The organism is Streptomyces sp. NPDC006294, assembly GCF_042870895.1.
In the GTDB taxonomy this organism is placed as follows: domain Bacteria; phylum Actinomycetota; class Actinomycetes; order Streptomycetales; family Streptomycetaceae; genus Streptomyces.
The window spans coordinates 1-57,671 of sequence record NZ_JBIAHV010000018.1 but is presented as its reverse complement, the minus strand read 5'-3'; the positions used below and the strand labels follow the sequence as shown (position 1 = coordinate 57,671).

The following is a 57,671-nucleotide window of genomic DNA, read 5'->3' as shown; positions in this document are numbered from 1 at the left end:
AACGGATAGCTTGGCCGGTGGCATTTTTCTCACGACGCGGGGGTGTCGACCATGTCGTTCGACGACGAGTGGGCTTCGGTGAAGACGGTTGCCATGCGCTTGAACAACGCCGACAGTGCGGCCGGATCCAAGCCGGGGCCGGGCTCCGCCGACTATGTGGTGGAGGACGACGAACTCGGCGACGTCGGCCATGCCGCCTACGGCCTGTTCAACGGCCTTGAATCGGCCGGCAAGCACGCGAACGCGGTCAGCGAGACCGCGGGCACGAGTCTGAAGGGTGACGGCTTCGACTCAGGTGCGGCCCTGAGTGAGGTGAACAAGACCTGGGAGACACAGGTCAAGACTCTCCTCCAGGCGTGTGCCCATATCTCCAACCACCTCAACTACACGAAGAAGTCCAACAAGGCGGAAGACGACTGGCTCGCGGCGCAGCTGCGCATCCTCGGCCCCGTCGCACCGGGCGTCGACGGCGCCGTGCCCGCGTCTCAGATCGACACGTACTTCCGATAAGGAGCCGAGCCCGACATGCCCACGTTCGAGCAGCTTCTGAACGCCAAGCTCGGCCCGCTGAACACCGCTGCAACACAGTGGACCGAGATGATCGACAAGCTGACGCAGCTCAAGACGGACGCGTCGGCCATGACGTCCAAGGCCGGCAAGTCCACCTGGCGCGGTGAGAACGCCTCCGTGACGAAGGGGTTCGTCACCAAGACGGCCAAGGAATTCAGCGACGCCGTCACCGAGGCCGAATCTGTACGCGATCTCATCCAGGACGCGTACACCCTGCTGAAGTCCGCGCAGGATGACCTGAAGACCACGTACGAGAACCCGCCACCGGGCATCACCATTTACTCCAACGGGGTGCTCAGTCACAGCGTCCACCCCGACCGCCGGTCCAAGGACAGCACCGAGGACATTGCCACAGAGGCACAGTTCGACGCCCTGCGTGACAAGCTGGAAGGCATACTCAAGCGAGCCGCCGAAGCGGACGAGCTGTGCGCCTGGGGACTCCGTGCCCTGATCAAGAACCACCCCAACGACTTCGGCAGCACGGACCTCGGCGGCATCGCCGATGCCAAGCGGATGCGCGCGGAGGAGAAGCAGCAGGCCGAGAACGGCCGTGAAGCCGCCAAGCTCTATGCCCGCTGGGAGCACCTCGACGACGAGGAGCGCGAGCGTCTGCTGACGCTGGCCGAGGGTGGCAAGGACTCACCGGCCTTCGCCGCGGAGCTCATGACAAACCTCAGCTACCGGGGCCGTGAGCAGCAGGAGGCCGTGCTCCTGCTCGCCGGGGGCCTGGAGTCCGGCGGTCGCGACGGCCAGGTCTCCAGCACCGATGCCCGCCTGTACAAGGCCCTGTCCGGCTCCCTCGCCACCGCCACCGGACCCGACTCCCCGATCGGCTCCCCGGGAGGTGTCACCTCCGCCTGGACCGACAAGCTCATCACCACGGCCCGCGACGGCAACGGCCTGCCGGCCCGACACCCCGGACAGCTCGGGGGCGGCGCCGCGGGCCTGAGCGCGCTGACGAAGCTGATGGCCGCGGACTTCGACAGCGACGAGGTGTACGACCCGAACAAGGACCCCAAGGAGAAGTCCTCGCCTTGGAAGAAGGACGAGGGCGACCCGGTCTACAGTGAGGCGTTCCTCACCGAGGTCGGCAACACCATCCGTGAGTGGGAGACGGACAACGACGACGCCTACGACGGCCACATGAAGCACTGGCAGGGCACGCAGGAGGACCCGATGAAGGGCCTGCTGAACGCCATGAGCCGCAATCCTTCCGCCTCCACCCACTACTTCGACCCGAACACCACCGACAACCTGAAGTACTTCATGGAGGACCGGCTCTGGCCGGGCGGCGACGTCGAGAGCAAGATGCCGGTCGAGACCCAGTACACCTCGGCCCGCGCCGAGTTCGGCCTCGCGCTGGAGGCCGGGGCCACCGGCCGCGTGCCCGGTTCCCCCATGCACCCGGTGCCCGCTCACCACGACGGCGCCGAGACCGCGATCTTCGAACGGGTGATGGGCGAGTACGCGACGGCGCTCAGGACGGACCAGAGCGCCGTCCCGGTCTCCATGCGCCTGCCCATGGCCGACATGATCGCCGACTACGGCTCCGACGTGCACCAGATCCTCGGCAAGAAGATGGACGGGCCGACCGACTTCAATCAGCTCGAGATCGACCGGGGCGACCTCACCCGGCTCATCCGCGGCACGGCGGAGGACCCCAACGCCTACAAGGCCATCCACGCCTCACAGACCGTGGTCGGCAGTGAGGGGCTCTCGCGGTTCCCGGCGGAGTCCTTCCGCAAGGAGGACGAGGAACTGCGGGCCTGGGTCAAGCAGTCCGCCTCAGTGCTCGGGCACCTCGACGGCGTGCGCGGCGACGTCATCTACGACCTGGGGCAGGCGGAGAAGGACGCCAACAACTGGAAGAGGATGGTCAACTACCACGTCGTCGGCGGACTGCTGACCCCCATCCCGATCATCGGCGACGGGGTCCAGCGCTCGGTGGACTGGGGCCTGAACGCGCACGTGAACACCGACAACGCCAAGGTCGACGCCGCGACCCGCGAAAACATGATCAAGCACTACGACTACGGTCAGAAGGAGATGTACGGCATGTTGCGCGGGATGGCGACCTATCGCGGGCTCACGGAAGAGGAGCTGGACGCCAGCCCCGGCGAGTACGAGGACCACCTCCAGGCGATCACCGAGCAGTGGTACGGGAACGGCATGGGCGACGCCGACAAGGCGATGGGACAGTAGCCGATGGACAAGAAGTGGCTGCCGCTGACCGTCGCGCTCGGCGCCGCCGGGGTGGCCGTCGTCACGGCGAGCCTCTGGCCTGACGGCGAGGAGAAACCGCCACTGCCACAGACCCTGTGTCATGGCGCGCTCAGCCGGCAGACGGCGGAACTGATCGACGAGGGCAAGGGGGGCGAGGTCAGCACGGAGGAGTGGGAAAGCCCGGGCAAGGGCGACCAAGCGGTGTTCCTGGGGTGCAGTGTGATGCGCGCCAACCCCGACAACGACTACCCCCGCGAGATCTTCAAACTGGTCATTTCGGACGAGCGGTACGACTCCGGCCCCAGGAAGGACTCCGTCCCCCTCGGCCCCGGATTCAAGGGCTGGGTGCGCCCCAAACAGGCCGAGGCCACGCTGCCCGCCGGCTGCGCCGCCCGCATGGGCTCGACCGCCCCGTACATCAGAGTGACGCTCCTCAAGCCCTCGAAAATGGACCCCGTCGACCGGAACACCGCGATCCGCAACAACGGGGCCGTGGTGCGGGAAGCCGCCACCAAGCTCGCCAAGAAGTACGGCTGCGCCGCCTGACCTCCGCCGCCCGCTGCCGTTCCGTGCCGCGGCGGGCGGCGCCCGCGGCAGGCCAAGGGCAACGTGTCGTCGACCGTCCCGACCCGCCGAGCACCTTGGTGTGCGCGTCAGTCGGAACGCCGTCGACCCGCCGCCTCACCGGTGACGCCGGGCTTCCCGGAAACCATGTCCTTCGCAGTGCCCGTCATACCGGCGTTCGTGTCGTCTGCGCCGAGCCGCGCGACGCGCCGACGACGTCGTGTGCGACGTCTGTGACTCCGTTCCCTGCGTGGCGCAGCTTGTGGTCGCCGACTCGGTCATCGGGGACCCCCGGAACCGGCGGCGCGCAGAGCACCGGCTGTCGTACCGGAGCAATCCCCTTGTCCACCGGTCATCAGGCCGGTCCCGGCCCACTCCGGGACCGGCCTGATGACCGGCGTTCTTGGGGCCGGTCCTCAGGGACCGGTCGTCAGGGCCGGTTCGTCAGGTAGCCGCCCATCGAGGTGAAGTACTCCGTCGCGGGCAGTTCCCGGCCGTCGTCGGTGCGGACGCGGGTGATGGCCAGGCCGTGGTTGCGGCCGGTGCGGGCGTCGGCGCCGGCGACGATCGCCACGCCCTCACCCTCGCGGTAGAAGATGCGGCCCGGCGTGCCGCCGTAGCGGCCCTCGGAGACGACGGCGGAGACGATCTCGAGCCGCCTGCCCCTGTGGAAGGTGAAGGCGCTCGGGTACGGGGCGGACTGGGCGCGGACCAGGCGCTCCAGGTCCTCGGCCGGCCAGTTCCAGTCGACGCGGATGTCCTCCTCGGCCCGCTTGTGGAAGAAGGTGGCCCGAGAGCGGTCCTGCTTGGTGAACTCGGCCTTGCCGGAGGCGATCAGGTCGAGGGCGCCGATGGTGACCGGGGCGATCAGCTCGACGGTCTTGTGGAAGAGGTCGGTGGCCGTGTCCGTGGGCTCGACGGTGACCGCGCGCTGCATGACGATGTCGCCGGCGTCGAGCTCCTCGTCCATCATGTGGGCGGTGACGCCGACTTCGGGCTCGCCGTTGATGAGCGCCCAGATCAGCGGCGAGAACCCGGCGTACTTGGGCAGCAGCGAGTCGTGGACGTTCAGCGTGCCGTGCCGGGGCAGGGTGTAGATGCGCGGCGGGATCCAGGTGCGCCAGTTGTTGGCCACGATGATGTCCGGGTCGGCCTCCTTGAGCCGCTGGAACAGCTCCTCGTCGTCGGGCCGGTTGCGGATGATGACGGGGACGCCGTGCTCCTCGGCCAGATCGGCGACGGAGTCGCTCCAGATCTTCTCGTAGGCGTGCTCGCTCTTCGGGTGGGTCACCACCGCCACCACGTCGTGTTCGGAGTCCAGGAGCGCCTGCAGGGTGCGATGGCCCCAGGTCTGATAACCGAACATGACGACCCGCATGGGGTTTCCTCCTCAGAAAGCGAATGACCGGCGACAAGTAAAGCAAGGCTTACCTAAGGATGCAACGGGCCGCAATTCGCCGCCCAGTTGGGGCGCGAACCGCCCTGGTGTCCGTTTCGTCCCGTCGACAGCGTGGCCAGATCAGGTTAGCTTTACCTAAGTTCGCTCGGCTCCGGCTCACCGGTGTGCCCGGGCTCCGCCGTTCCCCCACGCCTGACAGCACGCCTGGCAGGCGGCTGTCCCGCACGATGGGAGTGACATGTCACAGGCTCTTCCTGACGACGCACCACTGATCCACGACCTCATAGGCATCGGCTTCGGGCCGTCCAACGTGGCCATGGCGATCGCGCTCAGCGAGCACAACGCAGGCGTCGGAAGGCAGGAGGCGGTCACCGCTCACTTCTTCGAGCGGCAGCCCCGGTTCGGCTGGCACCGTGGCATGCTCATCGACGACGCGACCATGCAGGTCTCCTTCCTCAAGGACCTGGTGACGCTGCGGAACCCGAGCAGCGAGTACAGCTTCCTCTGCTATCTGCAGAGCAGGGGCCGGCTGATCGACTTCGTCAACCACAAGAACCTCTTCCCGCTGCGCGTCGAGTTCCACGACTACTTCGAGTGGGCCGCGGCGAAGGTCGACGACATGGTCTCCTACGGCCACGAGGTCGTCTCCGTCGAGCCCGTCGTGCGCGACGGCGTGGTGGAGTACCTCGACGTCACGGCCCGCTCCGGCGACGGGACCGTCGTCCACCGGGCCCGCAACCTGGTCATCGGCACAGGGCTGCGCCCCCTCATGCCGGAGGGCGTCGAGCGGACCGACCGGGTCTGGCACAACTCCGACCTGCTCGCCAAGGTGGACGGCCTGGAGGGCACCGACCCCTCCCGCTTCATCGTCGTCGGCGCCGGCCAGAGCGCCGCGGAGAACGTCGCCTATCTGCACCGCCGCTTCCCCGAGGCCGAGGTCTGCGCCGTCTTCTCGCGCTACGGCTACAGCCCCGCCGACGACAGCGGCTTCGCCAACCGCATCTTCGACCCCCAGGCGGTCGACGAGTACTACACGGCGCCCGACGACACCAAGCGCAAGCTGATGGAGTACCACGGCAACACCAACTACTCCGTGGTGGACATCGACCTGATCGACGACCTGTACCGGCAGGCATACCAGGAGAAGGTCCTGGGCACCGAGCGCCTCCGCTTCCTGAACGTCTCCCGCCTCACCGAGGTCGAGGAGAGCGGCGACACGGTCAGCGCCACCATCACCTCCCTGGTCACCGGGGAGGAGAGCCGGCTGGACGCCGACGTCGTCGTGTGCGCCACCGGTTACGCCAGCGCCGACGCCCTCGGACTGCTCGGCCCGGTCGCCGACCGCTGCCACCGCGACGAGCAGGGCCGCGTCCGCGTCGAGCGCGACTACCGCCTCGCGACCGACCCCGAACTGCGCTGCGGCATCTACCTCCAGGGCGGCACCGAGCACACCCACGGGATCACGTCCTCGTTGCTGTCGAACACGGCGATCCGGGTCGGCGAGATCCTCGACTCGGTGCTCGACTCGACCGCCGGCCGCGAGCTGAAGCCCGACCTCGCGGCGGTCCGCCAGGTCGCCGACGAAGTCGGCACCGTCCGCTAGAACCGGGCCGCCCGTTCGAAGCGCCCCACCCCCCCCCACAGCCCGCCCGGTCCGCCGGTAGCGCCGACGTACACGGCGGACAGGCAGGCAGCGCACGCAGTACACGCAACGAAGCACCGCACGCACCACCCGCACCGTGAAACCCCCGTGAAAGGAACCACCGTGTCCATTGGCACACGCCCCGCGCTGACGCGCCTCGCCAGACACATCCCCCGCGTCGCCGTCGCGGCCGTCGCCGCGCTCGCTCTGACCGCCTGTGGGGGCGGTACGGAGAAGGCCGAGTCGAAGCCCTCGACCGAGGCCAACGGGAACACCGGCGCCTTCCCGGTGACGCTGGAGCACAAGTACGGCTCCACGACCATCGAGGCGGAGCCGAAGAAGGTCGTCACGCTGGGGCTGTCGGACCAGGACGCGGTGCTCGCGCTGGGGGTCGAGCCGGTCGGCTCGGTGGACTGGTTCAAGGAGCAGCCGTACGGCAAGTGGCCGTGGGCCAAGGACCTGTGGGGTTCGACGCCGCCGCAGATCGTCGGCGAGCGCGACGAGTACAACATCGAGAAGATCGCGGCGCTCAAGCCGGATCTGATCATCGCGCAGTACTCGGGCATGAAGAAGGAGCAGTACGACACGCTCTCCAAGCTCGCCAAGGTCGTCGCCCAGCCCAAGGGCCACGAGGACTACCAGGCGCCCTGGCAGGACATGACCCGGCAGATCGGCAAGGCGCTCGGCAAGGAGGCCGAGACCAAGAAGCTGATCGCCGGCATCGACGCCCGCTTCAAGGCCGTCCGCGACAAGCACCCGGAGTGGAAGGGCAAGACCGTCACCGTCGGCGAGCCCTACGAGCCGGGCAAGTTCTCCGCGTTCTCCCCGAAGGACCCGAAGGTCATCTTCCTGTCGGAGATGGGCTTCACCACCTCGGAGAAGTACCGCGCCGCCCTCGGCAAGGAGAACATCGCGGATCTCAGCTTCGAGCGCCTCGACGTCATGGAGGCCGACCGCACGGTGTGGCTGGGCACCCCGGAGACCGAGAAGGCCATGAAGGCAGACCCGCTGTACAAGAAGACCAAGGTCCACCAGGAGAAGCGCGACCTGTTCCTCCCGTACGACAGCCCCGACATCGGCGCCGCGCTGTCCTTCAACACGGTCCTGTCGATCCCGTACGCCATCGACCAGGTCGTCCCGATGCTCGAGGCCGTCAAGTAGGTCCCGCACCGAGGAGCCGCCGCCCTGGCGGCGCCGCTCCTCGGCGGCTCCCGCCCGCCCGGCTACCCGCCGGGCGGGCGCGGAGCGCGACGCACCACCAGGGAATCGACGCACCACCAGGGAAAGGCCCCAGGAACGATGTTTGACGCCGAGTCGGACCGGACGCGCACTGCCGGCACCCCCGGTATCCCCGTCACCGGCGGGCAATCCGGCATCTGGCTCGCCCAGCAGATCGAGCCGGACAGCTCGGCCTACAACGTCTCGTTCGTCCTGGACCTGCGCGGAGACATCGACCTGGACCGCCTGGCCGCCGCCGTCCGGCAGACCGTCGAGGAGGCCGAGAGCCTGCACGTCCGGATCGTCGACGACCACGGCGTACCCCGCCAGGTGGCGTCGCCCGTCCCGGTCGACGTCCCGGTCGTCGACCTGCGCGGTGAGAGCGACCCCCTGGCCGCCGCCCACCGGTGGGCCGAGGCCGACCGGGACCGCCCCGCCGACCTCGCGGCCGCCCCGCTCTACGCCCACGCGCTGCTCCGCCTCGCCGACGACCGCGTCCGGTGGTACCAGCGCTACCACCACATCGTCATGGACGGCGCCGGCATCGCCCGGATCTCCCGCCGGGCCGGCGACCTCTACACCCACGGCGACCGGGCCGCCGTCCCCGACTGGTCGCTCGCCCGGCTGGTCGACGCCGACACCGCCCACCGCGCCTCCCGGAAGTCCGTGGAGGACCGCGCGTACTGGCTGCGGCGCATGGACGGCCGGCCGGAACCGGTACGGCTCGTGGAGCGGTCGCCGGGACTGACCCGGCGGCGTCTGCGCCGTACGGTCGAGTTCGCGCCGCCCGCCGTCGCACGGTTCCACGACGCCGCGGCCGCCGCGGGCGTACCGCTCTCCCGCATGCTGCTGGCCGCCGTCGCCGCCTATCTGCACCGGACCACCGGCGAACAGGACCTGGTCCTCGGCCTGCCCGTCACCACCCGGCAGGACCCGGCGACGCGGGACATCCCCGGCATGGTCTCCAACATCCTGCCGCTGCGTCTGACCGTTCGCCCCGACCTGACCGGCGCCCAACTCGCCGCGGCGGTCGGCACGGCTGTCGCGGAGACCGTCGACCACAGCCGCCACCGCGCGGAGGACCTGGCGCGGGACCTCGGGCTGGTCGACGGTGTGCAGGAGCTCGTCGGCCCCACCGTGAACATCCTCCCCAGCGGCGAGGGCATCCGCTTCGGCGGCCTCGACGCCGAGCTCGTGCCCCTGTGGCTCGGCCCGGTCAGCGACCTCGCGATCACCTTCGGCGACTGCGGGGGCGGCCAGGGTCTGCGCATCCAGTTCGACGCCGACGCCGACGTGTGCGACGAGGAGCGACTGACCGGCCACGAGCGGCGGTTCCTGACGCTGCTCGACGCCTTCGCGGGGGAGCCGGACCGCCCCGTGGCGCATCTCGAACTCACCTCCGCCGCCGAACGCGCCCAGCTCCTCGGCGAGTTCGGCGTGGCGCCCCGCGAGGTGGCGGAACTCTCCTGGCCCGCCGCCTTCGAGCGCCAGGTGCACAGCACGCCGGACGCCGTCGCCCTGGTCCACGAGGACCGGGAACTGTCGTACGCGGAGCTGGGCGCCGCCGCGAACCGCCTCGCCCGGCTGCTCGTCGCCCGGGGCGTCGGCGCAGAGGACGTCGTCGCCGTGGCCCTGCCGCGCTCCCCGGAGCTGGTGGTCTGCCTGCTGGCCGTGATGAAGGCGGGGGCGGCCTACCTGCCGCTGGACGCCGACCACCCGCAGGACCGGATCGCGTACATGCTGGACGACGCGGGCGCCCGGACCGTCGTGACCACGCGCGCGCTGTCCGCCGACCTGCCGGCCGCGCCGGGCGTCGCACACCTGCTGCTCGACGAGCCGGCCACGGCCGCCGAGTGCGCCGCACTGGACGACACCGACCTCGGTGTGGCCGTCGCCCTGGACCAGGCCGCGTACGTCATCTACACCTCGGGCTCCACCGGCCGCCCCAAGGGCGTCGTCGTCCCGCACGACGGCGTGGGCAGCCTCATCGCCACCGCGACCGACCGCATCGGCATCACCGCCGGGAGCCGGGTCGTCCAGTTCGCGTCCGTCGGTTTCGACGTCACCGTCTGGGACCTGATCATGTCGCTGTGCGTGGGCGGCCGGATCATCGTCGTCCCCACCGAACGCCGCGTCGCCGGGGCCGCCCTCACCGATTACATCGCGCGCCACCGCGCCACCCATATGATCCTGCCGCCGTCGCTCGTCTCGGCACTCCCGCAGGACTGCGAACTCCCCGACGGCGCCGTGCTGGTCGTCGGCACCGAAGCGGTGCCGAGCGAACTGATCGCGCGCTGGGCCGGGAGGGTCCAGGTCGTCGTCGCCTACGGCCTCACCGAGGCGAGCGTCAACTCCACGCTGTGGATCGCCGACGCCTCCCGTCCGGGCCCCGCCCCGATCGGCCGCCCCGACCCCAACACCCGCGCCTACGTGCTCGACTCGGCACTGCGCCCCGTCCCCGTGGGGACCGAGGGCGAGCTGTACGTCGCCGGGCGCGGCCTCGCCCGCGGCTACCGGGGCCGGGCCGCTCTCACCTCCGAGCGTTTCGTGGCCGACCCGTTCGGCGCGCCGGGCACGCGGATGTACCGGACGGGCGACCGGGTGCGCTGGGGCGCGGACGGCAACCTCGAGTTCCTCGGCCGGGCGGACGGCCAGATCAAGATCCGCGGCCACCGCATCGAGCCCGGCGAGATCGAGAGCGCCTTCATGGCCTGCTCCGGCATCGCCCAGGCCGCCGTCCTCGTCCGCGAGGACCACCGCAGTGTGAAGCGGCTCGTCGCCTACCTGGTCACGGACACCGGAACGGACGCCGAGGCCGCCGTGTCGGCCGCGCGTGCCCGGATCGCCGACAGCCTCCCCGACTACATGGTCCCCTCCGCCGTCGTCCGCCTCGACGGACCGCTGCCGCTCACGCCCAACGGCAAGCTCGACCGCCGGGCCCTGCCCGAGCCCCGGTGGACGGCGATGGGCGGCGACGACGCGCCCACCACCCCCGCGCAGACCGCGCTCGCCGGACTGTTCGCCGAGGTGCTCGGCCTGCCGTCGGTGGGCGTCCACGACAGCTTCTTCGAGCTGGGCGGCGACAGCATCGTCGCGATCCAGCTCGTCAACCGCGCCCGCGAGGCCGGTCTCACGCTCACCCCGCGCGACATGTTCCGGCACCGTACGGTCGCGGCTCTCGCCCGCCTCACGGGCGAGGCGGTGCACCCCCCGCGCGCCGCGAGCCGTGAAGTGCCGCCCCCGTTCTCGCTCGTCACGCTGACCGACGCCGAGCGCGCCGAGTGCGAGGCCGCCGTGCCGGACCTGGCGGACGCCGTGCCGGCCACCCCGCTCCAGGAGGGCTTCTACTTCCACGCCTCCGTCGACGACACCGGCGCGGACGGTTACGCCGTGCAGGACACCGTGGAACTGGCCGGCGACGTCGACCCCGAGGCCCTGCGGAGCGCCGTCCAAGGACTCCTCGACCGCCACCCGCTGCTGCGCGCCGCCTTCCACCAGCTGCCGGACGGCAGGATCGTGCAGCTCGTCGGCGAGCGCGTCACCCTGCCCTGGAGTTTCGACGACCTGTCCGGCCAGGACCCCGACAGCCGCGCGGCGGCGGCCGGCGCCGTCGCGGCGCGGGAGCGGGCGGAGGGCTTCGACCTGGCCGTACCGCCCCTGCTGCGGGCCGCCCTGATCCGCCACGGCGCGGACCGCTCGCAACTGGTGCTCACCCTCCACCACATCGTGGTCGACGGCTGGTCGGTGTCGCTCCTGATGCGCGACCTGCTCAGCGGCTACCGGCCCGGCACCGAGTCCCCCCGGCCGCAGGAGGACCCGGCGTACCGGGCGTACGCGGGCTGGCTCGCCGCACGCGACCGGGACGGCGCGCCGGCCGCCTGGCGCGACGCGCTGGCGGGCTACGACGGCCCCGCCAGGCTCCCCGTACGGTCCGCGGACACCGGCGAGGGCCGCACCGGCACGATCGGCGTGGAGCTGACCGCGGCGGACACCGCCGCGCTCACCGCACGGGCCCGCGCGCTGGGACTGACCCTCGGCAGTGTCGTCCAGGGCGGCTTCGGGCTCCTGCTCGGGGACGCCACCGGCAGCCGCGACGTGGTCTTCGGCAGCACCGTCTCGGGCCGCCAGGCCGCCGTCGAAGGCGTGGAGAGTCTGGTCGGCCTCCTCATCAACACCCTTCCCGCGCGGCTGCGGTGGCGCCCCGAGCAGTCCCTCGTGGACGTGCTCACCCGCTTCCAGGACGAGCAGGCCGAACTGCTCGACCACCAGCACGTGGGCCTCGCCGAGATCCAGCGAACCGTGGGACGCGGCGAGCTGTTCGAGGCACTGGTCGTCGTCGAGAACCTCCCCGAGGCCGGTGAACCCTCCGACCCGGCCGGACAGGTCCGGATCACCGGCTCGCACATCCGCGACGCCGTCCACTACCCGCTGGCCCTCACCGTCCTGCCCGGCGAGCGGCTCCGGCTGCGCCTGGACCACGACCCGGCCCGCCTCGACGCCGTGGCCGCCCGCCGGTTCGCCGGCCGGCTGCGGGCCCTGCTCGACCAGCTCGTCACCGACCCGCTCCGCCCGGTGGCCGGGCTCGCCCTGCAAGCCCCCGGCGAGGAGCGTGCCGCCCTCGACCTGCTGGCCGGCCCGGACCGCGGCCTGCCCGGCGACACCCTGCACACGGCCTTCACCCGGCAGGCCCGCCGCACGCCGGAGGCCACCGCGCTGATCCACGAGGCGGGACGGACGACCTACGCCGAACTGGACGCGCGCGCCGACGCGCTGGCCGCCACCCTGCTGGCCCGGGGCGTGACGCCCGGGTCCGTCGTCGCCGTCGCCGTCCCCCGCTCCGCCGAGACCCCGGCCGCGCTGCTCGGCGTGCTCAAGGCGGGTGCCGCCTATCTGCCGGTCGACGTCGACTACCCGGCCGACCGGGTGCGGTACCTGCTCGAGGACTCCGGGGCGCGGACCGTCGTCGTCACCGCCGCGTCCCGGACCCGGCTGCCCGCCCTCGACGGCGTGACCCACGTCGTCACCGGTGAGGACCCGGCCGCAGCCGCTCCCGTCGTCACCGGCGAGGAGAGGCCCGCGAGCGCCCCGGTCCCGGTGGACGTCCACCCGGACAGCGCCGCGTACCTGATCTACACCTCCGGCTCCACCGGCCGCCCCAAGGGCGTCGTCGTCCCCCACCGCGCGGTCGTCGGCCAACTCGCCTGGACCGCCGAGCGGTTCGGCTACGGCCCCGACGAGCGGGTGCTCCACCAGTACTCGACCAGCTTCGACCCGTCCGTACTGGAGATCTTCGCGCCGCTGCTCACCGGCGGCGCCGTGGTGATCGCCCGTCCGGACGGCCACCGGGACCCGGCGTACCTCGTCGACCTGATCCGCACCGAGCGGGTCACCGGCCTCGACCTCGTGCCCTCCCTCTACGGCGCGCTGCTCGCCGAAGAGGCGGGGGAGTGGTGGGCGAGCCTGCGCCGCGCCTTCAGCGGCGGCGAGGCCCTGCCCGTGCCGCTCGCCCGCCGCTGGCAGGAGCGCACCGGAGTGCCGCTGTTCAACGTGTACGGGCCCACCGAGGCCGTCATCCAGGTCACCAGCTGGGAAGCGGGCTCCGCCCCGGCGGACGGTGCCACCGTGCCCATCGGGCGGCCGGTGTGGAACACCCGCCTCTACGTCCTCGACCGCCACCTCCGTCCCGTCGCGGAGGGCGAGCCGGGGGAGCTCTACATCGCGGGCGCGCAACTCGCCCGCGGCTATCACGCACGCGCCGCGCTGACCGCGGAGCGTTTCGTCGCCGACCCGTTCGGCGAGCCGGGGGAGCGGATGTACCGCACCGGCGACATGGTCCAGTTCAGTGGAGACGGTGTGCTCACCTACCTCGGGCGCACCGACCACCAGGTCAAGATCAGGGGTAACCGGGTGGAGCTCGGGGAAATCGAGGCCCGGCTGCGCGACGAGCCGGCCGTCGCCGACGCCGTCGTCACGGCACGCGACGACGAGCGCGGGATCAAGCAGCTGGTCGCCTATCTGGTTCCGGCCGCCGGAACGCCGGAGCTGGACACCGAGGCCGTACGCGCCGCGCTGAGCGGTTCGCTGCCCGCGCCCATGGTGCCCACCCACTTCGTACGGCTCGACGCGCTGCCGCTGACCCCCGGCGGGAAGACCGACCTCAAGGCGCTGCCCGCCCCCGAGGCCCCGAGGCGCAGCCGTACCGCGAGTGCGCGCGAGGGCTGCGAGCAGCGGCTGTGCGGCATCTTCGCCGAGGTGCTCGGCATCGACGGGGTCGACGCGGACGAGGACTTCTTCGTCCTGGGCGGCGACAGCATCCTGTCCATGGCGGTCTCCAGCCGTGCCCGCAAGGCCGGTCTGGCGGTGACCCCGCGCGACGTCTTCGAGTACCGGACCCCGGCCGCCCTGGCGGCCGCCGCCGGTGCGGCGACCGCGGCCCCGGAGCCCGCCGCCGACACGGACGGCGTCGGTGACATCCCGCTGCTGCCGATCGTCCACCAGCTCCGCGAGGACGGCGGCACGATCAGCCGCTTCAACCTCTCCATGCTGCTCCAGGCGCCCGCCGCCGCCGACACCGGGAAGCTGACACGGGTCCTTCAGACGGTCCTCGACCACCACGACGGCCTGCGGCTCACCCTCACCCGCATGGACCTCGGTCCGGCGATCCCCGCCCTCTGGTCCGCGCTGACGGTGCCGGCGGGCCAGGTCGACGCGGCCGCGCTGCTCCGCCGGGTCGACGTGCGCGGCCTCGACGAGTCCGCGCTGCGTACCGCCGTCCGCGAGGAGTCCCACGCCGCGGCCGGCCGTCTCGACCCCGACGCGGGCGTGACGGTGCAGGCCGTCTGGTTCGACGCCGGCCCGGACCGGCCCGGCCGGCTGCTGCTGGTCGTCCACCACCTCGTCATCGACGGCGTGTCCTGGCGCGTGCTGCTCGGCGACCTCGCCACCGCGTGGGACGCCGTGGCACGCGGCGCGTCCCCGGAGCTCGAGCCGGTGCCGACCTCCCTGCGGAGGTTCGCCCGCGACGTCGCCGAGCAGGCCGGCTCCCCGCAGCGTCAGGCCGAACTGCCCTACTGGGTCAGGACATTGGCGCCCGGGGCCGACCTGGTCGCCCAAGCCGCCCGCACCGGTACGGTCGGCGCGGCCCGCGAGCACGTCGTGACCCTGCCCGCGGAGGAGACCCGCGCGCTGCTCACCTCCGTACCCGCGGCGGCCGGCGCCGACGTCACCGAGGTGCTGCTCACGGCCCTGCGGCGCGCCGTCACCCGGTGGCGCCCGGACGCCGACGGCGACCTGCTGGTCGACCTGGAGCGCCACGGACGGGACGGCACGGACGCCGACCTGTCCCGCACCGTGGGCTGGTTCACCAGCCTCCACCCGGTGCGGCTGCCCGCCGCCGGCGACCCGCTCGACGCGCTCAAGCAGGTCAAGGAGTCCGTCCGCTCCGCCCCGGACTCGGGCGCCGGATACGGGATGCTGCGCTACCTCAACCCGCAGCTCGCCCCGGTGTTCGCCCAGCTGTCCACCGCCCAGGTGCTGTTCAACTACTTCGGCCGCCTCCCCGCGGAGCAGACCCGCGACTGGGCGCCCGCCGTCGAGTCCGACGCGCTCGCCGTCGAACCCGACGCCGACCTCGCGATGCCCTACGCGCTCCAGGTCAACGCCGTCTGCGCGGACACCCCGAACGGCCCCGAACTGCGCGCCACCTGGACCTGGCCCGAGGGCGACGCGCTCACCGAGGAGGACGTCCGCGCACTGGGCGGCGCCTGGGCCGACGCCCTGCGCGACCTCGTCGCCGGCGCCGCCGCGCCCGGCGCGCGGCCCTCCCTCACCCCCTCCGACGTGCCGCTGGTCACCCTCTCCCAGGGCGACATCGAGCTGGTCGAACGGGTGAGCCCGGCGCCGGTGGCCGACATCTGGCCGCTGTCGCCGCTCCAGGAAGGCATCTACTTCCACGCCAGTTACGACACGGACGCGCTCGACGTCTACACCGCCCAGGACACCTTCGACTTCGACCGCCGGCTCGACGCCGGCCGGCTGCGCGCCGCCGTCGCGACCCTGCTGCGCCGGCACCCCAGCCTGTGCGCGGGCATCGTCAGCGACGGTCTTCCCGAGCCCGTGCAGTTCGTCTGCCCGGCCGCCGAACTGCCCGTACCGCTCACCGAGGTCGACCTGACCGGGCTGAGCCGCGCCGAACGTGAGGCGCGGCTCGCCGAGATGTCCGACGCCGACCGGCGGCAGCGGTTCGACCTCGCCGCGCCCCCGCTGTTCCGGCTCACCCTGTTCCGGCTCACCGACACCACCGACCGGCTGATGCTCAGCCACCACCTGGTCGCGTGGGACGGCTGGTCCCAGTCCCTCTTCCTCGACGAACTGCTCGGCCTGTACGCGGCCGCCGGCGACGACAGCGCCCTGCCCGCCGCCGGCAGCTACCGCGACTACCTGAGCTGGCTCGCCGGCCAGGACTTCGACGCGGCCCGCGACACCTGGCGCGGCGCGCTGGCCGGACTCGACGAGCCGACCCTCGTCGCCCGCGAGCGCGGTGACGAGCCCACCATCCCGCGCCGCCGCACCCTCAGCCTCGGCCGCGCCCTCAGCGACCGGCTGCGCGGCTTCGCCCGCGAGCACGGACTGACCATCAACGCGGTGCTCTCCACCGCGTGGGCGCTCGTCCTGTCCTCCGCCGTGGGCCGTGACGACGTGACCTTCGGCGCCACGGTCGCCGGACGCCCGGCCGACGTGCCCGGAGTCGACAGCACGATCGGCATGTTCCTCAACACCGTGCCCCAGCGGATCACCCTCGACCCCGCCGAGCCGGTCGGCGACCTGCTGCGCCGCGTCCAGCGCGAGCGCGTCGCCCTGATGGACCACGAGTACCTGGGCCTCGCCGAACTCCAGCGCGCCGGCGGCCACCCCACCCTCTTCGACACCCTGTACGTCCTGCAGAACTTCGCCGACGAGGGCGCCTTCCGGGAACTCACCGAGCGCCACGGCATCACGGGCGTCGGCAGCGTCGACGCCACCCACTACCCGATGACCCTCATCGTCAACCCGGCGCAGACGGTCCAGGCCAAGCTGGAGTACCGCCCCGACCTGATCGGCGACGAGCAGGCCGCGGCCACCCTCGACCGCTTCGGCGCCCTGGTCGAACGGCTCGTCGGCGACCTGACGACCCGTGTCGGCGCCCTCGACCTGCTGCTGCCCGGCGAGCGCGAGATCCTCTGCGCCGACCGCGCCGCCGGCCGGGAGCCGGTGCCGAACGAGACCGTCGCCGACATGCTGACCGCCCAGGTGGCCCGTACGCCCGACGCGGTGGCCCTCGTCTTCGGCGAGCGGGCCCTCACCTACGCACAGCTCGACGCGCACATCAACCGGATCGCCCGGCTGCTGCTCGCCCGCGGCGCGGGACCGGAGACCGCCGTCGCGCTCGCGCTGCCGCGCTCCATCGACATGGTGGCCGCGCTCTTCGCCGTCCTGCGCACCGGCGCCGCGTATCTGCCGCTGGACCTGGACCACCCGGCCGACCGGCTGCGGATGATGGTCGAGGACACCCGGCCGCTCTGCCTGCTGTCCACGGCCGCCGTCGCCCCCGCCCTGCGCGGCGAGGCAGGCCCCGCCGCGCCCGAACTCCTCCTGGACGACGAGGCCGTGGCCGCCGAACTGGCCGCTCTGCCCGGCGGCACGATCACCGACGCCGAGCGGCCCGCGTTCGCCTCCGACCGGGCGGACCGCCTCGAGCACCCGGCGTACATCATCTACACCTCCGGCTCGACCGGCCGGCCCAAGGGCGTCGTCACCCCGTACCGCGGCCTGACGAACATGCAGCTCAACCACCAGAAGGAGATCTTCGACCCGGCGATCGCCGCGGCCGGCGGCCGGCGGCTGCGCATCGCGCACACCGTGTCCTTCGCCTTCGACATGTCCTGGGAGGAGCTGCTCTGGCTCGTCGAGGGACACGAGGTGCACGTCTGCGACGAGGAGTTGCGCCGCGACGCCGAGGCGCTGGTCGCCTACTGCGACCGGCACCGGGTCGACGTGGTCAACGTGACGCCCACGTACGCCCAGCTCCTCATCGAGGAGGGCCTGCTCGACGCCGACGAGACGGCCGGTAAGCACCGCCCCGCGCTGGTCCTGCTCGGCGGCGAGGCGGTGTCGGACACGGTGTGGAGCGAACTGCGCCGCACCGAGGGCTGCTACGGCTACAACCTGTACGGGCCGACCGAGTACACGATCAACACGCTCGGCGGCTCGACCACCGACAGCGCGACCCCCACCGTCGGCGTGCCCATCCGCAACACCCGCGCCCACGTCCTCGACGCCATGCTGCGGCCCGTCCCGCCCGGCTGCCCGGGCGAGCTCTACATCGCGGGCACCGGACTGGCCCGCGGCTACCACGACCGGCCCGGCCTGACCGCGGAGCGGTTCGTCGCCGACCCGTTCGGCGAGCCGGGGGAGCGGATGTACCGCACCGGCGACCTGGTGCGCCGCCGGCCGGACGGTCTGCTGGACTTCCTCGGCCGCACCGACGACCAGGTCAAGATCCGCGGCTACCGCATCGAACTGGGCGAGATCGCCTCCGCCCTGTCCACCCACCCCCAGGTCACCCACGCCGCCGTGGTCGTGAACGAGGCCACCGGGACCAAGCGCCTGGTCGGCTACGTCGTCACGGACGACGGCGCCCGGGCGGGCGAGGACCTGCTCCAGCGGCTGCGCGACCACGTGAAGGCCGGCCTGCCGGACTACATGGTCCCCTCCGCGCTCGTCGCCGTGGACACACTGCCGCTGACCGTCAACGGCAAGCTCGACGTCCGGGCCCTGCCCGCACCCGACTTCGCCGGCACCGGCCCCAGCCGCGCCCCGCGCACCCCGCGCGAGGAGACGCTGTGCGCCCTCTTCGCCGAGGTGCTCGGCCTGCCCGCGGGCAGCGTCGGCATCGACAGCGACTTCTTCGAGCTCGGCGGCCACTCCCTGCTCGCCACCCGCCTGGTCAGCCGCGCCCGCACCGCGCTCGACACCGAACTGGCCATCCGCGACCTGTTCGAGGCGCCGACCGTCGCCGAACTGGCGGTACGGGCGGCCCGCTCCGGTGGCGCCGCCCGCCCCGCGCTGACCGCCGGCGAGCGGCCCGAGGAGCTGCCGCTGTCCCACGCCCAGCAGCGGCTGTGGGTCGTCCAGCAGATCGAGTACACCTCGTCCGCGTACAACTTCCCGCTGGTGATGCGGCTGCGCGGCGCGCTGGACACCGACGCGTGGACCGCCGCGCTCGCCGACGTCACCGCCCGCCACGAGGCCCTGCGCACGGTGTTCGCCGCGCGCGACGGCCAGGCGTTCCAGCGGGTCCTGCCGCCCGAGGAGGCCCGGCCGGTGGTCGAGCACCGCCGCGCCACCGAGGACGAGCTGCCCGGCATCGTCGACGCGGAGACCGGCCGGCCCTTCGACCTCGCCGCCGAACTGCCGCTGCGGGCCACGGTCGTGGAGCTCGCGCCCGACGACTACGTCGTCATCCTGCTGCTGCACCACATCACCACCGACGAGTGGTCCGACCGCCCCTTCCTGCGCGACCTGGCCGCCGCCTACGCGGCCCGCCTCTCCGGTGCGGCGCCCGACCGGGAGCCCCTGCCCGTCCAGTACGCCGACTACGCCCTGTGGCAGCAGCGCCTCCTCGGCGACCCGGCCGACGCGGACAGCCTGGCCGCCCGGCAGCTGGACTACTGGCAGTCGACGCTCGCCGGCGCCCCCGAAGAGCTCGAACTGCCCACCGACCGGCCCCGGCCCGCCCGCCCCGCGTTCACCGGAGCCGAGCTGGACATCGACTTCGACGCCGACGTCCACGCGGGTCTGAAGCGGCTCGCCCGCGAGAGCGGCGCGAGCATGTTCATGGTCGTGCACGCCGCCGTGGCCGCCCTGCTGCACCGCATGGGCGCGGGCACGGACATCCCCCTCGGCTCGCCCATCGCGGGCCGCGGCGACGAGGCGCTGGACGACCTGGTCGGCTTCTTCGTCAACACCCTCGTGCTCCGCACCGACCTGAGCGGCGACCCGAGCTTCACCGAGCTGCTGACCCGCGTCCGCGAGACGGACCTGGCGGCCTTCTCCCACGCCGACGTGCCGTTCGAGGCGGTCGTCGAGAAGCTCAACCCGGCCCGCTCGCTCTCCCGCAACCCGCTGTTCCAGGTGATGGTCGGCTACCACGCCCGCACCGGCGACGAACTCGGACTGGCCGGACTCCAGGTCGAGTACGTGCCCTTCCGCATCCGCTCCGCCAAGTTCGACCTGGTCTTCAGCTTCACCGAGCACACGGACGGCGACGGCTCGGACGGCTCCCTGGTCTGCCGCCTGGAGTTCGCCACCGAACTGTTCGACCACGAGACCGCCGAGCGGATCGCCGACCGGCTCCGGGCGCTCGTCGCCGCCCTCGTCGCCGCGCCCGAACGGCCCGTCTCGCAGGCGGAGATCCTCGCCGCCGACGAACGCCACCTGGTCCTGGAGGGCTTCAACGACGCCCCGCGGCCGGTCGACGAGGAGACCCTGCCCGCGATGTTCGCGCGCAGGCTCGCCGAACGGCCCGACGCCGTCGCCGTCGTGGACCGCTCCCGCTCGGTGACGTACGAGCGCCTCGACGCGCGGGCCAACCGGATCGCCCGGCTGCTGGCCGCGCGCGGCGTCGGCGCCGGCAGCGTGGTCGGCGTCGCCGTGCCCCGCTGCGCGGACATGGTCGCCGCGGTGCTCGCCGCGCTCAAGCTCGGGGCCGCGTTCCTGCCGCTCGACCTGGCCCACCCCGCCGACCGGCTCGCCTACATGATCGAGGACTCGCGGGCGGCCCTCGTCGTCGGCACCGAGTCCGTGGCCGGGAAGATCCCGGACGTCGCGGGCGCAGGGGTGGTGCTGCTCGACGAGCCGTCCGTGGCCGCCGAGCTGGACGGACTGGCCGAGACCGCCGTCGAGTCCCGGCCGGTGCCGCTGGACCAGCCCGCGTACGTGATCTACACCTCCGGTTCGACCGGCCGCCCCAAGGGCGTGGTCGTCCCGCACGAGGGCATCGCCAGCCTGGTCGCCACCGCGGTCGACCGGATGGGTCTGGAACGCGACAGCCGGGTGCTCCAGTTCGCCTCGATCGGCTTCGACGTCTTCGTCTTCGAACTGTCGATGGCGCTGTGCCACGGCGGCCGGCTCGTCCTCATCACCGACGAGGCCCGGGTCGCCGGACCCGCGCTGACCGACTTCCTCGCGGACCAGCGGATCAGCCACATGATCCTGCCCCCGTCCCTGGTCTCCGCCCTCCCGCCCGGGTGCCGGCTGCCCGAGGGCTCGACCGTCCTCGTCGGCACCGAGACGGTGCCGCCGGACCTGTTCGAGCGCTTCGGCGCCACGGCGCATCTGATCTGCGCGTACGGCCTGACCGAGGCGACGGTCAACTCCACGCTGTGGCGCGCCCGCGAACACGGCGGCCGCCCCTCCGGCCGGGTCCCCATCGGCCGGCCCGACCCCAACACCCGCTGCTACGTCCTCGACGACCGGCTGCGGCCCGTCCCCCCGGGCGTCGTCGGCGAGCTGTACGTCGCCGGACGCGGCCTCGCCCTCGGCTACCTCGGCAGGGCCGGGCTGACCTCGGAGCGGTTCGTCGCCGACCCGTACGGCCCGCCCGGCAGCCGCATGTACCGCACCGGTGACCGCGCCCGCTGGCGCACCGACGGCAACCTCGACTTCCTCGGCCGCGTCGACACCCAGGTCAAGGTGCGCGGCTTCCGTATCGAACTCGGCGAGATCGAGGCGGCCCTCGCCTCCCACCCGTCGGTCGCCCAGGCCGCCGTCCTGCCGGACCGCGACGGCGACATCGTGCGCCTCGTCGGCTACGCCGTACCGGAGACCGGGGAACTCGACCCGCACGCGCTGCGCGCCCACGTCGCCGGGCTGCTGCCCGAGTACATGGTCCCGACGCTCGTCGTACCGCTGGACGGGCCCCTTCCGCTGACGCCCAACGGCAAGCTCGACCGCAAGGCGCTGCCCGCGCCGGACTGGTCCGCGCTGGCCGGCGACGCGAGCCCGGCGACCCGGACACAGGCCCGCCTGGCCGAGCTGTTCTGCGAGATCCTCCGGCTGGAGAAGGTCGGCGTCCACGACAACTTCTTCGCGCTCGGCGGCCACTCCATGGCCTCCATGCGGCTCCTGGGCCGTATCCGTACGGAGTTCGGCGTCGAGCTGAGCATCCGGGACGTCTTCGACGCGCTGACCGTCGCCGGCCTCGCGGGCAAGCTGGAGGGCGCGGTGGCCGCCCGTCCGGCGCTTCGGCCCGCCGAAGTCACCGAGGACACGGCCGGCGCACCGCTGCCGGCCGCCCCGGTCCAGCGCTGGGAGTGGCAGTCCCACCGCCGCACCCCCGGCTTCGACCACGCGCTGGCCCTGCGCGTACCGGACGGCGGCCTGGACGCCGTCGCGCTCGCCGACGCCCTCGCCGACGTGGTGGCCCGTCACGAGCCGCTGCGCACGGCGTTCACCGAACACGACGGCGCGGTCCTCCAGCGGCCGGCCGAGGCCCCGGCCCTCGCGCTCGACCGGTGCGCGGACCTGGACGCCCGTCTCGCCGAACTCGCCGCGCAGACCCCGGACCTGGAGCGGCAGGCCCCGCTGCGGGCGACCCTGCTCACCGACCCGGCCGGCCACCAGGCGCTGCTCCTGACCTCGCACTACCTCGCGGTGGACGAGTGGTCGGTGGTGCCGCTGTTCCGCGACCTCACCACGGCGTACGCGGCCCGCGTCGCCGGCTCGGCGCCCGACTGGGAGCCGCTGCCGGTGACGTACGCCGACTACACCCGCTGGGCGCACGAGGTCCTCGGAGACCTCGCCGACCCGGACAGCCTGGGCGGTCGGCAGCTCGCCCACTGGCGGGCCGCCCTCGAGGACGTACCCGCCCGGCTGGACCTCCCGACGGACGCCCCGCGCCCCGGCGCCGAGGGCGGCGGCTACTTCGGGTTCGTCCTGGACGAGCGACTGCACGCGGCCGTCGACGAACTGGCCCGGGCGAGTGGCACCAGCATGTTCATGGTCCTGCACTCGGCCCTGGCCGCGCTGCTCACCGCGCACGGCGCGGGCACCGACCTGCCCATCGGCACGATGGTCGCCGGCCGTGGCGACGACCAGCTTGCCGACCTCGTCGGCTGCTTCCTCAACACGGTGGTGCTGCGCACCGACACGGCCGGCGACCCGGCCTTCGCGGAGCTGCTCACCCGGGTACGGGAGACCACCCTCGGCGCCCTCGACCGGCAGGACGTCCCGTTCGACGCGGTCGTCCGCGCGACCGGACTGCCCCCGCGGGGCCCGCAGGTCATGGTGATCCACCACGAACAGGCGGACCTCGGGCAGTTGGAGGGCGGCCTGGGCTCCTTCCACGCCGTCCCCACCCGCGCGGCACGGGCCGAACTGACCCTGAGCTTCTACGAACCCCGGGGCGACGGCCCGGTGCACTGCGAACTGATCCACGCCGCCGGCGTGCTCGGCCCGGACAAGGCCCGGCAGCTCGCCGAAGAACTCCAGACCCTGCTGCGCACCGCGGCGACCGACCCGGAACAGCCGCTCTCCGAGCTGTTCACCGCAAAGTCCACGTCCACGAGGAGTGACGACGCATGAGCACCAACCCGTTCGAGGACCCGCAGGGCCGCTTCCTGGTCCTGGTCAACGACGAGAACCAGCACTCGCTGTGGCCCTCCTTCGCGGAGGTCCCGGCCGGCTGGCGCACGGCCTTCGGCGACGACACCCGCGAGGCGTGCCTCGCGTACGTCGAGTCCCACTGGACGGACCTCCGCCCCAAGAGCCTCGCGGCCCAGCAGTCCTGACCCGCGCCCCGGCCCGGGTACGCCGCCGCCCGTGGAGGGTTCTCCACGGGCGGCGGCGTGCTGCGTGCGGCGGACTGCCAGGACTTACGGCTTCTTGCTTCCGCAGGCCCTGTCCCGGGCGACCGCTTCCATGAGGCCGCGAGCGTTGGCGGGCGAGCGCAGGAGGTAGACGGTCTCCTGCCAGGAGTCGTAGTCCTCGGCGGCCATCAGCACGGCGTCGCCGCTTTTGGAGTTGATGCGCACGGGAGCGTGGTCGTCAGTGACCCGCTTGATGAGCGGGAAGAAGTCCTTGCGGGCCTCGTCGGCACTGATCGTCACGTTCGGCACCCTTTCCTCAGCAGTACCGGAAACGGTATCGGGCCGGCACGGGCTTCCGGTGCCACGCGGTGCACGCGCTTGGACCCCGCGGCCTCACGCCCCCGTGGCCGCGCCCCGTGGTCAGCGGCCACGTGCGCGAGCCGCCAGGGCGGGGATGGAAGCGATCTTGTCGGCGTCCAGATCTTCCCAAATGAGCCCGGCCGGGCGCTTGGCGCCCTGGCAGACGATGACCTCGTCCTGGGTGACAATCAGGTCGACGCTGAAGTCATGTGCTGTCGCGGGCAGTTCCTCGTCGACGACTTGCAGGGCGTGGACCGTTGTCACCACGACCGTCTCTGGGGTGATGAGTCCGGCTTCCATCAGGAAGGCGAACTCCAGGTCGGAATAGCCGGCCCCCTTGCCGATCCGGACCCCGGCACGGTTCACGGCGACACTCCCGACCACCACCATGTCGACCGGCTTCATCGACTCGACGTGGATCTTCGGAGCAACGTTCGCGGCGACCTTGCTCGATGCCGCTTGTGCGGGCGGAACAGGCAGCTCTGCCGGGTCCAGCAGATAGAAGGGACATGGATCGGCCAGCTTTGGCACGGCCATGAACACGGTTTTGCCGTCGGCGAGCGCACGAGCGCGCACCGGAAGCTGTGCCTTGTCGGGCACAGCCTTGACGACCCGTGAAGCGGCCCACTGAGGCAGCCCCGCAAGACGGTCCGCAGCCGCTTGGGACTCCTTGAAATTCGGAATGCGCCCGTGTGCCGAGCTGTCGTGGGTGGCATGGGCAGCGTCGAGCAGGTCCCATACGCGTTCCCGTACCCGCTGCTTCTCGTGATCGACCTGTGTGCGCACCCCGCCGCCCTTCACGCTGCTTCCATCAGTGCCATGAGCCGGTCCTGAGCTTCCTGCACCGCCGGCTCACTTCGCCAGGGGCGCAGCTCGCGGGCAGCACGAAAGATGATCTTCATGCCACCGCCTCCGCGTGTGCCGTGCAGTCCGTCCACCGCGTCCGCGAAGCTGGCCAACGCGGCGTCGAGCTGACCCTCGCGGATCAGGGACAGTGCGAGGTTGCCCAGGACGATCGATCGGGACTTGTGCCGATCCTGCAACTCCGCCGCTGTCTGCTCCAGGAGGCGCTGAGCTGTCCGGTAGTCGCCGAGGGTCAGGTAGCAGGAGCCCGCCAGTCGGCCGAAGTGAGTGGGAGACAGGAGATCGTAAGCGGCATCCGAGCTGTCGGCCTCCTCAAGGTGCCGCTCGGCTCCCGCCAGCGCTCGCTCGCATTCGAGGCTTTCTCCGAGCAGGGCGTGTGCCTCGGCTGCGTGCAACATGGCGAGACCAGTGAGTGCATGGCTGGTGCATCGCGTCGTCCGGGCGGTCTCCAGAGCGAGATCGAGGCCTTCCCGGTAGTCGTCGGCCCCATAGAGCGCCACATAGCAGGTGCGTAAGAGGGCGTGGCCCTCCGCAGCCGGGTCACGAAGATGGCGAGCCACTTCAAGGCCCTGGGCGTAGTACCACCGGGCCGTGCTGTGGTCGTGCCGCTGAGAGGCGTCCCAGACGAGCTGCCCCATGAACGTGGATGCCTCCGCCTGCAGGCCGCGCATCTCGCGCTGCACACGGCCTGACGGCGCTTCACCTGCAAGGAACGCCACTTGACTTACGTGCTGTCCGGCCTGCGCCAGCAAGGTGGCAGAAGGCATCCGGTCGTAGCGGTCCGCCAGGACCTGCATCCCTTGCCTCAGTTGAGCGACCGTGACCAGGTCGACCCGCACGGGGTGCCGCATCGCGTACCGGGTCCGTTCGCTGCTTGGGGCTTCGTCCTCGGTGACTACTGCCAGCAGGTCACTCAGTTCCTGGACGCTCACCTGCAGAACGGCAGCGAGCCGCGGCCTGATGTACGGCTGGGGGGACACCCTCCCCGATTCCCACCGCGAGACGGTGGAACGCTCCACGTTCATTGCCTCGGCCAGGCTCTCCTGTGTAAAGCCCACCGCGCGGCGGCGGCGCGCGAAACCGTGCCGTTTCAACGCCATGGGCCAAGTATCCCACGGAATCAAAGGCGGCTCGCGAAGAACGGGAACGCCACAGGCAGTGCCCTGCTGTGCGTCATGGATGCCGCGTTCGTGCAGCACTTCTGCTCTGGTGCGTGGTCGTGGACGGCGGTTTCGTTGGGACCACCGGACGAATGAGGGCTTCACCTGGAAACGGAGCGGCCATGACATCGGAGGATCGTGTGCCCTGGCAGCCACTGTCGAGGCAGCGGGCGTACGACTGCGAGCCAGCCTCGGTGCCTGCGGCGCGGGAGTTCGCCACGGCAACGCTGACCGACTGGGGAATGGCCGATCGGCACGACGACATCCGGCTGTGCGTCTCGGAACTCGCCACGAACGCCGTGCAGCACGGCAGCGATGGGAGCAGCGGCTTCCTCGTGGTGCTGTCCATCGGCGGTCGCGTCATGCGTGTGGAAGTGCACGACGCCGGCACCGCGGTTCCCCGGCTGCGAGCGCCGGACGACATCAGCGACACCGGACGAGGTCTGTTCCTGGTCGCGGAGAGTGCGGACGCCTGGGGCGTCGATGAAGCCGGGCCGTCCCAGGCGGTGTGGGCCGAGTTCAAGACTCAGCCCGCGCCGTGCATACATCACCTGTTCGAGATGTCCGCTCTGGCATCCGGTCACTGCTCGGTGCCTGGCAGCGGCGGTTCATCCAAACGACGAAGGGATCCACAGATGATCGACCACGTGACAGAAGAGCAGAACACCGAAGCACCGGGCGGCTACATCGCTCCTCAGCTCATCGAGTTGGACGTGCTGTCGAAGGTGACACTCGGCAAGTACGCCGAGGACAGCGCCGACAAGGGCCGCTACTTCGAGTAGGCATCCCCAAGGCTGCTGGGCGGGGCATCCGGCTCCGTCCAGCACGCGCCAACTCCTGGAAGGGGAGGCATGTTCCACCTCGACAGCCCCGGGTGGCCGACCCGCACATCACGGCTCTGGTCGGGTGATCAGGCACCCACCGTGCACGGCACACCCTGTGGCACCGCATGCCGAGTCGTCTGTGAAGGTACGGTCCGCTTGGCCGTCGTCGGCAACTGCTACGCCGATGACCAACAGCTTCGTCATGGACTCGGCGCTGTCCGCTCGGGACAGTGGTCCAGGCTGACCCAATGGCCGGGCAGCCATTGGGTGGTGGCCGACGACGGCTGTCTGTCGGTCGTCATCACCGATGTGGCCGGGACACGTGCGGTGTACTTCGCGGTGGTGCAGGGCCGTACGCACTGGTCCACTTCGGCTCGGGCACTCGCCCATCGTGTCGGAGCGACCGTGGACCATGCATCGATCACCGCGCGCCTGGTGTGTCCCACCGTTCCCGAAATCACTGAGAACACCACTGCGTTCGCGGGCATCCGGCGGCTGCCCGGCTGCCACGCCTTGGTCATCGACCGACAGGGCAGGCACTCGATCCATGAGTACGAGCAACCGGGCACACTCGGCTTCACCGAGGCTGCGAGTGAACTGCGCGCGGCTCTGGTCACTGCGGTCACCAGCCGAGCGCGAGCGGCTGGAAAGCTCACAGCCGACTTTTCCGGCGGGCTCGACTCCACATCGTTGGCACTCCTCGCCACGGACACGGCTCGCTGCGACGCCTTCGCCGTCACCGATGCGGACGCGACCAGCAACAACGAAGACGCCGTCTACGCCCGACGAGCTGCCGAGGGCCGGCCGAGGCTGCATCACGTGCTCGTCAATGACCCCGCAGGCCTGTTCTTCGCCGGGCTGCCGGATGCCCCGCCCACAGATCAGCCGTTTCCCGATGCGGCTCGTTGGCGCATGCGCGCCGCCTACCAGCGCCCGTGCGTCGAGCACGGCAGCGATGTCCACCTCACCGGCTCCGGGGCCGACACCCTGCTGGCGGCTGCCCCTTCATATCTCGCGGACCTGGCCCGCTCCGGCGAGCTGTCGGTCCTGATCCATCACTCCCTGGCCCGTGCCAGACTGCGGCACCAGCCGGTTTACGCGGTCGTCGCTGCGGGCGCACGGCTGAGCCGCACCACCCACGCCACCGCATTACGGCACCTTGCCCGAGACCTCGCCACCGACCCGGCCGTACATCGCCCTGAACCACCGGCACGGCTCCACTGGATGAGAGCCTCTGGTCTCCGTGCCTGGCTCACTCCCGAAGCACGCCGATACCTGTCGGCGCTTGCCGTCACTGCCGGCGAGCGTTGTACGGTACCGCGACATCTCACCAGCAGCCACCGGGCCTGGGCAGAACTGCGCGAATTCGGCACGTACGAAGCGGAACTGCGTAATCAGGCGCACGCACTGGGCCTGCCGCATCACGCTCCCTACCTCGACAACGCTGTTGTCCGCGCTGCGATGGCCGTACCCGTGACCGCCCGTGCCTCCATCACACGTCAGAAGCCACTGCTCGGCGCCGCCCTCCACGGCCTCGTACCCGGATGGCTCCTGGAGCGCCGGACCAAAGGCGCGTACGACGGCAATGCGTACTCCGGAATCCGACGTCACACCACCGTCCTGCGCGAGCTTCTGGCTGGTAGCGAACTGGTCACCGAGGGATGGATCGATGCTGATGCCGTACGCAACGAACTGGACCGTCTCGCCGTCGGCGTCCCCGGAAGGCTGGCTGCCTTCGAATCTCTCATCGCCACCGAACTCTGGCTGCGCCAGCACCGTACGAGACACAACGTCGTCACAGAACCCAAGGTCTCCCATGTCTGATCTCCGGCCGGCTTCCACTGTGTACGCCACGATCACAGAGAGCGGCGGAATGCTCCTCGACGTACGCGGCCGAGGCCGCTGGTACGCACTCAACTGCTCCGGCGCACTCTGGTGGCGCCACCTGTCCGAGGGAACTCCCGCCGATGAAGCCGCTGATGCGGTTGCTGCCTACTTCGGAGCCGATCCCGAACAGGTGCGTACAGATATGCGGTCCCTCGCCCAACAGCTCTACGAGCGGCGCATGATGCGCACTCCCAGCCGCTGGAGGTGGCACCGTTGAGCATCCCTATGGCCGTACCCGCACGGACCGACTGCCCACCGCTGCCCGACCGTTTCACAGCCGTGGCGTCACTCGCCCTGGCCACGGTGCTGGTGCAGGCGTTTCCGCTGCGCCTCACCCTCATCTTCGCCCGCGTCGCCAAGCGATGCACCCGACGCCATGCTTCGGCGGCGGAAGCTGCGAAGACGGTTGCTGCACGTGACTGGGCCGGCCGGTTCTTCCCGAGCCGCGCCGCCTGTCTGGAGATGTCCCTGGCCGCCTTCCTCGACTCGGCCATGCACGGGAGATCTGTCAACTGGTGCATTGGCTGCCGCTTCGACCCGTGCGAGTCCCACGCCTGGATCGAAGCGTCGGCCCGGCCAGTAGGAGAACCCGACACCCCTGACAGCCCTTTCCAGCTCACACTCCGTATCTGACCGAAGGATCGACCGATGTCCGACGCCACAACCCCCGCCCTGCAGCGAGCCATCGACGCGGTGCCCGCCGAGCAGTTTCACGGCGTCGACGGCCGCGCCGTCCGCCCCTGCACTCCGGCCGCTGTCACCCATCGCCATCTGCAGATGCTCGACGTCCATCCCGGTGCGAACGTCATGGACATCGGCATTGGCTCGGGCCTCTCGGCCGCACTTGTCGCCCACCTGGCGGGCCCGGAGGGGCACGTCACTGCTGTCGAGATCGATCCCGGGCTCGCCCAGCGTGCCGCAGCTCTTTACGCCGAGTACGGATACAAGGTCGACGTCGTCGTCGACGACGGGCTCCTGGGCCATATGCCGAGCGCCCCGTACGACCGCATCCTCGCCGGTACCACCCCACCGGCCATCCCTCACTCCTGGCTGGCGCAACTGAAGCCCGGCGGCACTCTGCTCTGCGGCGTACGCATCGCCGACCTGCCAGGGGCCTACGCGATTGCCCGCGTGACTGTAGACGGACAGCACGAGCCGCGCCGGGTCGAGATCCACCACGGCGGATACACGCCCATGGTGGCGACCCGCACGGTGTACGCCGTCTCCCGCGCCGTCGACTCACAACGGCCCGAACTCTCGCTCACTGCCCTCGGAGCAGGCGCGCAAAAGGCTGCGGCCTCGATGCTCACGGTCTTGTCGGAAAGGCCGTACACCGAGCTCACCCCAGCGCCGGTGCCCGAATACTTCCACTTGAAGAACTGGCTCATCGCCACCGCGCCGGACGGTCTGCTCGAAGCGACGCTCGATTCGGGCACCGGCATCGGCATCGGGTCCCTGTCCCCGGACGGAACCGCCCACGCCGCCCTTGTCACAGGCGAGCACCTCATCGCCGACCAGGCCGGGTCTCCAGCCCTCGCAGGGCTGCGTGCCTTAGTCTACCAGTGGCAGGAAGAGGGAGCCCTCCGTACCCATGAGCTGCCTGCCGGCCTCATCCGCGAGGGGGACGTCTGGCAGGCCCGCGTCACCCGCCGCTAGCGTGGCCGTGCGCCCGTCTGCCGCCCGCCGCCCGCCGCGAGCGGGCCCCGCCGCCTCACGCCCGCGGCCCGTCCCGGCGGCTGGCCGACCAGGCCGACCACAGTGCGGCGTAGCGGCCGCCCGCCGCGACGAGTTCGTCGTGGGTGCCGGTTTCGACGACGCGGCCCTGGTCGAGGACGACGACGCGGTCCGCGGAGGCGGCCTGGGGGAGGCGGTGGGCCACCATCAGGCCCGTGCGGCCCTCCAGGGCGCGGACGGCGGCCGACTCCAGGACGCGGGCGCCGGCGCTGCCCGCGTCGGCGGTCGCCTCGTCGAGGATGGCGATCGGCGGGTCCGCCAGGACGAGGCGGGCCAGGGCCAGGTGCTGGGCCTGGGTCACCGTGAGCCGGTGGCCGCCCTCGCCGACCACGGTCGCGAGCCCTTCCGGGAGCGCGTCGACCCACTGAAGGGCCTCCACCCGCTCCAGCGCCGCGCGCAGTTCCTCGTCCGTGGCCTCGGGGCGGGCGAGCCGCAGGTCCTCGGCCAGCGGGCCGGCGAAGACGTGGACCTCCTGGCTGATGAGCGTCACCGCGCGCCGGACGCCGGCCGGGCCCAGCTCGCGGGCCTCGACGCCGCCGAGCACGATCGAACCGGCGGACGCCTCGTGGACGCCCGCGACCAGCTTCGCCAGGGTGGTCTTCCCGGCGCCGCTCGCGCCCACCAGGGCGACCCGTTCGCCGCTGCGGACCTCCAGGTCCACGTCGCTCAGGACCGGGTGGCCGTCGACGTACGCGTGGCTGAGCGCGGTGACCTTGACCGAGCCGTCCACCGGCTTCGCCGCGGCGGCCGGGTCCGGGTCGGGCTCGACGGGCAGGTTCGACACCCCGACCAGGCGGGCGAGGCTCGCGCCCGCGGACTGTGCGTCGTCGATGAGGAAGAGCGCGGCGTTGATCGGGTTGAAGAGGCTGTGGAAGTACAGCGCGGCCGCGGTCGCCGTGCCGATGCTCACGGAGCCGTTGTCCACCAGGAAGAAGCCCGTGACCAGGACCCCGGTCAGGCCGATGAACTCGCCCGCGTTGAGGCGGGAGAAGAAGCCGGAGACCAGCCGGATGCCGCGCAGCGCCAGTTCGACGGCGTCGCCGGAGCGCCGTTCCAGCGCCTGCGCGTGGCTGCCGGTGAGCCGGAACGCGCGCACGGTGCGCACGCCGCCGACGCTGTCGAGGAGCTGGTGCTGCAGCGCGCCGTTCGCCACCCGGTGCCGGGCGTACACCGTAGAGGCGCGCGGGATGTACCAGCGGACCGTCAGGACGTGCACCGGCACGGCCAGCAGGACGGCGAGCAGGAAGCGCCAGTCCAGTACGGCGAGTCCGACGAGGGTCAGCGCGATGGTGAGCAGGGCCGCGGCGAACTCGGGCAGGGCCTGGCGTACCGCCTTCGCGATGATGGTGACGTCGCCGGTCACCCGCGAGGTCAGATCGCCGGAGCCGGCCTGCTCGACCCGCTCCAGGGGCAGGCGCAGCGCCCGTCCGACGAACCGCTCGCGCAGGTCCGCGAGGACGCTCTCGCCGAGACGGGCGACGAGGGAGTGGCCGATCGCGGTCGCCACGCCGCGGGCCACGGCCACCACCAGCAGCACCACCATCGGCCCGGTCAGCGCGCCCGCGCCGCGCTGATCGGCGACGAGGTCGACGATGCGTCCGAGCAGCGGGGCGGTGAGCAGGCCGATGCCGGTGCCGGTGACGAGCACGGTGACCGCGAGCACGGTCAGCAGCCGGTGGCCCCGCAGCAGCGCCCGGACGGCGGCGAAGGTCTGCGCGCCGGTCGCCGTGGGCAGCAGGGCACGATCACCGCGGTCGTCGTCGCCGTCCGCCGTGCGGAGCTCGGTCATCTCGCGTCCTTCGTCGTTCAGGGTCATGCCAGCACCGCCGCGCGGTACGCCTCGTGGGAGGCGACGAGTCCGGGGTGGCTGCCCTCGGCGGCGACCGCGCCGCCGTCGAGCAGCACCACCCGGTCGGTCGCGGCGAGCAGCGCGGGACTGGTGGTGACGAGGATCGTCGTACGGCCGTCGCGCAGCTTTCGCAGGCGGGCGGCGATACGCGACTCGGTGACGGTGTCGACCGCGGTCGTCGGGTCGTGGACGACGAGCACCGGCGGGTCGGCGGCGAGCGCCCGGGCCAGGGCGACACGCTGGCGTTGGCCGCCGGACAGCGAACGGCCGCGCTCGGCGAGGACGGTGGCCGTCCCCTGGGGCAGTGCCCGCGCGACGTCGTCGGCGGTGGCCGCGGCCAGGGCGGGCGCGAGGTCGGCCTCCAAGGCGCCGGATCCCGCCCGTACGTTGTCGAGCAGGCTGCCCTCGAACAGGTCGGCGTCGTGGTGGGCGACGAGGATCGCGCGGCGGGCGCTCTCGGGGTCCAGCTCGGTCAGCGGTACGCCGTCGAGCTCCACGGCCCCTTCCGCCGGGTCGAGTTCGCGCCCGAGGCAGAGCAGCAGGTCGTGCGCCGCCGCCGGGTCCCCGGCGACGACGCCGAGGACGGAGCCGGGAGCGATGTCGAGGTCGACGCCGCGCAGCGCGCCGTGTCCCAGGCCGCGCAGCCGGACCCGGCCGGCGACGGGACCGCCCACCACGGTCCGGCCCGCCGTGACGACGGGCGGCGAGGCGAGCACCTCGGCGATCCGGTCGGCGGAGGCGCGGCCGAGCGCCAACTCGCCGTTGACGTACGTGAGGAGCTGGAACGGCCCGAGGAGGTACTGCGCGAGTCCGACGGCCGCCACCAGTTCACCCACGCTGATCGAGCCGCGCATGGCCAGATGGGCCCCGGCGAGGCCGATGACCGCGATGAAGATTCCGGTGAGGGCGAGGATCGCGCCGTCGTGCCAGGCCCGGCTGCTCGCGGCCCGCAGCGCGGCGCCCAGGGAGTCGCGGCTGGTGCGCCGGTAGCGGGACACGGCGGCGCCCTCCGCCCCGATACCCTTCAGCACCCGCAGGCCCGCGACGAGGTCGGCGGCGACACCGGAGGCGTGCGCGGCGCGCTCCTGCTCGATCTCGCTGCGCGCTTCGAGGGGGCGGCTGATCCGGTGGCCGAGCCACAGCAGGGGAGGGACGCCGAGCAGGACGAGCAGGCCGAGCGGCACCGAGACGCGGAGCAGTGCCACGGCGCTGACGACCAGTCCGGTGAGCGCCGAGATCGCGTACGGCACGGCGGCCGCGACGGCTCCGACGCGCGTCGCGTCACCGGTGGCGACGGCCGTGAGCGCGCCCGGCAGCCGTCCGGTGTCGGCGCCGCCGCGGGGGTCGAGCACCCGGGTGCCGAGGTCGACGCGGAGCCGGTGCGCGGCGCGTTCGCCCGCGCCGTCGGTGATCCTCGCGGCGGTCCGGTAGCACGTGGACAGGACGAGGAAGAGGACGGCGAGGACGATCAGCCAGCGCAGCAGAGCTTCGGATGAACCGGTGGAAACCGCCCGGTCGATGATGACGCCTATCACGACGGGGACGAGCGCCTCGCACGCCTGGTGGCCCATGCCGAGGAGTGACGCCCCGACGACCTGCCGGCGCTGGCCCCTGATCGTTCTGCGGAGGACGAGGCCCCCCGTCGGACCCTCCTCGTGCGGTCCCCCCAGGGGCATGCGGTACCTCCGCGACGACATCGATTAGTTAGGTAAGCCTACTCTAATCGGGCGGGCTGCCAAGGCCGCCGCCGGCCCGGGTGGGCGCCGTCATGGTCGCCCTGAGCGCGCGTGGACCGTGCGTTGACCGTGCCGCGCGGATTCGGTTAGGCTCACCTAAGTCGCTGCTGTCTGTTGTGCCATCACATGTGCTGTCTCGTCCTCGAGTCGCCGCCAGGGGGAGTTGTCGTTGTCGGTCGAAACCCGGGCGGCGCCCACCGGAGCGGAAGACGGCCCGGCCGCGCCCAGGGTCCGCCGGTCCGCGGCCGCGCTGCGCGGCCTGGGCCTGCTCGTGACGCTGGCCGCCCTGCTCCTCGTCGGGCTGCTCAGCGTATGGGTGGGCACCCGGGGCATCCCGTTCACCTCGACGTGGAGCGTGCTGTGGGAGCCCGACGGCTCGCAGGCGTCGGTCATCATCCATGAGTACCGGATCCCCAGGACCCTGCTCGCGCTGCTCGTCGGGATGGGCCTCGGGCTGTCCGGCGCGCTCATGCAGTCGCTGACCCGCAACCCGCTCGCCGACCCGGGGCTGCTCGGCGTCAGTCTCGGAGCGTCCACCGGAGTCGTCGTGGCCATCGCCTTCTTCGGCGTCGCCACGGCGCTCGGCTATGTGTGGTTCGCGTTCCTCGGCGCGGCGGCGGCGTCGGTGCTCGTCTACGTCCTCGGCGCCTCGGGCCGCACGCTGGCCACACCGGACCGGCTCGTCGTCGCGGGAGCGGCGGTGACGGCGGTCCTCATGGCCTTCAACTCCGCGGTGCTGCTGCTCAATCCGCGCGCCTTCGACCAGTTCCGGTTCTGGACCGTCGGCTCGCTCGCGGGCCGGGACATGGACATGGTGCTCGTCGCCCTGCCCTTCGTCGCCGTGGGACTGCTCCTCGCGCTCGGCCTCGCTCCCTCCCTCAACGCCCTGGCCATGGGCGATCAGATGGGACGGGCCCTGGGTGTGAACGTCGGCCGGACCCGGGTGCTCGGCGCCGTCGCCGTGATGCTCCTGTGCGGCGCGGCGACGGCCGCGGCCGGCCCGATCGGCTTCGTGGGCCTGGTCGTTCCGCACATCGCCCGGTTCGTGGTGGGACCCGACCAGCGCTGGATGCTGGCGTACTCGATGCTGCTCGCGCCCGTCCTGCTGATCGGCGCCGACGTGCTCGGACGGGTCCTCGGCTCCCCGGGCGAGATCCAGGTCGGCATCGTCACCGCGTTCCTCGGCGCCCCGCTGTTCATCGCGCTGTGCCGCCGCCGGAAGCTGGTCATGCTGTGAGCGCCGTACGGGGAGGAGACGCGGTGAGCGCCGTGCGCGCGGAGCGGGACGAGGTGAGCGCCGTGCGGGCGGAGGGCGACGCGGTGGCTGCCGGACAGAAAGCGCGCACGACCCCGCGAGTGGTCACCGGGGTCGTCGTCCGCACCCGCAGGGGCGGGTTCTCCCTGCGCGTCCAGGGCCGCGCCCTGGCCGTCACGGTCGTCCTGGGCGCCCTGCTCGTCCTCGTCATGGGCATCGCCCTGACCACCGGCGACTTCGAACTCTCCGTCGGCGAGGTCCTCCAGGCCCTCTTCGGCAACGGCTCCGGCGCCGCCGACTTCATCGTCAACACCCTGCGTATGCCCCGGCTGCTGACGGCCGTGTGCGTCGGCGCCGCCCTCGCCGTCAGCGGCGCCATCCTGCAGAGCCTGACCGGCAACGCGCTGGGCAGCCCCGACATCATCGGCTTCACCAACGGCTCGGCCACCGGCGCGCTCGTCGTCATCGTCGTGCTGAACGGCAGCATGACCCAGATCGCCCTCGGCGCGCTCGTCGGCGGCCTCGCCACCGCCGGGGCCGTCTCCCTGCTCATGGTGGGCCGGGGACTGCAGGGCTTCCGGCTGATCGTGGTCGGCATCGGCGTCAGCGCCCTGCTGCTCGCCGCCAACTCGTATCTGATCACCCGGGCCAGCTGGCAGGAGGCGCTCGAGGCCCAGGCATGGCTGATCGGCAGCCTCGGCAACCGCCTGTGGATCCACGCGAACACCATCGGTCTCGCCGTCGTGGTCCTGGTCCCGCTCGCCCTCCTCCTCGCCCGGCGCCTGTCCATGGTGGAGATGGGCGACGGCATCGCGACCGCCCTCGGCGTCAGTGTGACCAGGACCCGGGCCGCCCTGCTCGTCATCAGCGTCGCCCTGGCCGCGTTCGCCACCGCGGTCGCCGGCCCGATCGTGTTCATCGCCCTGGCCGCTCCCCAACTGGCCCGCAGACTGACCCGGTCGTCCGCTCCGGCCCTCGTGCCGTCCGCCCTCATGGGCGCCCTCCTGCTCGCCCTGAGCGACCTCGTCGTGCAGCGCCTCTTCGCGCCCGCGCTCCTGCCCGTGGGCACCGCGACCGGGACCATCGGCGGGCTGTACCTCATCTGGCTGCTGATCACCGAGTCGCGAAAGAGCCGCGCATGACAGACACGAACGCCCCCGCACCCCGGCTGCGCGCCGAGGACCTGACGCTCTGCTACGACCAGCGGACGGTGGCCACCTCGCTCGGCGTGGACATCCCCGACCACTCCTTCACCGTGATCATCGGCCCCAACGCCTGCGGCAAGTCGACCCTGCTCAAGGCGCTCTCACGGATGCTCACCCCGAAGACGGGCCGGGTCTACCTCGACGGCGAGGCCATCTCCTCGTACCGCTCCCGTGAAGTCGCCCGTCGGCTCGGGCTGCTCCCGCAGTCGTCGAGCGCGCCCGGCGGCATCACCGTCGGCGACCTCGTGGCCCGCGGCCGCTACCCGCACCAGCGGATGCTGAAGCAGTGGTCCACCGAGGACGAGACGGCCGTGACGGAGGCGATGCGGCAGACGGGCGTGCTGGAGCTCGCCGACCGGCCCGTGGACGACCTCTCCGGCGGCCAGCGCCAGCGGGTCTGGCTGTCCATGGTCCTGGCCCAGCAGACCTCCATCCTGCTGCTGGACGAGCCCACCACGTTCCTGGACATCGCCCACCAGGTCGAGGTGCTCGACCTGTGCGCCGGACTGCACGCGCGCAAGGGCCACACGGTCGTCGCCGTCCTGCACGACCTCAACCAGGCGTGCCGCTACGCCACCCACCTCATCGTGATGGGGGCCGGCGGCACCGTCGCGGCGGAGGGCGACCCGGCGAAGGTGATGACCGCCGAGCTGGTCGAGGACGTGTTCGGACTGCCGTGCCGGATCATCGAGGACCCCGAGACCGGCACGCCGCTGATGGTGCCCGCCGCGCCCCGGCGGTACGAGGCGCAGGCCGGCGCGCGCGACCGGCGGGGCGCGGAAACCGCCGGCGCCGTGCTGGCCGAGACCTCCTAGAGACGGACGGACGCCCATGATGCTGTGCACCAGGCTGACCAACGCGCGCATCCTCACCATGGACCCCGACCACCCGGTCGCCCGCGAACTGGGCATCTGGCACGGCCGGATCGTGGGCCTGGACGACGCCGTGGCCGGCCTGCCCGCACGCGAGGTGATCGACCTCCAGGGCGCCACCGTGCTGCCCGGCTTCATCGACAGCCATGTCCACCTGGCGTGGGCGGGGCTGAAGGCGAACTCGCCGAGCATCGCCGGCTGCGAGCGGGCCGAGGACGCCCTCGCCGCCGTCGGGGAGGCGGCCTCCCGGAACGGTGCGCCCGGCGGCTGGCTGGACATCGGCGGCTACGACCAGCGGGCCCTCGGCCGCCATCTGACCGCTGCCGAACTGGACCGGGTCGGCCACGGCCGCCGGATCTTCCTGATGCACGACTCCGGCCACGCCTGCGTGGTCAACAGCGCCGTCCTGGACCTGCTCCCGCCCGGCGTCCCCCACCAGGACGGCCTCCTCGTGGAGAGCGCGATGGGCGCCGTACGCCGGCTGCGCCTCCCGTACGCGCAGGAGGAGCTCGCCGACGCGATCGAACACGCCGGCCGGGTCTGCCTCGCCGAGGGGATCACGGCCTGCGCGGAGGCCGGCATCGGCGGCGGGCTGCTCGGGCACAGCCCCGTCGAGCTCGGCGCGTACCAACTCCTGCGCGACCGGGGCCGGCTGCCGCTGCGGGTCCAGCTCATGCCGGGGGCCGACGTCCTGCGCCCGCTCGACGCGCACGGACACGACGGCATACCGCGCGCGATGGACCTCGGTCTGCGCACCGGGTTCGGCGACGACTGGCTGTCCGTCGGCGCGCTGAAGATCTACACCGACGGCGGCATGATGGCGCGCACGGCCGCCCTCACGGAGCCGTACGAGGGCACCACCGGGACCGGAGAGCTCCAGGACGACCCGGAGCGCCTCACGTCTCTCATCGTGGACGGCCATCTCGCCGGCTGGCAGCTCGCCGTCCACGCCATCGGCGACCGTGCCGCGGACCTCGCGCTGGACGCCCTGGAACGGGCGCAGGCGCTGCGCTCCCGGCCCGACGCGCGCCACCGTGTCGAGCACGCCGGGCTGATCCGGCCCGACCAGCTCTCGCGCCTCGCGCGGCTTCGGCTCAGCGCCGTGGTCCAGCCCAGCTTCCTGCGCTGCTTCGGCGACGACTACGCGACGATCATGGGCCCGCGCCGGGCGCCGTGGATGTACCGGGGCCGGGGCCTCCTCGACCACGGGGTCACGCTCGTCGGCAGCTCCGACCGGCCCGTCGCCGACGGATCGCCGCTGCGGGCCGTCCAGTTCATGGTCGAGCGGGCCTCCGTCTCGGGCGCGCTGATCGGCCCCGACGAGTCGATCACCGTCGAAGAGGCGCTGCGCGCCTACACGGTCGGCGGCGCGTACGCCTGCCGGTGGGACGACACCGCAGGGAGCCTCGGCCCGGGCAGGCGCGCCGACCTCGTCGTGCTGGGCGACGATCCGCGTAACGTCGACCCGTCCCGCATCGGGGACATCGAGGTCCTGGCGACGTTCGTGGACGGACGCGAGGCGACGGAGGGCGGGAAGCTGTGAGCGACGATCACCGGGGGCTCGGCATACGGGCATTGGCCGTTCCGGCACGCCTGGGCGCGGACCCCCTGCCGGCGGGATGGCCGGACGGGCAGGGCCCCCGGCTGTGGAGTGTGCGGGTGAGCGCGTACGCGGCGCGGGCCGGGTCGCTGCACACGCTGCTCGACGCCGGGGAGCGGGACCGGTGCCGCGGTTTCGCGCGGACCGCCGACCGGGACCGGTACCGGGTCGCCCATGTGGCGCTCCGTCAACTTCTGGGCGGCTATCTGGACTGCGACCCGGCGGCGGTGCGGCTGGGGCGGGAGCCGTGCCCCGGGTGCGGCGAGCCGCACGGCCGTCCGGCGGTGGCCGGCGCCGTGCCCGTACCGCTCCACTTCTCCCTGTCGCACGCCGGCGACGCCGTCCTGCTGGGCTTCGCGGACACGCCGGTCGGCGTCGACGTCGAGGAGTGGCCGAGCGAGGACGTGGCGGCCGAGGTGGGGCAGGTGCTGCACGCCACCGAGCGCGCCGAGCTGGCGGCGCTGCCGCGCGCGGCCCGTCCCGCCGCCTTCGGCCGCTGCTGGGCCCGGAAGGAGGCGTACCTCAAGGGCGTCGGCATCGGGCTCGGCGAGAACCCGTCGGTCACCTACGTGGGTACGGGGGACGCCCCGGCGGCCGTACCCGGCTGGTCGGTCACCGACGTGCAGACGCTTCCGGGGTACGCGGCGGCCTGTGCGCTCCGCACGGAGCGCGGCCGTGATCAGGCGACTTGGAGATCTACTTAGGTAAGGCTAACCTTGCTCTGAGCGTTCCATCGGGGTCACGCGGCGATCCAACCGCCCTTCCCGCACGGTGGAACCGAGGAAGGAATGCCTTGATCACGGCCACGCCGCGCCCCGCCGCCCCGCCGCACCGCGCGCTCCCCCCGACCGGCTTCCCCCCGTTCTCCGTCCGGCCCGCCCGGCCCGTCGACGCCGACGCGCTGGTCGTCCTCTCCCTGCCGTTCGTACGCTCCGGAGCGCTCCGTGAGCGCCCACGGGACCAATACGCCTCCCAGGCACCGGACTTCCTCGTCGCCGAGGCCCCCGACGGCACCCTCGAAGGGTGCCTCGGACTGAGCGTCCACCCCGCGGAGCCGTCCGCCGGCCCGCCCGTCACCGGCGTCCTCTACAACTTCTGCGTCGCCGGGCACCGGCAGGGCTGCGGCATGGGCGTCCGCCTGCTGCACTCCGCGCTGGCGAGGGCGCGGAACCAGTCGCTGCGGACTGTGTTCACGGCGACGACCGGCAGCGGCCACCTCTTCCTCCGGCAGGGCTTCGCACCGGCCTGCCCGAGCCTGGCCCCCGTGGCCTGGGCGCAGTCCCTGGACCCGCGCCGCAACGCGCGTGTGCTGGCCCGCGCGCTGTGAGCCGAGTGATGTGAAGGGCGGGCCCGGGAGCCGATACGGCCTCCGGGCCCGCCCTGGTGGAACTCGCGGAACGGCCGCTTACGGCACCGGTCACGCGCCGCCTTCGTCCGCCGACCCCGGGTCCTCCGGCTTCGGGTCCTTCGGCTTCGGGTCCGGAATCACCGTCGTCCCCGGGCCGTCCTCGGCGAAGACGCCGCGCACCAGCGCGTGCGGCACCCGGCCGTCGATGACCCTCGCCCTGCGGACTCCGGCCCGTACGGCCCGCAGACAGCCCTCCATCTTCGGGAGCATGCCGCTCGCCAGCCCCGGCAGCAGGGCGGCCAGTTGACCGGCCGTCAGGCGGTCGATCACCTCGGTGCTGCGCGGCCAGTCCGCGTACAGCCCCTCGACGTCGGTCAGTACCACCAGCCGTTCCGCCCCGAGGGCCACGGCCAGGGCGGACGCCGCGAGATCGGCGTTGACGTTGTAGACCTCGCCGTCCGCGCCGCGTGCGACGGGCGAGATCACGGGGATGCGGCCCTCCTCCAGGAGGGTGCGCACGGTTGCGGGGTCCACGGCCACGACCTCGCCGACGAGACCGATGTCCACCGCCCGGCCGTCCACCCACGCGGGGCGCCGTACGGCGGTCATGGTGTGCGCGTCCTCTCCGGACATGCCCACCGCGAAGGGGCCGTGCGCGTTGAGCGCGCCGACGAGTTCGCGCTGGACCCGGCCGGTCAGCACCATGCGGACCACATCCATGGTCTCCGGCGTGGTCACCCGCAGGCCCGCCTCGAAGCGGACCTCCAGGTCGAGGCGGTCGAGCATGGCGCTGATCTGCGGTCCGCCGCCGTGCACGACGACCGGGCGCAGGCCCGCGTGCCACAGCTCCACGACGTCCTGGGCGAACGTCCGGTGGAGGTCGGGGTCCACCATGGCGTTGCCGCCGAACTTGACGACGACGATCCGGCCCTGGAGCTCCTCCAGCCACGGCAGGCCGCCGGCCGTCAGGGTGTCCGTCAGGCAGTCGGCGGTCCCATCGGCCGCATCGGCGTCGGCGGCTGCACCGCTCGCCGGCGATCCACGGGCAGCGGTCACGCTCACGGGGCCACTCCGTTCACGGGCAGGCCCAGGTGTTCGGGCAGGCCGAGGGCGACGTTCATGCTCTGCACCGCGCCGCCCGCGGTGCCCTTCGTCAGGTTGTCGACGGCGCTCACGCAGATCAGCCGGCCGGCGTCCGGGTCCACGGCGATCTGCACCTGGGCGGTGTTGGAGCCGAGCACGGCGGCCGTCGAGGGCCACTGTCCGGGCGGCAGCATCCGTACGAACGGCTCGTCGGCGTAGGCGGATTCGTACACCGCGCGCACCTCGTCCTCGCCGCCCGGCACCGCGTCCGGGCGGAGGCGGGCGGAACAGGTGGCGAGGATGCCCCGGGGCATGGGCGCCAGGGTGGGGGTGAAGGAGACCGTGACGGGCTCGCCCGCCACGCGGGACAGGTTCTGCGTCAGCTCGGGTGTGTGCCGGTGGCCGCCCCCGACCCCGTACGGGCTCATGGCGCCCATCACCTCGGCGCCGAGCAACTGCGGTTTGAGCGCCCGCCCGGCGCCCGACGCACCGCTGGCCGCGACGATCACGGCCTCCGGCTCGACCAGCCGGGCCGCGTAGGCGGGGAACAGCGCGAGCGTGACGGCGGTGGGGTAGCAGCCGGGCACGGCGATCCGGGAGGCGCCTCGCAACTCCTGTCGCGCGCCGGGCAGTTCGGGGAGACCGTACGGCCAGGTCCCGGCGTGGGCGGAGCCGTAGAAGCGCTCCCAGGCCGCCGGGTCGCGCAGCCGGAAGTCCGCGCCGCAGTCCACGATCAGCGTGCCGGGGTCCAACTCCTTTGCCAGCGGGGCCGACTGCCCGTGCGGCAGGGCCAGGAAGACGACGTCGTGGCCGCGCAGTACCGCCGCCGAGGTCTTTTCGAGGACCCGGTCCGCGAGCGCGGCGAGCTGCGGCTGTACGGAAGCGAGCGACCGGCCGGCGCTGCTGTGCGCGGTCAGCGCGCCGATCTCCACGCCGGGATGCGACAGCAGCAGGCGGAGGAGTTCCCCGCCCGCGTAGCCGCTGGCACCGGCCACCGCGACCCTTACGGTCATGTTCTTCCGTCTCTCTCGGTCCATGCTCTCTCGGTACGTGCGCGCATGTCACAGCGTGGGCGTCGCAGGGTTGCCGCCACGGGGACTGGGGCACGCGTCCCGGCGAACGTCTGGCGGCGTCCTGTCGATCAGGAGGCCGCGAGGCGGCTCCCGGCCACGGCCCGCGCGTTTAGGGTAGCCTAACCTAAACGCGCGCCTGGTGGCTCGGATCAGGCGTCCCGCCAGTAGCCGAGCGCGTGCAACCGCTCCTTGGGCACGCCGAGTTGCTTGCGTGCGAAGGCGGCGAGGGTGCGGGTCGTCGCGGTGTCGCAGGCGATCCACACGTAGGAGCCGGCGTCCAGCTGCTCCGGCAGGCTCGACCGCACGGTCTCGACCAGGGCGGCTCCGCCGTCGCGCCGGGGGACGCGGACGACCTGGCGGCCGGGGGTGCCCTGGTCGGCGATGCCGTCCGGGTCCGAGGGGTCCGTGGGGGCCGTCCGGTCCGAGGTCTCGAACCAGATGGTGGCCGGGGTCAACGGCATCGACGCGAGCAGGGAGTTGATGGCGGGCCGCGATGCCGGATCGCCGACCACGAGCAGCCGCGACGGCGGGGGGTCCGGCACGGTGAACCCGGTGCCCTGGACGGTGGCGTCGATCCTGTCGCCGGGCCGCGCGGCGCGCGCCCAGTCGCTCGCCCGGCCCGGATGCAGGACGAACTCCATGCCGAAGGTGCCGGTGGCGGGGTCCGGGTCCACGAGCGTGTAGGCCCGCTGGTGCGGACGTCCGTCGTCGTCGAACCAGAGACGCACCCACATCGTGGGGTGCGTGCCGGTGACGCTCAGCATCCCGCCGTCGGTGAACGTCAGCCGGTGCAGATGCTCAGAGACGCGTTCGTTCGAGCGCACGGTGAAAGTGAAGTCCCTGCCCCGCAAGAGTTTCAGGGCGACGCCCTGCCAGCCGTGTCCCATGATCTGCCCCCTGGCCGCGTTGGAGACGCGTCGATTCGGTTCGGTGCCGTTCGCGACGCCGGGTCAGGGGCGGGCGAACGGGTGCCGGTGGTGGGCGCAGCGCGGCGCGGTGAGGAGCTGCCGGACCTGCTCCCCGGCCTCGGCGGCGTCCCGGGCCGTGGCCGGGAACAACAGACGCAGATCGCAGTGCCCTTCGCGGTACTCGCAGCGCAGGGCGATGCCGTACCGGTCCACGGCCAGCGGCAGGGCCCGCACCACGCCGTGCGGCAGCCGCGACCCGGCGCGGGCGACGAGGTCCGCCACCATGTCCTCGTGCGAGTGGGCGAGATGCGTCAGCATCGCGGCCTCCTCGCCGGCGAGCGGATCGGGCTCGGCGAGGGCGAACTCGTCGAGCCCGACGCCCTGACTCCCCGCCGCGGTCCGCAACGTGACGCGCGCCGGATCGAGCCGGAGCGCGTCGTCGCCCAACGGGGCGAGCCAGCCGGAGATCGTCACCCTGGCCCGCACGCGGTCGCGCAGCGCCGTGGGCGCGATGTCGGTGAACTCCAGCAGGGCGGCGAGGCTGCCCCGCGGGGCGACGGCGGCCCGAGCGGCCAACGGGCTGTCTTCGCCGGGGTGCAGCGTGATCCGCCCCTTGCCGCCCACGGAGTGCATACCGATCAGGTCGTACGCCTGCCCCTCCGTGGTCAGCGACAGTGACAACGCCCGGGCCAGTACGGAGCGCACGTGCTCCGCCGGGGTCTGCTCGGGCGGGGCGATGTCTGCTGCGGCACTCAAGGCGACTCCTCGCGGGACGTGGCGACTCCGGTCAGGGGGTGGAGATCAGTCCCGCCCCCTCGGTTGAGGTAAGGCTAACCTAACCTACGCCGCAGCGGGAGTCACTGTCCGGCACGGCGGCGTACGGGACGGTCGCGCCGGTCGTCGCCGGACTCGCCGCCAACGCGGTGCTCCATGCCCGGGTACCCGGCCGGGACTTCGCCCTGTTCCTTGCCGAGGAGCCCGCACGCGGCGTCGTCCGGATCGAGGTGTCCGACACCCGTCCCGCCCGGCCGGTCCTGGCCGTGCCCGCATCGGAGGGGATCGCGGTCGCGGCCTGGTACTGGTCGACGCGCTCGCCGTCCGGCGGGGCGTCGACGGCCCGGTGAGGCCCGGCAGGACGGTCTGGGCCGAGTGCGCGGTCACCGGACGACCGGACCGGTCCTTGAACGCTCAGTCGCTGCCCTGGCCGCCCGGCAGGTCGAGGGCCAGGGCAGCGGGGATGGCGTCGAACGCCTCCTCGACCCGGCGGGCGAGGGCCTTCGTTCCGCCGTGGCCGCGGTGCCTGTCGCCGCCGGGAGCGCGGCCGGCGACCCAGTTGCGGGCGCCGCAGCGCCAGGCGCTGAGGGCGAACTCGCCGAGCAGGCGCAGGCGGACGTCGTCGCGGCCGTCGATGCCGAGCCGTTCTTCGAGGAGTCCGACCAGGTGCTGCTGCGCCTTCATGGAGGACACGATGCTGTGGTCGCGCAGGACGGGTGTGCCGGCGGCGAGGCGGCGTGTGCGCAGGAAGCGGTGGTCCCAGTCGTCGGGCATGGACAGGATCGCTTCGGTCAGTGAGGTCCGCAGGGCGTCGAGCGCCCGCCCGGGGGCGTCGTGCCGGGCGAAGCGGTCGGTGTACGCGTCCCAGAGGTCGCCCTCCGCGGCCATGGCGACGTCTTCCTTGGTGCCGTAGTACCGGAAGAACGTGCTGCGGCCGATCTCCGCGTGGGCGGTGAGTTCCTCGAGCGTGACGCGGTCGAACCCGCGCTCGCTGAAGAGATCCAGTGCGGCGTCGGCGAGCGCACGCCGGGTGCGCTGCTTCTTGCGTTCGCGCAGCGGCAGGCCGCTGTCGTGAGGCGCGGTCGGGTCGGAGGTCACAACACCAGCGTACCGAACATGGATTCAGGGTCGAATGGTACTGGAGCCATCTTGGCACTCATGTCATTCTGAGACTGAGTCTCGTTTCTCTGTCGTGCGGGTCGGCCCCGGCCTGCCCGCACGGCCCGGCTGTGAGGAGAACCGCCGTGAACTCCCGTGCGGCAACACCGCCCACCACAGCGGGTGGTCGCCCCGGACGCAGGGGCGCGTTGTCGGTGCTGCTGCTCGCCTCCACGCTGGGGGTGATGGGCGGTGCCACGATCGCGCCGGTGATCGAGGTGATCCGGCAGGCGCTGGATGTGGGGTCGACGGCGGCGGGGCTGGTGCTGACCTCGCACAGCCTGGCCATCGCCGTGGTCAGCCCGCTGGTCGGCCGCCTCACGGACCGCTTCGGTGTGCGTGTGCCGCTCGCGGCGGGGCTCGCGGTGTACGGGACCGGTGGGGGCGCCGGCCTGGTCGTCGATTCCTATCCCGTGCTGTTCGCGTCCCGGCTGCTCCTGGGCGTGGGAACGGCGGCCGTGTTCACCTGCTCGACCGCCGCGTTGCTGGGCCTGTACCGGGGAGAAACGCGCGACCAGGTGATGGGTTGGCGGACGACGGCCACCACGGCCGGCGGCTTCGTCTACCCGCTCGCGGCCGGGGCGCTCGGAAACCACTCCTGGCACGCGCCGTTCGCGATCTACCTCGTCGGTCTGCCGCTGGGCATCGCCGCCCTGGTGACCATGCCGCGTACAGGGGCCGGCGGGAGCGAGGGCAGGTCCGGCCGGTCTCGTGGCGGTGCGCTGCGGCTGCTGCGCGAGCATCCGCTGGTGCTGGCCCTGTGCGGACTGTGGGTGGCGACCACCGGACTGATGATGGTGCTGGCCGTCTCGCTGCCCCGCCGCCTGGACCAACTCGGCATCCACGACACCCTGGTCGTCGCCGTGTACGGCACGGTGCTGGCGTCCGGCGCGGCCGGCCTCGTCGGTCTCACCTACGCCAGGCTGACCACCCGCTTCGGATACGCCCCGCTGCTGCGGATCGCGGCCGCGTCGTGGACGGCGGCGCTGCTGGTGTTCGCCGTCGCCGACCACGCGGCGCTCCTGCTGCTCGTACCGCTGCTGACCGGCGTCGGCAGTGGCATCACCATGCCCACGCTCACCGTGCTGGTCGACCACGCGGCCCCGGACGAGCAGCGTGGCACGGCGACCTCGTTGCAGGCCACCGCGCTGTTCGGCGGCCAGTTCGCCTCGCCGCTGGTGTTCGGGCCGCTGATCGACGCGACCTCGGTCACCACCGGGGCACTGGTCGCGGCGGCCGGGACCGCGGGCATTCTCGTCGCCCTCTTCCGCCTGCCCGAACCTACCCGGGCGGCCGACGACCGCCGGGCGGGGGAGAGCGTCGGGCAGCGCGACTGACGCTGCCGGTCACCGCGGCCAGGACTCCGCAGGTCACTTACGGGCGACGTAGACCGTGTTGGTGGCCGTGCCGGCCTGCAGCGGGTTGTCGAAGTGGACGACATGGGCCTCCGACTCGGCGAACGTCTCCGCCAGCACGGCGCTGAAGCCGTCCTCGGGCGGGTCGTTGGACCACAGGGCGAAGACGCCGCCCGGCCGCAGTCGCTCGGCGAGGGCGCGCATCCCGGCAGGCCGGTAGAGCGCCTCGTGACGGGGGTGCAGGACCTGGCGGGGCGAGTGGTCGATGTCGAGCAGGATCGCGTGGAAGAGGCGGTCCGGGTCCTGCGGGTCGAGGGCGCCGCCCTCGGCGACGCCGGCGAAGAAGTCGCCGTGGACGAGCCGGCAGCGCGGGTCGGACACCAGGCCGGGGCCCAGCGGTACGAGCCCCCGCTCGTGCCAGTCGATGACCTCCGCGAGCGTGTCGACCACGATCAGCGAGCGCACCCGGGGGTCGTCGAGGGTGGCCCGTGCGGTGTATCCGAGGCCGAGACCGCCGACGGCCACGTCCAGTTCGGTGTCCGGCAGAGCGGCGAGGCCGAGGCGGGCGAGAGCGATCTCGCCCGCCGTGAAGAGGCTGGACATGAGGTACTCGTCGCCGAGTTTCACCTCGTACACGTCCTCACCCGACCCCGGGTCACGTCGACGCCGCAGACAGATGTCGCCCATCGGCGTCGGCTTCCAGTCGAGCTCGGCGAAACGCGCGCTCATTCCTGCTCCGTTCCTTGTTCACAGCTGCCGTACGTGACGTTCCGCGCCGCCCGAACCGGGGTCATGCCCGCACGTGACACGGGCCGACACGGGCCGCCGCAGAGCAGCGGCGGCGCCGACCGGGGCGCGGCCCCATGGGGGTGGGGCGGAGCCCCGGTTACGGGAAGAGGCGGAGCGGGGGAGACCCGGGGCAACGGCCGGAGGGGCCGGGGCGTCACCGACGTCCCCGCCCGGCCGTGCCGGCCCTGGTCAGGCGTCGATGATGACGGGGATGATCAGGGGCTTGCGGCGGTAGGTGCGGAACGCCCAGTTGGCGACCGCGCGGGCGATCAGCTGTTCGAGCTGGTGCGCGTCGCCGACGCCTTCCTCCGCGGCCTTGGCCAGGGTCTTCTCGATCACCGGGATGACCGGCTCGAAGGTGGAGTCGTCGTGGACGAAACCACGGGCCAGGAAGTCGGGCGTCTCCGCGAGCGCCCCCGTGTCGGCGTCCACGATCGCGACGACCGTCACCACACCCTCCTCGGCGAGGGTGACGCGGTCCTTCAGGGACGCCTCGGTCGCGCCGCCGACGGTCATGCCGTCCACGTAGACGTTGCCCGCGGGCACCTTGCCGGTGATCGAGGCGCGCCCGTCGACGAGGTCGACGACGACGCCGTCCTCGGCGATCACCACGCGGTCCGGGTCCACGCCGGTGCGGATGGCCAGGTCGGCGTTGGCGCGCAGGTGCTTCCACTCGCCGTGCACCGGCATGACGTTGCGGGGCTTGACGATGTTGTAGCAGTAGACCAGCTCGCCGGCGCTGGCGTGGCCGGAGACGTGCACCTTGGCGTTGCCCTTGTGGACGACGTTCGCGCCCCAGCGGGTCAGGCCGTTGATCACCCGGTAGATCGCGCTCTCGTTGCCCGGGATCAGGGAGCTGGCCAGCAGCACCGTGTCGCCCTTGCCGATGCGGATGACGTGGTCGCGGTTGGCCATCCGGGAGAGCGCGGCCATCGGCTCGCCCTGCGAGCCGGTGCACACCAGCGTGATCTTGTGCTCCGGCAGCTTCTCCAGTTCCTTCATCCCGACGACGAGGCCGGAGGGAACGTTCAGATAGCCCAGCTCGCGGGCGATGCCCATGTTCCGGACCATCGAGCGGCCCACGAAGGCCACCTTGCGCCCGTGTTGGTGCGCGGCGTCCAGCACCTGCTGGATGCGGTGCACATGGCTGGCGAAGCTGGAGACGATGACCCGCTTCGGGGAGGTGCGCAGGACCTGCTCGATCGCGGGGTTCAGCTCGCGCTCGGAGGTCGTGAAGCCGGGGACCTCGGCGTTGGTGGAGTCGGTGAGGAACAGGTCCACACCCTCCTCGCCGAGCCGGGCGAAGGCCCGCAGGTCGGTGATCCGGTCGTCCAGCGGGAACTGGTCCATCTTGAAGTCGCCGGTGTGCAGCACCATGCCGGCGCCCGTGCGGATGGCGACCGCGAGCCCGTCGGGGATGGAGTGGTTGACGGCGACGAACTCGCAGTCGAAGGGGCCGAACGTCCGCCGGTCGCCCTCGCGGACCCGTACCGTCCGGGGCTTGATGTTGTGTTCCTTGAGCTTGGCCTCCAGGAAGGCCAGGGTCAGCTTGGAGCCGACGACGGGAATGTCCCTGCGCTCACGCAGCAGATACGGCACGCCGCCGATGTGGTCCTCGTGGCCGTGGGTCAGGACGACGGCCACGATGTCGTCGAGGCGGTCCCTGATCGAGGTGAAGTCGGGGAGGATCACGTCCACCCCGGGCTGTGTCTCCTCGGGGAACAGCACACCGCAGTCGACGATCAGCAGCTTGCCCGCGTGCTCGAACACCGTCATGTTGCGGCCGATCTCGCCCAGACCTCCCAGGGCGACGACCCTCAGTCCTCCGGCGGGCAGCGGAGGGGCGGCTTTCAATTCGGGATGTGGATGACTCATACGCCGACGCTACCCGAGAGAAGCCGCAGGTGATCCACGGCGCAATCCAGTGGTTCCCCGGCCGTGCGGACGCGGGGGCCGTCACCGTACACATCCGGCCACGCGGCGTCACGAGTTCGGCCACTGCGCGTCACGTCCGGCGACGGCGGCGTCACGAGTCCGACCACTGCGCGTCACGTCCGGCGACGGCGGCGTCACGCGTCCGATGCCGGCCGTGTCACGCGTCCGACGACGGCCAGTCCAGCAGCCGGGCCCCGATCACCGCCGTCTGGAGGGTGTAGCGGTGCACCGGGTCGGTGGGATTGGAGCCCGTGACCTGGTGGATCCGCGCGAGCCGGTACGTCAACGCCCGGACGCTGAGATTCAGCCGCCGGGCCGCCTCCGCCGAGACGCAGCCGGAGTCGAAATACGCCGTGAGGGTGTCGAGCAGCGGACCGGGACCGCCGCGGGTGGTCTTGAGCGGTCCGAGGACGTTGTGGACGAGGTCGGCCATCGCGGCCCGGTCACGGGTGAGCACCGGATAGACCAGCAGGTCCCCGGCGCGCAGCACGGGGTCCTCGAGATGCATCCGTCGCGCCAGGTCAAGCGCGTTGAGCGCCTCCTCGTAGGAGTGGACCACCCCTCCGGGGCCCGGGTGGGGGCGCCCGATGGCGACCTGGCCGCCGTCGGTGGCGGCGTGGGCGTGCTTGGCGAAGAACGTGAGGATGTCGGTGTCGTCACCGGGGGCGATGCACACGAGCCGGCCGTCCTTGGTGGTCAGCAGGATGCGGCGGTCACCGAAACGGGCGTACACCGCCTGCTCCACCTTCCGCAGCACCGAGCCGGTCTCCTCGTACGAGGCGAGGTTGCCCGCCACCGCGACGGCGTGGGCGTGGGAGAGCCGCAGCCCGAAGCGCTCCGCACGCTCGGCGAGACGGCCCAGGTCGCTGCCGCCGTAGAGCAGGTCGTCGATGAACTCCCGGCGGGCCGCCTCCTCCTGACGCACCGCCAGCCGCTGGGCCCGCTCGTACCCCTCGGCGAACGCGTCGACCGCCTGCTCCACCGCCCCGAGCACGCTGTCCGCGGCGGAGCCCGGCCAGGCCGCCCGGGTGGCGGCCAGATGCTGCCCGACCAGCGCCCGCAGCCCCAGGCCGGCCTCCGCGGCCTGCTCGCCGAGCGCCCGCCGGGACTGCAACTCGTCGCGGGTGAGCCGCCGCCCCGTCGCGGCGACCTCGGTCAGGATCTCCGTGTACCCCGCCAGGTACTCCTCGGGAATCGTCCGCCTTGCCACCGTGCCCCCCCGGTTCGTCATGCATTCTTCGTGATGCCGTCTTCTCGACGCGCCCCTGACGCCCTTGTGACGCGACGCGATCCCACCAGGGTGGCAGACGGGGGAGGGGAGCGTCGCAGGTGGTGAGCGGTACGGGCCGCGCCGCGCCACCCCGGCCTCGTACGGTACGGCCCCGGGGCCGCGCCGGGGGCCCGCCGCCAACTCCCGTGAAAACCGGTGTCCTCGGCCCGGCCCCGCTCCCTAGACTCACCTCGCGCGGTGCAAACGAACGGCACCGCGGCGCACATCGATCACGGAGGGGAGCACGGCCATGCGTACCAGCACCGCTGCCGCCGCTCCCCGGTCACGCCACGACGTGATCCTGGTGTCCTCGTCCTTCCGGTGCCGGCTGCGCGGCCGCCACCGGACTCCCGCGACGAACGCCTGAGCTCCTTCCGTCTGCCCCCTCGCTCCTGCCGCAGGCCCGCCCTGACGACCGCCCGGTCGCAGGGGCCGGTGCGCCGTCACGCGCGCCCGTGCCGCGGAGGCCGGCGCAGGCTCCCCATCAGGCCGTTCGGCCGGGAATCGCGCTGCCCCGCTCCGCTGACATCCTGAAAGGCCCTGGGCCGTGCGTACCGACCCGCGACACCGTTCCGCCCCATTCACCAGCGCGTTGACCCGCGTCCGCAACCTGGGCATCCTCGCCCATGTCGACGCCGGCAAGACGACCGTGACCGAACGGATCCTCTACCTCACCGGCACCACCCACAAGCGCGGCGAGGTCCACGACGGCACGACCGTCACCGACTTCGACCCGCAGGAGCGCGACCGCGGCATCACGATCTTCGCCGCGGCGGTGAGCTGCGTCTGGGACGACCACCGGATCAACCTGATCGACACCCCCGGCCACGTCGACTTCGCCGACGAGGTCGAGCGCTCGCTGCGGGTGCTCGACGGCGCGGTCGCGGTCTTCGACGCCGTCGCCGGAGTCGAACCGCAGAGCGAGGCCGTGTGGCGGCAGGCCGACCGGCACGCCGTGCCGCGGATCGCGTTCGTCAACAAGCTGGACCGGGCAGGCGCGGACCTCGACTCGGCCGTGCGCTCGATCAGGGAACGGCTGCGCACCATTCCGCTGGTGGTCCAGCTGCCCGTGGGACAGGAGGACGAGTTCACCGGCGTCGTCGACCTGGTGCGGATGCGCGCCCTGATCTGGCGGAAGGGTCACGACACGTACGAGGAGGGCCCGGTGCCCGACGCCCTGCGCACGGAGGCCGAACGACGCCGCCGCCTGCTGGAGGAGACGGTCGCCGAGCTGCACCCCGCCGCGCTGGAGGAGTTCTGCGAGCGGTCCGCGCTCACCGGGCCCACCCTGACGGCGGCGCTGCGCGACCTGACCCACAGCGGGGAGGGCGTCGTGGTGCTGTGCGGTGCGGCCTACCGCGACTGCGGCATCGAGCCACTGCTCGAAGCCGTCGTGGCGTATCTGCCCTCACCGCTGGACGTGCCGCCGGTCCGCGGCGTGCACGACGGTGCGGAAGGCGGTGCGGCCCAGGAGCGGGCCGCCGACCCGGAAGCGCCGTTCGCCGGGCTGGTGTTCAAGGTGAACTCGACGGCCACGGGCCGGCTGACCTACGTACGCGTGTACTCGGGAACGATTCGGAAGGGGGACGCCGTGCTCGACGCGGGAAGCCGCCGCTCGGAGCGCATCGGCAGGATCCTGCGCGTCCAGGCCGACCGGCACGCCGAGGTGGACCGGGCCGAGGCCGGGGACATCGTCGCCGTCATCGGGATCAAGTCGGCCCGTACCGGCGCGACGCTCTGCGCACCTGCCGCGCCGCTGCTCCTCGAACCGCCCACCACGGCCGCTCCGGTCGTCGCCGTGGCGGTCGAGGCACACAGCCGCCTCGACACCGACCGGCTGGCGACGGCGCTCGCCCGGCTGGTGGAGGAGGACCCGTCCCTCGCGGTACGGACCGATCCCGAGACCGGTCAGACGGTGCTGTCGGGCATGGGCGAACTGCACCTGGAGGTCGCGGTGGAGAAGATCCGCCGTGCCCACGGGCTGGAGGTCGGCGTCGGCCGTCCGCAGGTGTCGTACCGGGAGACCGTCACCCGCGGCGTGTCCGGCTTCGTCCACCGGCACGTCAAACAGGACGGCGGCGCGGGGCAGTTCGCGCACATCGTCCTCGACGTCGGGCCGCTTGACCCGGACGACGACCGGGCGGAGGGCTTCGCGTTCGCGTCGACCGTCACCGGTGGGCGGGTGCCGCAGGAGTTCGTCCGCGCGGTGGAGGCCGGCTGCCGGGACGCCCTCGCCGAGGGCCCCCTCGGCGGGCACCCGGTGACCGGGCTGCGCGTGACGCTGACCGACGGGGCGACCCACTCCAAGGACTCCTCGGAGATGGCGTTCCGCACGGCGGGCCGGCTCGGGCTGCGCGAGGCACTGCGCGCGTCGGCGACGGCGCTGCTGGAACCGGTCGTCGAGGTCACCGTCACCGTGCCGGACGACGCCGTCGGCACGGTCCTCGGCGACCTCGCGGCCCGCCGCGGCCGGGTCACCGGCCAGAGCGTACGGTCCGGCACGGCGACGCTGACGGCCACCGTGCCGCTGGCCGAACTCTTCGGCTACGCCTCCCGCCTGCGCAGCCGCACCCAGGGCCGCGGCACCTTCAGCACCCGCCCCACCGGCTACACCCCGGCGTCGGTGACGGGCGGGGTGACGCCGTAGCACCCACCACCGGTGCGGGGCCGTCCCGTACGAGGACGGCCCCGCACCGGCGGCCCCGCGCGGCGACCGGCGGGCACGGACGCGCAGGGGCCGGTCGGCGAGGGTGCCGCGGTGCCCGAGGCACGTGCCGGGCCGCGGAGACGGCCCATCGTTTGTTGCCCGCGCGCAGCACGCGATGTAGTCGCGGGCCGTGCGCTCCGTGTCAATACTCGGCCTCGTAGCCGGTGTCTTCCCGGAGCCGGCTACTTGCTCCGCAGCTTCCCCAGCGGGTCGGGGTCCGCCTCCAGCGCGGTGACGGCCGTCTTCCAGCTCGTGTCCCCGGGGTGGAGGGCGCTGCGCAGGTAGGCCGTGGTGAGCCGCTGGATCAGGGCGACGCGCGCCGGGCTCTCGTCGGTCGTCTCGGCGACCTCGTGGCCGGGGATGCCGCCGAGCGAGTGCTCCGCGCCGAACAGGGTGAGCAGGCTCTTGTCGCCCGGGCTGCACGTGTACGGGTCGGTGAACCAGTCCGGTCCGCGCGTGGACAGGTGGGACCGGTCGTTGTCCCCGGCGACGATGAGCGCCGGCGTCGTCATGGTGTCGAAGGACGGCCTCATGAAGGGGAAATGCTCGGCAGCGAAGGGGACCAGGTCGTCACCCAGGCCGGCCGCGGCGAGCAGCACACCCGCCCTGACGCGCGGATCGGACAGGTCCTCGCCGGGAACGCCGTCGGAGTCGAGGACGCGCGCGCCCAGCAGGGCGCCGGCCGTCTGTGCTCCCCAGGAGTGACCGGCCACGGCGATGCGCTCGCGGTCGAGGCGCCCGGCGAGGCCCGGTACGGAGGCTTCCAGAGTGCCGAGTCCGTCGAGCACGCGCGTGAGGTCGTCGATACGGATGCGCCAGATCCGCGGTGTCCGGGGGTCCTCGGCGGGGACGCCGAGCGTCCGGGAGTCGAGGTGGGTGGGCTGGACGACCACGAAACCCTGGGCGGCCCAGTGATCGGCCAGCGGGGCGTAGCCGTTCATCGACCAGCCGAAGCCGTGGGAGAAGACGATGACGGGCAGGTCGTCGCCGGTCGCGGGGGCGGACACGCGGACCTGGAGGTCCTCGCCCCGCCCGCGCGGGGCGGCCAGGACCACCGGCTTCGCGGATACCACCGGGGCGGGCGCTTTGGTGTTCTGCGCGGTCGAGTTGTTCGGGTGCGACATGGAGGTGCCTTTCGTTCGGAGCCGTCGCTCGAGTTCGGGGCCCGCGGGCTATGGCGCAGGAGATCCGGCCGGGCGGGAACGAGGAGCGTTTCTCGTACGCGGTCATGCCGACGCCGGGTGCCGGCGGTCTCGTGCTCGTCACTCCGGGTGGAGCGTGAACGCGACAGCGACCGGCGTGGTCGACGGCGTCCCGGTCTGCCATCATGGGCGAAACGGAACAGTGTTCCGTGGACAATACGGAACGCTGTTCCGCTTTGCAAGGCCGGCTAAGGAAGGAACGCGACGGTGAGCGACAGTCAGGGCGCGGACAGCGCGGCCGGGTCCAAGCGCAAGGACGTCCGGCGCAACCAGCAGGCCCTGCTGGACGCGGCCGGAGCGGTCTTCGTCGCCAGCGGCGTGGATGCGCCGGTACGCGACATCGCGGCCAGGGCCGGCGTCGGGGTGGGCACGGTCTACCGCCACTTCCCCACCCGGGCGGACCTCGTCATCGCCGTCTACCGTCACCAGGTCGACGTCTGCGCCGAGGCCGGGCCGGCCCTGCTGTCGACCGGCCCGACACCTCATGCCGCCCTGGGGCGGTGGGTCGACCTCTTCGTCGACTTCCTGGTCACCAAGCACGGCCTGGCCGCCGCGATGCAGGGGCACAGCGGCGGCTTCGAAACGCTGCACGCCTACTTCCTCGACCGCCTCCTGCCGGTGTGCACCGAACTCCTCGACGCCGCCGCCGCGTCCGGCGAGATCCGCTCCGACATCGACGCCTACCACCTCATGCGCGGCATCGGAAACCTCTGCATCGGCGCGGAGGGCGACTCCCGCTACGACCCCCGCCGACTGGCCGCACTCCTCGTCGCGGGACTGCGCCAGCCGTCCTGACTGCGGCGCCCGGCAGGGCGACGGCCCCTCTCACGCGACGATGTTGAATTCCCCGGCGCCCGGACCGGCGATGACAGGGGCCGCCACGGCCGCGGTGTCAGTGTGCTGACGTATCCTGCCCGCCACCGCACACCGACTGTGAGGATCAAGAGAATTGACCGGCCCGTCTGCTTTCCCGCTGCCCTTTCATGCTTCACGTTCCATAGCGTTCGCGACACCCCGGACGCTGCGGGAACTCGAGATGATGGAGTGCAGCGCCCATATTCGGGCGAAGCCGGGGTGGTTCGACAAGATGAACGATGCCGGCATCGTCGCCAGGTGGACGCAAGAAGCGCTCGCCCAGGGCCTCACCGAAGCCCAGGTTCGTTACGTGCTTGCCGAACTCCGGCATTACGCCGGGCTGCGGGACGGACGAACCGGCGCCGAGGTGTCCGCCGTCGACGGGGTGTGGCAGTCCGACACGCTGGTCGACGACAAGCTCGGAACCCGGCTGCGCGAGGCGGTTCGCGTTCTGGAACAGGTCCCCGAAGCGGAACTGGACTGGCACCCCGGATCCGACGGCCAGGTACTGGATCTGGTTCATCCCTCACTGTTCTGCCTGGTGAGGGAGGTGAGCGGGGCGCCTGAGCGGGCCTGGCAGAACCCGACGAACCACTACTCGAAGTACGAGTTCTCGGAGAGATTCCAGTGGCTGCCCACGGACGTCGACGTCAGTGACGACGGCGACGTCACGTTCCGTTCGTACGTCAACAACGTCCATCCCGAGACGCACCGCGAACTGGCCGCCGTGCTGCCGGACTTGTTCGCGCGCTTCCGCCCGTTGCTGGAGAACGTCCTCACCGATCTGCGCCATCCGCGGCCCCTGCGGATCGAGGCCGATCCCTACGGATGGTACGACTCGGAGCCGGAGTATCCGGACAGATCCTCCTACAAAGACGATGGGGCCTACCAAGAAGCCCGCACCGCGTGGGGAGAGGCATGGGAAGGCTGGTGGGAGGACCGCCGCCCCCTCGTCCCGGACGCTCCGGCCTTCACCCCGCCCGAGTTGCCCGACGAATCCGCCCGGGTCGACCTGCGCGGCCGCCGTCTCCAGGTCATCGTCAAACTCGCCACCATTCATCTCACCCCGGGCAAGCCCGAGTACCCCGGCGGCTCCTGGCATGTCGAGGGAATGCTGAACGAGCGGATCGTGTCGACCGGCATCTACTACTGGGACAGCGAGAACATCACCGAAAGCCGGCTGAGTTTCCGGGCGGCACTCGACGACCCGCACTACGAACAGAACGACGACACCGGTGTGCGGGAGGTCTACGGCCTGGAGGACGAAGACGCACTGAACCAGACGCTGGGATCGGCATCCACGCCGGAAGGCCGCTGCCTGGCGTTCCCGAACATCCTGCAGCACCGCGTCGGCTCATTCCGCCTCACGGACCCCACCCGCCCGGGACATCGCAAAATTCTCGCGTTCTTCCTGGTCGACCCGTCCGAAAAGAGCGTGTCGACAGCCGATGTGCCACCGCAGCAACCCTGGTCCGACACCTCGACCATGACGCTCGCACAGGCCAAGGACTACCGCGAACAACTCATGCAGGAACGCAAGTTCTTCGTCGACGAACACAACGAGCAGCTCTACGAACGAGAATTCTCCCTCTGCGAGCACTGAACCCCTTCTGCCCCCCCGGCCGGCCCGGGCCGCTGCCGGCGCGGCCGCCGGTGCAGGTGGAAGCACCCTGGACCCCCATGGCGTCGTCCGATCGCCCAGCCAGGCCGGCTGATCCGGGAGACCAGCCGTGAGCAGGTCGGCATCCGGACGGGCACACGGCCGAGGCGCTGCGTACCGACGGCGAACTTGCTTGTCCGCGCGGCTGGTTCGCGGCGGCCGGGGGGGAAGTTGAGGGCGTGAGAAAGCACTGAGGGTCGAGCGGGAGGTATGCGTCACAGGCGCCTGATCGGCGGGTTTCCACGTTGCTCCCGGGAAGTGGGCCGTGCCAGGATTTCGTGCGTGAGTGACAACGGGGATGACATATCGAGGCCGAACCGCCTCGCCAGGCTTGCGGAGTTGGCGGATCGGCCTGCTCCGGAGCAGCCGTCCGCGACGCGGCAGGCGTCGGATCCGGTAATGAGCGTGGTGCCGCCGGTCGATGCGGTGGCTGTTGCGCGGCGTCGGTTTGCGGTGTTGCCTCGAACAACCCGGACGCGGCCGCTATCAGAAACGGACCCGACGCCCTCTCAGTGAGCTTCGTATGCGAACACCATCCACCCGGACGCCCCGCCCATGCCGTGTGATTCACCGGTTCCGCCCTGCAGGCCATGTGCGCCATTCCACGTCCCGCGCCGGCAACCGGCTCATGGTCGCGTCTGGTTACGCCCGATCCCCCGTTATGTTTTTCGCGGTCCTGCAACGGGACCGCTGGCCTCCGGGCCCGGCATGACTGTGTCCCCCTGTCGAAGGCATGACCTGGGGGGT

38 protein-coding genes are annotated in these 57,671 nt (G+C 72.2%); 23 read left to right on the top strand and 15 right to left on the bottom strand.

The genetic code is table 11. From position 1 onward, the window contains the following. The first annotated feature begins 51 nt into the window (after nt 1–51). From ACFYOP_RS27795 to ACFYOP_RS27785, 3 genes are read left to right on the top strand one after another with little or no spacing between them, the layout of a single operon-like run. Nucleotides 52–510 (top strand): hypothetical protein, encoded by a 459-nt coding sequence (locus ACFYOP_RS27795; protein WP_356897748.1) that lies wholly within the window; start codon nt 52–54, stop codon nt 508–510. Nucleotides 511–525: 15 nt separating this feature from the next. Then, on the top strand, nt 526–2,772 hold the full coding sequence (locus ACFYOP_RS27790; protein ID WP_356897749.1) for a DUF6571 family protein: 2,247 nt from the start codon (nt 526–528) through the stop codon (nt 2,770–2,772). 3 nt (nt 2,773–2,775) lie between these two features. Further along, entirely contained in the window at nt 2,776–3,339 is a 564-nt protein-coding gene (locus ACFYOP_RS27785) for a hypothetical protein (protein ID WP_356897750.1), read from the top strand. 448 nt (nt 3,340–3,787) lie between these two features. On the opposite strand, the gene ACFYOP_RS27780 is transcribed toward ACFYOP_RS27785, so the two are convergent. After that, a complete protein-coding gene (locus tag ACFYOP_RS27780; protein ID WP_356897751.1) occupies nt 3,788–4,735 on the bottom strand; it encodes a methionyl-tRNA formyltransferase in 948 nt (315 codons plus the stop codon). Between the two features lie 259 nt (nt 4,736–4,994). Between ACFYOP_RS27780 and ACFYOP_RS27775 the strand changes: the two genes are divergently transcribed. The 4 genes from ACFYOP_RS27775 (at nt 4,995) to ACFYOP_RS27760 (ending at nt 23,443) form a co-directional block, all read left to right on the top strand. Further along, complete coding sequence (locus tag ACFYOP_RS27775) at nt 4,995–6,359, top strand: lysine N(6)-hydroxylase/L-ornithine N(5)-oxygenase family protein (RefSeq protein WP_356897752.1); 1,365 nt, start codon at nt 4,995–4,997, stop codon at nt 6,357–6,359. A 162-nt stretch (nt 6,360–6,521) separates the two neighbouring features. Beyond that, nucleotides 6,522–7,559, top strand: a complete 1,038-nt coding sequence (locus tag ACFYOP_RS27770; protein WP_356897753.1) for an iron-siderophore ABC transporter substrate-binding protein — start codon at nt 6,522–6,524, stop codon at nt 7,557–7,559. Nucleotides 7,560–7,697: 138 nt separating this feature from the next. After that, nucleotides 7,698–23,237 carry an amino acid adenylation domain-containing protein gene (locus ACFYOP_RS27765; protein WP_356897754.1) on the top strand — a complete coding sequence of 5,180 codons (15,540 nt, stop codon included), beginning with the start codon at nt 7,698–7,700 and terminating at the stop codon, nt 23,235–23,237. Next, nucleotides 23,234–23,443 carry an MbtH family protein gene (locus tag ACFYOP_RS27760; RefSeq protein WP_356897755.1) on the top strand — a complete coding sequence of 70 codons (210 nt, stop codon included), beginning with the start codon at nt 23,234–23,236 and terminating at the stop codon, nt 23,441–23,443. Before ACFYOP_RS27765 ends, ACFYOP_RS27760 begins: the two co-directional genes overlap by 4 nt. Before the next feature lie 84 nt (nt 23,444–23,527). On the opposite strand, the gene ACFYOP_RS27755 is transcribed toward ACFYOP_RS27760, so the two are convergent. The 3 genes from ACFYOP_RS27755 to ACFYOP_RS27745 form a co-directional block, all read right to left on the bottom strand. After that, nucleotides 23,528–23,761, bottom strand: a complete 234-nt coding sequence (locus ACFYOP_RS27755; RefSeq protein WP_356897756.1) for a type II toxin-antitoxin system prevent-host-death family antitoxin — start codon at nt 23,759–23,761, stop codon at nt 23,528–23,530. A gap of 120 nt (nt 23,762–23,881) precedes the next feature. Then, nucleotides 23,882–24,622: a 5-formyltetrahydrofolate cyclo-ligase gene (locus tag ACFYOP_RS27750; RefSeq protein ID WP_356897757.1), complete on the bottom strand. Its 741-nt coding sequence runs from the start codon at nt 24,620–24,622 to the stop codon at nt 23,882–23,884. Continuing rightward, nucleotides 24,619–25,785, bottom strand: coding sequence for a helix-turn-helix transcriptional regulator (locus ACFYOP_RS27745; RefSeq protein WP_356897758.1), 1,167 nt, complete (start codon nt 25,783–25,785; stop codon nt 24,619–24,621). Before ACFYOP_RS27745 ends, ACFYOP_RS27750 begins: the two co-directional genes overlap by 4 nt. A 182-nt stretch (nt 25,786–25,967) precedes the next feature. On the opposite strand from ACFYOP_RS27745, the gene ACFYOP_RS27740 reads away from it, so the two are divergent. The 5 genes from ACFYOP_RS27740 to ACFYOP_RS27720 all read left to right on the top strand — a co-directional run bounded on the left by ACFYOP_RS27740 (nt 25,968) and on the right by ACFYOP_RS27720 (nt 30,212). Beyond that, the gene (locus ACFYOP_RS27740) at nt 25,968–26,627 is read left to right on the top strand and encodes an ATP-binding protein (RefSeq protein WP_356897759.1); all 660 of its coding nucleotides are present in this window, start codon (nt 25,968–25,970) and stop codon (nt 26,625–26,627) included. Between the two features lie 69 nt (nt 26,628–26,696). Beyond that, nucleotides 26,697–28,493, top strand: coding sequence for an albusnodin/ikarugamycin family macrolactam cyclase (locus tag ACFYOP_RS27735; protein ID WP_356897760.1), 1,797 nt, complete (start codon nt 26,697–26,699; stop codon nt 28,491–28,493). Then, nucleotides 28,486–28,773, top strand: a complete 288-nt coding sequence (locus ACFYOP_RS27730; protein WP_388453173.1) for a PqqD family protein — start codon at nt 28,486–28,488, stop codon at nt 28,771–28,773. The genes ACFYOP_RS27735 and ACFYOP_RS27730 overlap by 8 nt, the downstream gene beginning before the upstream one ends. After that, nucleotides 28,770–29,189: a lasso peptide biosynthesis B2 protein gene (locus ACFYOP_RS27725; RefSeq protein WP_356897761.1), complete on the top strand. Its 420-nt coding sequence runs from the start codon at nt 28,770–28,772 to the stop codon at nt 29,187–29,189. Before ACFYOP_RS27730 ends, ACFYOP_RS27725 begins: the two co-directional genes overlap by 4 nt. Before the next feature lie 15 nt (nt 29,190–29,204). Then, nucleotides 29,205–30,212 carry a methyltransferase domain-containing protein gene (locus tag ACFYOP_RS27720; protein WP_356897762.1) on the top strand — a complete coding sequence of 336 codons (1,008 nt, stop codon included), beginning with the start codon at nt 29,205–29,207 and terminating at the stop codon, nt 30,210–30,212. A gap of 55 nt (nt 30,213–30,267) precedes the next feature. Here the strand turns inward: ACFYOP_RS27720 and ACFYOP_RS27715 are convergent, their stop codons facing one another. Together ACFYOP_RS27715 and ACFYOP_RS27710 are read right to left on the bottom strand one after the other, a co-directional pair. Further along, nucleotides 30,268–32,079 carry an ABC transporter ATP-binding protein gene (locus ACFYOP_RS27715; RefSeq protein WP_356897781.1) on the bottom strand — a complete coding sequence of 604 codons (1,812 nt, stop codon included), beginning with the start codon at nt 32,077–32,079 and terminating at the stop codon, nt 30,268–30,270. A gap of 23 nt (nt 32,080–32,102) precedes the next feature. Continuing rightward, the gene (locus tag ACFYOP_RS27710) at nt 32,103–33,815 is read right to left on the bottom strand and encodes an ABC transporter ATP-binding protein (RefSeq protein ID WP_356897763.1); all 1,713 of its coding nucleotides are present in this window, start codon (nt 33,813–33,815) and stop codon (nt 32,103–32,105) included. A 229-nt stretch (nt 33,816–34,044) separates the two neighbouring features. Between ACFYOP_RS27710 and ACFYOP_RS27705 the strand changes: the two genes are divergently transcribed. The 6 genes from ACFYOP_RS27705 to ACFYOP_RS27680 all read left to right on the top strand — a co-directional run bounded on the left by ACFYOP_RS27705 (nt 34,045) and on the right by ACFYOP_RS27680 (nt 40,134). Further along, entirely contained in the window at nt 34,045–35,112 is a 1,068-nt protein-coding gene (locus ACFYOP_RS27705; RefSeq protein WP_388453167.1) for a FecCD family ABC transporter permease, read from the top strand. A 53-nt stretch (nt 35,113–35,165) separates the two neighbouring features. Then, the gene (locus tag ACFYOP_RS27700) at nt 35,166–36,272 is read left to right on the top strand and encodes a FecCD family ABC transporter permease (RefSeq protein WP_388453246.1); all 1,107 of its coding nucleotides are present in this window, start codon (nt 35,166–35,168) and stop codon (nt 36,270–36,272) included. Next, nucleotides 36,269–37,150: an ABC transporter ATP-binding protein gene (locus tag ACFYOP_RS27695; protein ID WP_356897766.1), complete on the top strand. Its 882-nt coding sequence runs from the start codon at nt 36,269–36,271 to the stop codon at nt 37,148–37,150. The genes ACFYOP_RS27700 and ACFYOP_RS27695 overlap by 4 nt, the downstream gene beginning before the upstream one ends. 19 nt (nt 37,151–37,169) lie before the next feature. Continuing rightward, nucleotides 37,170–38,750, top strand: a complete 1,581-nt coding sequence (locus ACFYOP_RS27690) for an amidohydrolase (RefSeq protein ID WP_356897782.1) — start codon at nt 37,170–37,172, stop codon at nt 38,748–38,750. Next, complete coding sequence (locus ACFYOP_RS27685; protein ID WP_356897767.1) at nt 38,747–39,511, top strand: 4'-phosphopantetheinyl transferase superfamily protein; 765 nt, start codon at nt 38,747–38,749, stop codon at nt 39,509–39,511. Before ACFYOP_RS27690 ends, ACFYOP_RS27685 begins: the two co-directional genes overlap by 4 nt. Before the next feature lie 89 nt (nt 39,512–39,600). Then, nucleotides 39,601–40,134: a GNAT family N-acetyltransferase gene (locus ACFYOP_RS27680; RefSeq protein ID WP_356897768.1), complete on the top strand. Its 534-nt coding sequence runs from the start codon at nt 39,601–39,603 to the stop codon at nt 40,132–40,134. Nucleotides 40,135–40,224: 90 nt separating this feature from the next. Here the strand turns inward: ACFYOP_RS27680 and argB are convergent, their stop codons facing one another. From argB to ACFYOP_RS27660, 4 genes are all read right to left on the bottom strand, one after another. Next, nucleotides 40,225–41,049 (bottom strand): acetylglutamate kinase, encoded by an 825-nt coding sequence (gene argB / locus ACFYOP_RS27675; RefSeq protein WP_388453243.1) that lies wholly within the window; start codon nt 41,047–41,049, stop codon nt 40,225–40,227. A 164-nt stretch (nt 41,050–41,213) separates the two neighbouring features. Then, nucleotides 41,214–42,251: an N-acetyl-gamma-glutamyl-phosphate reductase gene (gene argC, locus ACFYOP_RS27670; RefSeq protein WP_356897784.1), complete on the bottom strand. Its 1,038-nt coding sequence runs from the start codon at nt 42,249–42,251 to the stop codon at nt 41,214–41,216. Nucleotides 42,252–42,460: 209 nt separating this feature from the next. Then, complete coding sequence (locus ACFYOP_RS27665) at nt 42,461–43,198, bottom strand: siderophore-interacting protein (RefSeq protein WP_356897769.1); 738 nt, start codon at nt 43,196–43,198, stop codon at nt 42,461–42,463. A gap of 63 nt (nt 43,199–43,261) precedes the next feature. Then, nucleotides 43,262–43,975 carry a DUF2470 domain-containing protein gene (locus ACFYOP_RS27660; protein WP_356897770.1) on the bottom strand — a complete coding sequence of 238 codons (714 nt, stop codon included), beginning with the start codon at nt 43,973–43,975 and terminating at the stop codon, nt 43,262–43,264. A 167-nt stretch (nt 43,976–44,142) separates the two neighbouring features. On the opposite strand from ACFYOP_RS27660, the gene ACFYOP_RS27655 reads away from it, so the two are divergent. Then, nucleotides 44,143–44,343: a hypothetical protein gene (locus tag ACFYOP_RS27655; RefSeq protein ID WP_356897771.1), complete on the top strand. Its 201-nt coding sequence runs from the start codon at nt 44,143–44,145 to the stop codon at nt 44,341–44,343. Nucleotides 44,344–44,407: 64 nt separating this feature from the next. On the opposite strand, the gene ACFYOP_RS27650 is transcribed toward ACFYOP_RS27655, so the two are convergent. Next, nucleotides 44,408–45,091 carry a TetR family transcriptional regulator gene (locus ACFYOP_RS27650; RefSeq protein WP_356897772.1) on the bottom strand — a complete coding sequence of 228 codons (684 nt, stop codon included), beginning with the start codon at nt 45,089–45,091 and terminating at the stop codon, nt 44,408–44,410. A gap of 146 nt (nt 45,092–45,237) precedes the next feature. Between ACFYOP_RS27650 and ACFYOP_RS27645 the strand changes: the two genes are divergently transcribed. Next, a complete protein-coding gene (locus ACFYOP_RS27645) occupies nt 45,238–46,488 on the top strand; it encodes an MFS transporter (protein ID WP_356897773.1) in 1,251 nt (416 codons plus the stop codon). A 33-nt stretch (nt 46,489–46,521) separates the two neighbouring features. On the opposite strand, the gene ACFYOP_RS27640 is transcribed toward ACFYOP_RS27645, so the two are convergent. The 3 genes from ACFYOP_RS27640 to ACFYOP_RS27630 form a co-directional block, all read right to left on the bottom strand. Beyond that, on the bottom strand, nt 46,522–47,235 hold the full coding sequence (locus ACFYOP_RS27640; RefSeq protein WP_356897774.1) for a spermidine synthase: 714 nt from the start codon (nt 47,233–47,235) through the stop codon (nt 46,522–46,524). A 249-nt stretch (nt 47,236–47,484) separates the two neighbouring features. Further along, nucleotides 47,485–49,170 (bottom strand): ribonuclease J, encoded by a 1,686-nt coding sequence (locus ACFYOP_RS27635; RefSeq protein ID WP_356897775.1) that lies wholly within the window; start codon nt 49,168–49,170, stop codon nt 47,485–47,487. A gap of 217 nt (nt 49,171–49,387) precedes the next feature. Next, the gene (locus ACFYOP_RS27630) at nt 49,388–50,440 is read right to left on the bottom strand and encodes a helix-turn-helix domain-containing protein (protein WP_356897785.1); all 1,053 of its coding nucleotides are present in this window, start codon (nt 50,438–50,440) and stop codon (nt 49,388–49,390) included. A 607-nt stretch (nt 50,441–51,047) separates the two neighbouring features. Between ACFYOP_RS27630 and fusA the strand changes: the two genes are divergently transcribed. Next, entirely contained in the window at nt 51,048–53,147 is a 2,100-nt protein-coding gene (fusA, locus tag ACFYOP_RS27625) for an elongation factor G (protein ID WP_356897776.1), read from the top strand. A gap of 242 nt (nt 53,148–53,389) precedes the next feature. Here the strand turns inward: fusA and ACFYOP_RS27620 are convergent, their stop codons facing one another. Then, nucleotides 53,390–54,331, bottom strand: coding sequence for a chlorophyllase (locus ACFYOP_RS27620; RefSeq protein WP_356897777.1), 942 nt, complete (start codon nt 54,329–54,331; stop codon nt 53,390–53,392). Nucleotides 54,332–54,616: 285 nt separating this feature from the next. Here ACFYOP_RS27620 and ACFYOP_RS27615 point away from each other — a divergent pair, with 285 nt between their 5' ends. Together ACFYOP_RS27615 and ACFYOP_RS27610 are read left to right on the top strand one after the other, a co-directional pair. Further along, on the top strand, nt 54,617–55,204 hold the full coding sequence (locus tag ACFYOP_RS27615) for a TetR/AcrR family transcriptional regulator (RefSeq protein WP_356897778.1): 588 nt from the start codon (nt 54,617–54,619) through the stop codon (nt 55,202–55,204). A gap of 154 nt (nt 55,205–55,358) precedes the next feature. Then, entirely contained in the window at nt 55,359–56,867 is a 1,509-nt protein-coding gene (locus ACFYOP_RS27610) for a DUF4246 domain-containing protein (protein ID WP_356897779.1), read from the top strand. Nucleotides 56,868–57,671: the final 804 nt, after the last annotated feature.

Bases quoted from the DNA above. Each gene is read 5' to 3' on its own strand.
- ACFYOP_RS27710 (WP_356897763.1), bottom strand. From the start codon at position 33,815: ATGCCCCTGGGGGGACCGCACGAGGAGGGTCCGACGGGGGGCCTCGTC.
- argB (WP_388453243.1), bottom strand. From the start codon at position 41,049: ATGGTGGACCCCGACCTCCACCGGACGTTCGCCCAGGACGTCGTGGAG.
- ACFYOP_RS27740 (WP_356897759.1), top strand. From the start codon at position 25,968: ATGACATCGGAGGATCGTGTGCCCTGGCAGCCACTGTCGAGGCAGCGG.
- ACFYOP_RS27745 (WP_356897758.1), bottom strand. From the start codon at position 25,785: ATGGCGTTGAAACGGCACGGTTTCGCGCGCCGCCGCCGCGCGGTGGGC.
- argC (WP_356897784.1), bottom strand. From the start codon at position 42,251: ATGACCGTAAGGGTCGCGGTGGCCGGTGCCAGCGGCTACGCGGGCGGG.
- ACFYOP_RS27720 (WP_356897762.1), top strand. From the start codon at position 29,205: ATGTCCGACGCCACAACCCCCGCCCTGCAGCGAGCCATCGACGCGGTG.
- ACFYOP_RS27795 (WP_356897748.1), top strand. From the start codon at position 52: ATGTCGTTCGACGACGAGTGGGCTTCGGTGAAGACGGTTGCCATGCGC.
- ACFYOP_RS27780 (WP_356897751.1), bottom strand. From the start codon at position 4,735: ATGCGGGTCGTCATGTTCGGTTATCAGACCTGGGGCCATCGCACCCTG.
- ACFYOP_RS27620 (WP_356897777.1), bottom strand. From the start codon at position 54,331: ATGTCGCACCCGAACAACTCGACCGCGCAGAACACCAAAGCGCCCGCC.
- ACFYOP_RS27640 (WP_356897774.1), bottom strand. From the start codon at position 47,235: ATGAGCGCGCGTTTCGCCGAGCTCGACTGGAAGCCGACGCCGATGGGC.
- ACFYOP_RS27765 (WP_356897754.1), top strand. From the start codon at position 7,698: ATGTTTGACGCCGAGTCGGACCGGACGCGCACTGCCGGCACCCCCGGT.
- ACFYOP_RS27730 (WP_388453173.1), top strand. From the start codon at position 28,486: ATGTCTGATCTCCGGCCGGCTTCCACTGTGTACGCCACGATCACAGAG.
- ACFYOP_RS27760 (WP_356897755.1), top strand. From the start codon at position 23,234: ATGAGCACCAACCCGTTCGAGGACCCGCAGGGCCGCTTCCTGGTCCTG.
- ACFYOP_RS27635 (WP_356897775.1), bottom strand. From the start codon at position 49,170: ATGAGTCATCCACATCCCGAATTGAAAGCCGCCCCTCCGCTGCCCGCC.
- ACFYOP_RS27785 (WP_356897750.1), top strand. From the start codon at position 2,776: ATGGACAAGAAGTGGCTGCCGCTGACCGTCGCGCTCGGCGCCGCCGGG.
- ACFYOP_RS27735 (WP_356897760.1), top strand. From the start codon at position 26,697: ATGTTCCACCTCGACAGCCCCGGGTGGCCGACCCGCACATCACGGCTC.
- ACFYOP_RS27775 (WP_356897752.1), top strand. From the start codon at position 4,995: ATGTCACAGGCTCTTCCTGACGACGCACCACTGATCCACGACCTCATA.
- ACFYOP_RS27690 (WP_356897782.1), top strand. From the start codon at position 37,170: ATGCTGTGCACCAGGCTGACCAACGCGCGCATCCTCACCATGGACCCC.
- ACFYOP_RS27695 (WP_356897766.1), top strand. From the start codon at position 36,269: ATGACAGACACGAACGCCCCCGCACCCCGGCTGCGCGCCGAGGACCTG.
- ACFYOP_RS27790 (WP_356897749.1), top strand. From the start codon at position 526: ATGCCCACGTTCGAGCAGCTTCTGAACGCCAAGCTCGGCCCGCTGAAC.
- ACFYOP_RS27665 (WP_356897769.1), bottom strand. From the start codon at position 43,198: ATGGGACACGGCTGGCAGGGCGTCGCCCTGAAACTCTTGCGGGGCAGG.
- ACFYOP_RS27715 (WP_356897781.1), bottom strand. From the start codon at position 32,079: ATGACCGAGCTCCGCACGGCGGACGGCGACGACGACCGCGGTGATCGT.